Here is a 57,140-nt window from a genome sequence, read left to right as displayed (position 1 = left end):
CCGGCACCGGGCTGACCACGCCGCCGTCGATGTAGTTGTACTTGCCGATCTTCACCGGCTCGAACACGCCGGGGATGCTGCTGGAGGCGCGCACGGCCTGGCCGACATTGCCACGCACGAACACGGTGCGCTCGCCGGTTTCCAACTGGGTGGCGACCGCGGCGAACGGCTTGCTCAGCTTCTCGGCGGGGCGGTTGTCGACCTGGGCGTTGACGTAGTCCTGCAGCTTCTGGCCCTGGACCAGGCCACCGGAGAACAGGCGCACGTCGCGGATGCTGGCTTCATCCAGGGCCACCGCCTTGGACTGCATCTGGAACGCGTCCATGCCGCTGGCATACAGGGCGCCGACCACGCTGCCGGCGCTGGTGCCCGACACGACCACCGGTTCGAAGCCGTTGGCCTCCAGCATCTTGATCACCCCGATATGGGCGAAGCCCTTGGCCGCGCCGCCGCCGAGCGCGATGCCGATCTTGACCGGCTTGGCCGGGGTCACCGGCACGGCCGCCGGCGGCGGGGTGGGGCGCACGGGATCACCGCCGCAACCGGCCAGCAGGCCGAGCAGGGCAACGGACAGCGTCAGGCGGGTACGGCGCAGTGAGGTCATCGGCGTGGCAACGTGAATGGGCATCGAGGCCCGCCAGCATACCGAAGCGCTGGCGGACCCGGCAGGGCGGCAGGGCAGGGCATTCAGGCGATGACCGGGGATGTCGGGACGCCATCGCCGTCACAACGCGCAGGCTCGGGAGCAGGTAATGAATAGCCGTTGTTTGCGGCTCTGTTGCTGTACTGCAACAATTGTCTGGTAGCGCCGGTCCACCACCCCTCCCAACACAGCCTAAACGCCATGTTCCCGAACCGCACTGCCCACGGCCGTTTCCCGTCCGTGCACCCGCTCGTTGTCGCGCTTGCCGCCCTGCTGCCATTGACGGCCGCAGCCCAGGATGCCCCCGCCACCAAGGATCCGGTCGCCCTCGATACGCTGCAGGTCACGGCGCAACGCCGCGTCGAAAACGCCAAGGACGTGCCGGTCTCGATCTCGGCCATCCAGGGTGAAAAGCTCGACGTGCTCGGTTCGGCCGGCGATGACATCCGCTTCCTGTCGGCGCGTGTGCCCAGCCTGAACATCGAATCGTCCTACGGCCGTGCCTTCCCGCGTTTCTACATCCGCGGCCTGGGCAACACCGATTTCGACCTCAATGCCTCGCAGCCGGTCTCGCTGGTGTATGACGATGTGGTGCAGGAAAGCCCGCTGCTGAAGGGCTTCCCGCTGTTCGACCTGGCCGGTGTGGAAGTGCTGCGCGGCCCGCAGGGCACGCTGTTCGGCCGTAATACCCCGGCGGGCGTGGTGAAGTTCGATTCGGCGCGTCCCTCGCAGGATGCCGACGGCTACATCAAGGTCGCCTACGGCAGCTACAACACCTGGAACACGCAGGGCGCCTACGGCGGCCCGCTGACCGACCGCTGGTCGGCACGCGTCTCCGCGCTGTACCAGCGCCGCGACGACTGGGTCACCAACACCCGCCAGGGCGCCCCGGCGCAGGGCTTCGAGGGGTATGACGAAGCCGCTGCCCGCGTGCAGTTCCTGTACGAAGGCGATGATGTCGAAGCGCTGTTCAACCTGCACAAGCGCAAGCTCAACGGCACCGCGCGCCTGTTCCGCGCCAACATCATCAAGCCGGGCACCAACCAGTTGGTCGAGAACTTCGACCGCGATGAAGTCTCCACCGATGGCCAGAACTTCTCCGACCTGGAAACCTGGGGCGGCAGCGCGCGCCTGAAGTGGGACCTGGGCCGCGTGACCCTGCACTCGATCACCGGTTACGAGACCGCCGAATCGCTCAACCACGGCGACATCGACGGCGGTTACGGTGCCAGCTTCCTGGGCGCCGGCAACTACGGTCCGGGCAACATCCCGTTCGCCTCCGAATCGGCCGATGGCCTGCCGCACCACCGCCAGTGGACCCAGGAATTCCGCGTGGAATCCAATGAATGGGGCCGCTTCGACTGGCAGGCCGGCGTCTTCTACTTCGATGAAGACGTCACCATCGACAGCTTCAACTACGATTCGCTGACCCCGGGCAACCCGCAGACCGGCCATGCCGTGCAGCAGCAGCGCAACAAGGCGTGGGCGGCCTTCGCCTCCGGCGATTTCGACGTGACCGAGCGCTTCAAGCTGCGCGGTGGCGTGCGCTACACGCAGGACAAGAAGGACTTCAGCGCCAGCGTGCTGCAGGCCGTGCCGTTCGGTACGCCGGTCAGCGGCCCGTACATCGCCAAGACCGACGTCAACGACGTCAGCTGGGACCTGAGCGGCGTCTACCAGATCACCGACAACCTCAACGCCTATGCCCGCGTGGCGAAGGGCTTCCGCGCGCCGTCGATCCAGGGCCGTCTGGCCTTCGGTGGCGTCTCGCAGGCGGATTCGGAGAAGGTGATCTCGTATGAAGCCGGCATCAAGGCCGACCTGTTCGACCGCCGCGCACGCCTGGGCTTCAACGTGTTCCGCTACAACGTCGATGGCCAGCAGCTGATCGCCGTGGGTGGCAGCAACAACACCGCGACCCTGCTCAACGCGGACAAGACCATCGGCCAGGGCGCCGAGCTCGACTTCGAGGCCTACCTGACCGACCACGTCCTGCTGACCCTGGGCAGCAGCTACAACGACACCGAGATCAAGGACAAGGATCTGGCGGTGGCGATCTGTGGCGGCGGCTGCACCATCACCGACCCGACCACGGTCATCGATGGCGGCACCTACGCACTGGTCAACGGCAACCCGCTGCCGCAGGCGCCGAAGTGGATCCACAACCTGACCCTGCGCGCCGGCTTCCCGGTCAACGATGCCAGCGAGTTCTATGTCTACACCGACTGGGCTTACCGCAGCGAAGTGAACTTCTTCCTGTACGAGTCCCCGGAGTTCCGCAGCCGCTCTTCGCTGGAAGGTGGCCTGCGCCTGGGCTACAACTGGGATTACGGCCAGTACGACGTGGCCGTGTACGGCCGCAACCTGACCGACCAGGTGCGCGTGGTCGGCGCGATCGACTTCAACAACCTGACCGGATTCCTCAACGAACCGCGCACGTTCGGCGTGGAGTTCACCGCGAAGTTCTGATGGTAGGTACCCACCGTTGGTGGGTACGCTGTGGAAACGAAAACGGCGCGGAGAAATCCGCGCCGTTTTTTGTTGCATTGCCGTCTAATCGCGGCATTCGACGTAAGATCAAAGGCATGGACGTAACGGACTACAAGCGATCTACACGGCGATGGGCGTTCCTGTTCTGGGCGACCATGGATGCGGTCCAGGTCGCTTTCTACGCCTTGTCGGCACTGCAACGCGGACGGACTCCCTACGCCGATGATGTTCATGGGTCGCTGGCCGTTCTGCAAAGCCATGGGTACGCCACCCTGCTGATGCTGGTGCCAAGCTGGATGCTGCAGGCAAGCCTGATTGCATCGGCTGTACTGCTGCTGCGCCATAGCCGATATGGCGTGCTTCTGGCGTACGCGCAGATACCGTTGCGGCTGATGTTTCTAGTGCCGTCGGTGCCCTTTGCGTTGTCGGCGCTTCAGGGCCTCACCATGGCCCCGGCCGCCAGCGTGCTGATGGCGGTGGGGCTGATGTTGGTGATCGAGCTGCTCAAGATGGGGACGTTGCGTCGAAAGCCTGGTCTCCCTGCTGTCCGCGGCAACGTCCAGTAACGTCCAGTAAGGTGTCGCGTTGTGACAGGCCGCCTTACAACGCGCTCGCCGGCCGCACCTTCAACACCGCTTCTTCAGCCGCACAATCCCGCGCCGAATGCAGCCCTGCCTTGCGTGCCGCGGCGATCTCCTTGCGTGCCGCCAGCAGGTCACTGTTGAACGCGGCGTTGTCATGCAGGCGTGCCACGGCGGCAGCGCCCATGAAGCGGCCTTCGAGGATATCGCTCTGCCAATGCACGTTGCAGACCAGGCGGCTCTCGCCGTAGTTGCGGCCGCGTGCCTGGATCGCGTCGGCGCGGTCCGGGGCGATCTCCGAGAGGATCAGGGCCCAGGCCCAGCCGATCGAGGTATGGCCGGACGGATACGAGCCATTGCCGCGCAGGTCCTGCTCGTCTTCCGGCGAGCAGGTGGGTTCGTTGTTGACCATGAACGGCCGCGCGCGCTGGTAGTGCTTCTTCGCCGTGCGGGTGGCCGCGCTGGCATCGATCCGGCTGCGTTCCAGCAGGCGGTACAGGGCCGGCGTCTTGACCGCATCCACGTCGACATCGATCGCGCAGGAGAACTGATTGGCACCGGCGGGGAAGGCGAGTTCCGCGTCGCGGTGGGCCTGTTCGAAGCGCGGGCTGCCGCGCAGGGCACGGGCCTCACGGCTGACCTGTTCGTCCAGCGCGAAGCCGGCCGAACCGGCGGCCGGCGGTGCCGGTACCAGTGCCAGGCTGTCCGGCACGGCGCTGCCCTGCAGGTAGCCGACCGCCTTGGTGGTGACCGACGCTTCCACCGCCGTGGTGCGCGGTGCCGCCGTTGACGAACAGCCGGCAAGGGCGGCGAACAGGGCGGTCACCAGCATCGGGCGAACGGCAGCAGAGCGCGGGAACGACGACATCGGCAGGTCTCGAAGAGGGGGAGCCGCATGATCGCAGCTTCATCCGGCCACGGGAGCGGCCGGGCGGCATCCGGCCAGATCCGGCATGGCCGTGCCGCAGTAGGGGGCCGCGGGCCCCCTTTCGCGTTCACCCCGCGAACGCGCTCAACCGGCCGGCCTGATCCACCACGCGGATCGGGCCGCCGAACAGCTCGGACAACGGTCCGTCCCGCAGCAGTTCCGCGCGCGGGCCATCGGCGAGGATCTTGCCACCGCGCAGCATCACCACCCGCTCGATCTCGGGAATGATCTCCTCGATGTGGTGGGTCACCAGCACCAGCGTGATGCCCTGGCGGGCGAGCTCGCGCATGGTGGCGATCAACTGCTCGCGGGCGATCAGGTCCAGCCCGGTGGAGGGCTCATCCAGCAGCAGGGCCTGCGGCCGGTTCACCAGCGCCCGGGCGATCAGCACGCGCCGGGTCTCGCCGGCCGACAGCTCGGCATAGCCACGCTGCAGCAGGGGCAGGGCGCCGGTCATGGCCAGGGTTTCACGCGCGCGTTCGCGCATCTCCGGGGTCACTTCGCGGAAGGCCGGCACCACGAAGCTGGCGAAGAAGCCGGTCAGCACCGCCTCTTCCACGGTCAGCCCGGGCATGTCCGAGAGGTTGCTGCTCAGGTCGCCGGTGACGATGCCCAGCTGCGAGCGCAGCCGGTCCACCTGCCAGCGGTTCTGGCCGAGCACGCGCACCGCCACCGTGCCATCGCCATGCGCCAGCGGGTAAAGCTCGCGGGTGATGAGCTTGATGAAGGACGACTTGCCGCAGCCATTGGGGCCCAGCAGGGCGGTGTGCTGGCCCTGTTCGATGCGCAGGCTGAGATCGTGCAGGACCCGGACCTGCCCGCGGATGACACAGGCGCGGTCGAGCTCGATCAGGGGGACGGAGGAGGCCGGCACCACCGGCGAGGCTGCGACTGTCATGAATGCGGGGGCATGCTCACGAAGGTAAGGGAGGAACTGAATGACTGCGCAAAAATGGCATCGAAGGGATGAAGTTTGCAACGTCAGGCCCCATCATGTCCGAAGGTGTACCCGTTTCCTTGCTGGCCGACTGCGGCCCGGAGTTCTGCGATGCTCGATACGCTCCTCAACTTCCTGACCGGCGGCGTCGTCGGCCTTGGCTGGTGGGGCATGGCGCTGGTGCTGCTGGTATTCACGCAGCTCACCATCTTCGCCGTGACCCTGTATCTGCATCGCAGCCAGGCGCACCGGGGGGTGGATTTCCATCCGGTCATCGCGCACTTCTTCCGGTTCTGGACCTGGCTGACCACCTCCATGATCACCAAGGAGTGGGTGGCGATCCATCGCAAGCACCACGCCAAGGTGGAAACCGATGAAGACCCGCACAGCCCGGTGACCAAGGGCATCGGCATGGTGTTCTGGCGCGGCGTGGAGCTGTACCGCGAGGCCCGCGCGATGCGTGCGGACATCGAGCAGTACGGCCGCGGCGCCCCGGATGACTGGATCGAGCGCCACCTGTACACCCCGCACGCCAATCTCGGCCCGGTCGCGCTGCTGGTCATCAACAGCGTGCTGTTCGGCCTGCCCGGCGTGGCCTTGTGGGCGATCCAGATGGCCTGGATCCCGTTCTGGGCCGCCGGCGTCATCAACGGCCTGGGCCACTGGTGGGGCTACCGCAACTTCGAATCGGCCGATACCTCCACCAACCTGACCCCGTGGGCGTTCTGGGTGGGTGGCGAAGAGCTGCACAACAACCATCACGCCTTCCCCAGTTCGGCGCGCTTCTCCATGCGCCGCTGGGAGTTCGACATCGGCTGGGCGGTGATCCGCGGCCTGCAGGCCCTGCGCCTGGCCAAGGTGCTGCGCGTAGCACCGAGCATGGACGTGCGCCCGAACATCGCCGTGCCGGATGCGGAAACCCTCAAAGCCCTGCTGTCGCACCGCTTCCAGGCGATGACCGATTACCAGCGCAACGTGTTCGTGCCGGCCCTGCGCGAAGAGGCCGCGATGGCGGGCGCCAAGCTGCGCAAGCTGCTGCCGCGCCGCATGCGCCGTGGCCTGGTCAACGACGGCCGCTGGCTCAAGCCGGATTGCCGCGCCCAGCTCAGCACGTGGGTCGAACAGCGACCGCGCATCCGCGTGCTGGTGGAACACCGTGCCCGCCTGGCGGCCCTGCTGGAAGCGCGTGGCAACGACGCCGCCGAGCGCCTGAAGCTCCTGCAGGCGTGGTGCCACGAGGCCGAAGCCAGCGGCATCGCCGCGCTGCAGAACTACGCCGCACGCCTGAAGGGCTACGCACTGACGGCGAACTGATCGATGCGCCTCCCGACCGGGAACGTCTCCGCAAAACGCCGCCTTGTGCGGCGTTTTGCGTGTCTGGGCCTGGCCGTTGGCGTGCTGGGCGCGACGGCACAGGCGCAGGTCACCGATACCGGCAGCTACCTGCAGCGCATGGACACCGACGGCGACGGACGGGTCAGCGTGGAGGAATACGTGCAGTGGCTGCTGTACGCCTTCGATCACATGGACCGCAACGGCGATGGCGTGCTCCGTGCCGATGAACTGCCCGGCGGCAAGGGCGCCCCGATCACCCGCGAACAGCAGCGGCAGACCCTGATCCAGCGCTTCCACAAACAGGATGCCAATGGCGACGGGTATTTGAGTGCGCGCGAGTTGGCTGCGCCGCCGCGCTGAGCGTCACTCGGACCGTAGCGGGGCAGCCCGCCGCTCTACCGCGGTTCATCGGGGGACGCCTTAGAATTCCTCCCATGCCCGAGCTCCCCGAAGTAGAAACCACCCGCCGCGGCCTTTCCCCGCACCTGGAAGGCCGCAGCATCCACGGCGTGATCCTGCGCCGGCCCGACCTGCGCTGGCCGATTCCGCCGGAGATCAGCGAGCAGCTGCCCGGGCAGGCAATTGAAGCGGTCCGCCGTCGCGCCAAATACCTGCTGCTTGATACCGCCATCGGCAGCGCGGTGCTGCACCTGGGCATGTCCGGCAGCCTGCGCGTGCTGCCCGGCGATACGCCGGTTCGCGCACACGACCATGTGGACATCAGCCTGGACAACGGGCGCCTGCTGCGCTTCAACGACCCGCGCCGCTTCGGCAGCCTGCTGTGGCAGCCGGCGGGGGAAACCCATGCCTTGCTGGCCGGGCTGGGTCCGGAGCCGCTCGACGACGCCTTCGATGGCGACTACCTGTTCGCCCGCAGCCGCGGCCGCAGCGCGTCGGTGAAGACGTTCCTGATGGACCAGGGCATCGTGGTCGGCGTCGGCAACATCTACGCTGCCGAAAGCCTGTTCATGGCCGGGATCAATCCGCTGCGCGAGGCCGGTAAGATCTCCCGCGCGCGCTACCAGCGCCTGGCCGATGCGGTGAAACAGATCCTGGCCTATGCCATTACCCGGGGCGGCACCACCCTGCGCGATTTCATCAATCCGGACGGGGCGCCGGGGTACTTCGAGCAGGAGCTGCTGGTCTACGGGCGTGAAGGCGAGCCCTGCCGCCAGTGTGGCCGGCTGCTCCGCCACGCCACCATCGGCCAGCGCGCCAGCGTCTGGTGCGGGCACTGCCAGCGCTGAATCGTCGCGCGCCTGTCGCCCATCGGGCGGTATAGTCCGGCCAACGTCACCGGCGGGGGTGTGCGATGGACGAAGGACCGGATATCACCGTGTGGCTGGATTCGGCCCGGGCGGGCGACCGCGCCGCGCTCGACCGGGTCCTGACCCTGCTCTACCAGGAGCTGCACAGCATGGCCCGCCGGCAGCTGGCCGGTCAGCAGGGCCGCACCCTGGATGCCACCTCGCTGGTGCACGAGTCGTACCTGAAGCTGCTCGGCTCGCGGGGCGCCGCGCGCTTCGAGGACCGCGCGCATTTCTTTGCCTACGCCGCCTCGGCAATGCGCAGCGTGGTGGTCGATTACGCGCGCAACCGGCTGGCGCGCAAACGCGGCGGTGACCTCAAGCGGGTGGAACTGCCGGAGAACAGCAGCAGCGGCGTGCGCCTGGATGAAGACCTGCTGGCGCTGGATGTCGCGCTGGCGCAGCTGCACGCGGTGGATGCACACCTGGCCAAGGTGGTGGAACTGCGGTACTTCGCCGGCCTGTCCGAGCAGGAAATCGCCGACCTGTGCCAACGCTCGGAGCGCAGCATCCGCCGCGACTGGCAGAAGGCGCGCATGTTCCTGCTGGCGTCGGTCGGGGAGCCCTGAAAGCCCACGCATCGTCCGGGGAGAGGACCGATGGAGGCGTCACGCTGGCGGCAGTTGTCCTGCCTGCTGGATCAATTGCTGGAACTGCCCGAACCGGCGCGTGAGCAGCGGCTGTCGCGCCTGCGTGTGGACGATCCGGGCCTGGCCGAGGATGTGGAGCGCCTGCTCGCCCACGAGCGCGACAGCCACGAGTTCCTGGCCCAGCCGTTGTGGACCGCCGCGCCGGAGGACAGCCGGGTAGGCACGCGGGTCGGGCCGTACCGGCTGCTGCGCCCGCTCGGCGAGGGCGGCATGGGCGAGGTCTGGCTGGCCGAGCGTGCCGATGGCCTGTACGAGCGCCAGGTCGCCCTGAAGCTGCTGCGCAGCGGTTATGCCGATCCCGGCCTGCGCCAGCGCTTCAGCCGCGAACGCGAGATTCTGGCGCGGCTGCAGCACCCGAACCTGGCCCATCTGCTGGATGCCGGCGTGGATCTGCAGGGGCAGCCTTACCTTGCGCTGGCCTACGTGGAAGGCGAGCCGATCACCGAGCACTGCCAGCGCCTGGCGCTCCCGCTGGAGCGGCGCCTGCAGCTGATGCTGCAGGTCTGCGCGGTGGTCAGCCACGCGCACGCGAACCTGATCGTGCACCGCGACCTCAAGCCCTCCAACATCCTGGTCACCGCCGAGGGCGAGGTGAAACTGCTGGACTTCGGCATCGCCAAGCTGCTCGACGATGACGAGGGCAAACCGCCCGTGCATCCTCCCACCGAAGCGCGGGCGTTCACCCTGCACTACGCCGCGCCGGAACAGGTCCGCGGCGAGCCGGTCTCCACGCTGACCGATGTCTATTCCCTGGGCGTGGTGCTGTTCGAGGTGATCACCGGGCAGAAGCCCTATCGCCTGCGCCGGCACAGCGATGCGGAGTGGGAGCGCTCGATCCTGGAGGTGCAGGCCCCGCGCGCCTCGGCGGTGGTGGCGCGCGTGGCGGCCGCCGGGGGTGAGCAGGCGGTGGCGGCCAGGCGCCTGTCGCGGCGGCTGCGCGGCGACCTGGACACCATCCTGCTCAAGGCCCTGCAGAAGGAACCCGGGCAGCGCTACGCCTCGGTGGAAGCGCTGGCCCAGGACCTGCGCCGCTTCCTCGAAGGCCGCCCGATCCATGCCCGGCCGCAGCACGTGGGTTACCGGCTGCGCAAATACCTGGGCCGCCACCGCTGGGGCGTGGCGCTGGGCAGCATGGCGGTGCTGGCCCTGCTCGCACTGGCGCTCACCGCGCTGTGGCAGATGCAGCAGGCCCGCCGTGAAGTGGCGCGCGCCCAGGCGATGGAGGATTTCACCGTGGGCTTGTTCGACCGGGCCGCTGGCGTGCGCCACGGCAGTTTCGATCTGCGCCAGCTGCTGGCCACCGGACAGCAGCGGGGCGAGGCGGAACTGCGCGATCAGCCACTGTCGCTGGCCGAACTGGAAGGTGTGATCGGCCGCCTGCGGATCGGCATGGGCGACTACCAGCTGGCGCTGCAGACGCTCGATCACCAGCGCGCGCTGCTCGAGCAGGCCGGCGAGGTGCCACCGGCGCTGCAGCTGGAAGCGGTGACCCAGCGTGGGCGGGCCCTGCGCATGCTGGGGCGCTCGCGCGAGTGCGTGACCCACCTCACGCCGATGCAGGCATTGGCCACGCAGCAGCGTCTGCGGCTGCCGACGGTCGTGGCCGAGTACCACACCCAGTTGGGGCGCTGCCAACAGCTGCTGGGCTACCGCGACAACGCCCGTGCCTCCTTCGAGCAGGCGCGGGTGCTGCGCCGTGATGTGCTGCGTGATACGCAGGGCACTGCGGAGAGCCTGGCCGACCTGGCCGCGCTGGACAGCGACGATGGCCGTGCGGCGGCCGCATTGGCCGGCTACCGGCAGGCGCTGCAGCTGCTGCAGGCCAAGGCCAGCGCGCGCAACCCGCAGTTGATCGCGCTGCGGCGGCACATGGGCGAGACGCTGGCCGCACAGGGCGACCTCGACGCTGCCGGGCAGGCGCTGCAATCGGCCGGCGCCGATGCGGTGGCACTGTACGGGCCGGATCACCCGGAAACCCTGTCGATCCGTCGTCTGCGCGCGCTGCTGGCGCTGCAGCGCGGTGACCTGCAGCAGGCGCAGGCCCAGTTGCAGCAGGTGCATCGCCTGACCCGGCAGGCGCTGGGTGAACAGCATCGCGATACCGGCCTGACCTGGCATGCGCTGGGGCGGCTGGCGCTGGAGCGCGGTGACAGTGCCACCGCGATCGATGACCTGGGCCGCGCCGTGGCGATCTGGCGCCAACCCGATTGCGTCGGCCTGCTGCCGCAGGGCCTGTACGACTATGCCGCTGCCCTGGCCCAGGGCGGGCGTTGGCAGGCCGCCCTGGCCGCCCTGCACGAGGGGCGGCAGTGGCAGGCCGCGCAACGCGGCGACGACGATGCGTCCGTGCAGCAGGCCGATCGGCAGATGGCCGAGATCGTCAGTGCGCAGGGTGATCCACGCCAGGCCGGCGAGCAGTTGGCGGCGCTGATGCGTCGGGCGGACCGTGCCGGGCCCTCCAGCCCGGCGCTGCAGCGCGCGTTGCAGCTGGCCTGGGGCCGCAACCTGGGCCGGATGGGCCAGACCGTGGAAGCGCGCCGCGCGCTGGCGCCCTTGCTGGTGGGCGACGCCGCCGACCTCGACAGCCGTGCCCTGCGCTGGCGCGCGCGCGCGGCGATGGCGCAGCTGGACTGCGGCACCTCCCCGGCGCGTGCGCGCGACGCACTGGGCCAGCTTCGGCAGGAGCTGCAGGTACAGTGGCCGCAGGGCGGGCAGTTGCTGCAGGAGGTGAACCGGCTGCGCCAGGACTGCGTGCCGGCGCAGGTCGCCGCCGGGCCCTGACCGTGCTGGCTGAACGCCGCCGCGCATTCACCTCGGCGAATTAACGTCTGCGTGCCTATGATGGCCGGCCCTTCCCTGCCATCGCTGCCTGCATGCAACGACGCGACTTCCTCCGCAATGCCTCCGTGGCCCTGGCCGCTTTCGGCCTGCCCGCACTGCCGGCCTGCGCCGCGCAGGGCAACCAGGTCGGCCTGCGCCGGCTGGGCCAGCCGCAGCCGTTCGATTTCGCCTCGCTCAAAGGGCAGGCCCGCGCGCTGTCCCAGGCCGCCTACCAGAGCCACAAGCGCACGTTGCCGGGCCCGGTGGAAGGGCTGGACTGGGACCAGTACCAGTCCATCCAGTACCGTCAGGACCACGCCCTGTGGGCCGACCAGCCCGGGCGTTACCAGGCCAAGTTCTTCCACCTGGGGCTGTACTTCCATTCCCCGGTGCGGATGTTCGACGTGACCGACGGCAAGGCGCAGGAACTGGCCTATGACGGCGCCGCCTTCGATTACGGCAAGAGCGGCCTGAAGGGCAGCCACCTGCCGGCCGACCTAGGCTTTGCCGGCTTCCGCCTCAATACCCGCAAGGACACCGACCGCGACTTCGCCGCGTTCCTCGGTGCCAGCTATTTCCGCGCGGTCGGCAAGGAGGGCCAGTACGGCCAATCCGCGCGCGGCCTGGCGATCGACACCGGCATGGGCAAGCCCGAGGAATTCCCGGATTTCATCGCCTACTACCTGGAGCAGCCGGCAGCGGACTCGAACACGCTGGTGGTCTATGCCCTGCTGGATTCACCCAGCACCACCGGCGCCTACCGCTTTGCGATCACCAACGGCGATGTGCTGTTGATGGACATCGACTGCGCGCTGTACCCCCGCAAGGCGATCGAGCGCCTGGGCATCGCCCCGTGCACCAGCATGTACCAGGTCGGCGAGAACGACCGCCGCATGGCCTGGGACTGGCGCCCGGAGATCCACGATACCGATGGCCTGTCGATGTGGACCGGCGCCGGCGAATGGATCTGGCGCCCGCTGTGCAACCCGTACAATCTGCGCTTCAACATGTTCGTGGACAACAACCCGCGCGGCTTCGGCCTGCTCCAGCGCGACCGCAACTTCGACCATTACCAGGACGACGGCGTCTTCTACGAGAAGCGTCCGTGCCTGTGGGTCGAACCGAAGGGGCAATGGGGCAAGGGCTCGGTGCAGCTGGTTGAAATCCCGACCGTGGATGAGACCTTCGACAACATCGTGGCGTTCTGGAATCCCGAGGCCAAGCCGCAGCCGGGCCAGGAGCTGCTGCTCGGCTACCGCCTGTACTGGGGCGCGGAGCCGCCGGCGCGCCCGCCGCTGGCGCACTGCGTGGCCACCCGTACCGGCCTGGGCGGGGTGATCGGCAAGAAGCGCGAGTACTTCTCGTGGCGCTTTGCGGTCGATTTCGAAGGGGGCGAACTGGCCGCGATGATCGACAAGGGCGAAGTCGAGGCCGTCGTGCAGGTCAGCCGTGGCCGCACCGAGATCGTTTCGGCGCGCCCGCTGCGCGAGATCAAGGGCTACCGTGCGATGTTCGACGTGGTGCCGCCGGATGACTCGACCGAGCAGATCGACATCCGCCTGTACCTGCGCAGTGGCGGGAAAACGCTGACCGAAACCTGGCTCTATCAGTACAGCCCGCCGCCGAAGGGCGCGGCGGAGCGCACGTTGTACTGAGGCGCCTGGGTGAGGCTGACGGGGAGGCGGGTCAACCGGCCTGCAACGGGTCGATACGGCCTTCACCGCGCATGATCTTCTTGAACTCTGCGCGGCTTACCGACACATAGCGCTCGTTGCCGCCGATCTCCACCTGCGGCCCGTCCTGCACCGCGTGGCCGTGCTCGTCCACGCGCACGGTCATCGTGGCTTTCTTGCCGCTGTGGCAGATCGTCTTGATCTCCTGCATCTCATCGGCCCAGGCCAGCAGGTACTGGCTGCCTTCGAACAGCTCACCGCGGAAATCAGTGCGCAGGCCGTAGCAGAGCACCGGGATGCGCATCTGGTCGACCACCTCGCTGAGCTGCCACACCTGGCTGCGACTCAGGAACTGCGCCTCATCCACCAGGACGCAGCCCAGCGGGCCGTGCGCGGCGATGTCCTCGGCGATCAGCTGCTGCAGGTCGGTGTCGGGGTGGAACGCGATCCCGTCCGCCTTCAGGCCGATCCGCGAGGCGACCACGCCGTGCCCGGCGCGATCATCCAGCCGCGGGGTCAGGATGGCCACGCGCATGCCCCGCTCGCGGTAGTTGTGCGCCGACTGCAGCAGGGTCGTGGTCTTGCCGGCGTTCATCGCCGAATAATAGAAATAGAGCTTGGCCATGCCGGGATTTTATCCGTTCGGCGGCCCCGGCATGGCACCGGATCGGTTCAGTTCAGTCCCGCAAGCCCGGTACCGTGGTCGGCATGCCGACCTCCACGCTCCCGGTGCCGATCGCACGCCCGGCCGCCTCCAGCTGCCGCGCCTGCCATTGCCAGTACTGGGCCGGCTGCCAGTATTCGTCCCGATAGAACACGTCCGGCTCCACGTAGCGCTGGCCGCGATCATCGCGGACGAGCATGCGCATGCCGCCGACCGAGCCGGTACGGCTGCCGGTGACCTCACTCAGCCCGCGCCGGAGTTCACGCTCCAACCGGGGCTGGGCCACGGTGTCGCCGAACTCGGCGTACAGGGCCTGGCCTTCCTGCACCGCGCGGGTCTGCTCGTCCGGGGTCAGCGCAGCCCAGTAGCGCTCACGCAGCACCAGCAGGAACTCGGTCCCGCGCTCGGCGGCCAGGTCCATCCAGGCATAGGCCAGCGCCCGGTCCTGCCCGCCGCCCTGGCCGTTCCACCACATCTCGGCCAGCGCGGCCTGGGACAGTTTGTCGGCATGGCGGGCGCCGAGGCGGTAGAAACGCCGCGCTTCCTCGAGGCGGCCGCGCGCCTGGGCCTCCTTGCCGAGCTTGCGGTAACGCAGGTCGGGGTGCCGGTTCAGGAAGGCGTCGGTGTCCTGCGCATCCTGGGCACGCAGGTCCGGCTGGCTCGACTGCCCCCAGGCGGGCAGGGCCGCGAGGGCCGCGACCAACATCCACACCCCGCGTCCTTTCCTGCTCACTGCCATGCGTCGCGTCCTCTGCGTCGATCAGGACAATGGATACCCCACCCCCGTGAAGGCGTCAATCCGGGCGGTGGCGCGTCGATGCGGGCCGACCAAGGCCGGTACAATGCCCCTCCCCTGGAGATGGCATGCACGGTCTCAATCCTCCCCAACACGCGGCAGTGATGCACTGCGAAGGTCCTCTGCTGGTGCTCGCCGGCGCGGGCAGCGGCAAGACGCGCGTGATCGTGGAGAAGATCGGCCAGCTGATCGCCAGCAAGCGCTACCCGGCGCGGCGGATCGCGGCGATCACCTTCACCAACAAGTCGGCCAAGGAAATGCGCGAGCGCGTGGCCAAGCGCCTGCGCGGTGACGATGCCGATGAAGTGACGATCTGTACCTTCCACGCGCTGGGGCTGAAGTTCCTGCAGATCGAACACGCTGCGGTGGGGCTCAAGCGCGGGTTCTCCATCTTCGATGCCGACGATTCGACCGCGCAGGTCAAGGACCTGATGTACGGGGCCAAGCCGGACGACATCGAGGACGTGAAGAACCTAATCTCGCGCGCCAAGAATGCCGGCCTCTCGCCCGAGCAGGCGATGGCTGCGGCACGCAGCACGCGCGAGAAGGAAGCGGCCAGCGTCTACGAGCGCTACCAGCTGCGCCTGACCGCGTTCAACGCGGTCGATTTCGATGATCTGATCCGCCTGCCGGTGCAGGTGCTGGAAGAAAACCCGGAGATCGCACTGGCCTGGCGCGAGCGCATCGGCTACCTGCTGGTGGACGAATGCCAGGACACCAACGATGCCCAGTACCGGCTGCTCAAGCAGCTGGCCGGCAGCAAGGGCAACTTCACCTGCGTGGGCGATGACGATCAGTCGATCTACGCCTGGCGCGGTGCGAACCCGGAAAACCTGCAGCAGATGGCGCGCGACTACCCGGCGCTGGAAATCATCAAGCTGGAGCAGAACTACCGCTGTTCCAACCGCGTGCTGCGCGCGGCCAACGCACTGATCGCCAACAACCCGCACGAACACCTGAAGAAGCTGTGGAGCGACCAGGCCGACGGCGAGCGCATCCGCGTGTGGGAGTGCCGCAACAGCGAGCATGAAGCGGAAAAGGTGGCCGCGGAGATTTCGTTCCTGGCTACGTCCAGGAAGATTCCGTGGAGCGATTTCTGCATCCTGTTCCGCGGCAACTTCCAGTCGCGGCCGCTGGAAAAAGCGCTGCAGCTGGTGCGCGCGCCGTACCACATCACCGGCGGCACCGCGTTCCTGGAACGGCAGGAGGTCAAGGACACGCTGTCCTGGCTGCGCCTGCTGGTGAACCCGGACGACGATACGGCGTTCATGCGTGCGGTGCAGTCGCCCAAGCGCGAAGTGGGGGCCGGCACCCTGGCCAAGCTGGCCGAGCTGGCCTCGGAAAAGGATCTGCCGATGGCGCATGCCGCCGAAGCGATCGGTGCGCTCTCGCAGTTGCCGCCGCGCGCGGCCAATGGCCTGAGCCGCTTCACCGACATCCTGCGCGACCTGCGTGCGGAGATGCCCAAGCTCAGCTCCGGCGACCTGGTGCGCAAGCTGGTGAAGGAATCCGGGCTGGTCTCGGATCTGCGTAGTTCGTGCAAAGAAGAATCGGTGTACCAGCGTCGCCTCGGCAACCTGGAAGAACTGGCGCAGTGGTTCGAGGGCGGCCCGCGCGGTGCCTCCACCGCCGATCTGGCCGCGCAGCTGGCACTGCTCTCGCGCAACGACAAGGACGACGGTGGCAACCAGGTGCGGATGATGACCCTGCACGCCTCCAAGGGCCTGGAATTCCCGTACGTGTTCATCATCGGCTGCGAGGACGGCGTGCTGCCGCACCAGGTCAGCCTGGACGAAGGCAACCTGCAGGAAGAGCGACGCCTGCTGTACGTGGGCATCACCCGTGCCAAGGTGCAGCTGTGGATGAGCTACAGCAAGCTCACCCGCAAATTCGGCGAGCACGTGCGGCTCAAGCCGAGCCGCTTCTTCGAAGAGATACCGGCGGAGGAAATGCAGCGCGATGGCGCCGATCCCGTCGCCGACGCCGCGCGCAAGAAAGAGCGCGCCAACGCAGGCCTGGCTGCGATCCAGGCCCTCTTCGACTGACCCACGCCGGGGGTAGAGCCGACCGTTGGTCGGCTGCCCAAAGCGCGTCGGCTGCCGTATCCCGGCTCGAAGCGCAGCCGACCAACGGTCGGCTCTACCGCGTTCGGGAAGCGCATTGCACAATCGGCGTATCGCCTTCCACCGGTACCCGCATGTCCGCCGTGATCCAGACCGACCGTTTGCACCTGCGCCTGATCGACCCTGACCACGATGCCGCCGACATGCTGGCCCTGCTCAACGAGCCGGGCTTCATCCGCAACATCGCCGACCGCGGCGTACGCACCCTGGCGCAGGCGCGCGACTACACCGCCGAGCGCGTGCTGGGCAGTTACACGCTCAACGGCTTTGGCATGTACGCCATCGTCCGCCGCGAAGACGGCGCATGGTTGGGCAATGCCGGCCTGGTCCGGCGCGCCGGGCTGCCGGCCCCGGATATCGGCTATGCACTGCTCTCGCAGTACGAAGGCCACGGCTACGCGTTCGAGGCCGCGCGCGGGGTGATGCACTACGCGCGCGATGTGCTCGGTCACACCGATCTGTACGGCATCGTGTCCCCGGACAACGTGCGCTCGGCCGCGCTGCTGCGCAAGCTGGGCATGGAGGATCGTGGCGACCTGCTGCTGCCGCCGCCACACGCGGAGGTGGTGCTGCTGTTCGCCACCCCCGGCGCACCGGCGCCCTGACACCGGCGACGTGCACGGCGCCACACCCACCCGCCGGTAGAGCCGACCGTTGGCCGGCTGCCCGTCACCAGCGAATCAATCAGCGACACAGGTAGAGCCGACCGTTGGTCGGCTGCCCCTCACCCGCCCAACTGCGCGCGCAATTCCGCCAGCTGTTCCTGCAGTTCGGCCACCGTGGCCTCCAGCTGCTGCACGCGTGCTTCCAGCGCCGGGCTGCCACCGCCGCCGCTCGACGAAGACCCCTTGTAGCTCTCCGCCAGGGCCTGCACATCCACTGGGCCACCCAGCAGGTGCATGTAGCGGTCTTCGCGCTGGCCGCTGGCGCGCGGCAGCTGCACCGCCAGACCGCGCTGGATCATGCGCTCGATGTGGTGGCGCAGCTCCTCCGCGTCCTGGAACTGGAACAGCCGCTCGCTGCGGGTCAGCAGTTCGTTCACCGTCTGCGGGCCGCGCAGCAGCAACAGGCCCACGATGGCCAGCTGTTGCCGGGTCAGGTCCAGCGCACTGCCGGCGCGATGCTCGTAGCGCTCGGCGCGCGAGGAAAACTGCTGGCGGGCCAGGCCCATGCTTTCCAGCTGGCGCAGCGCATGGTGCACATCACCGGCGGACAGGGCCATCACCGGCTCGCGCGCGGTCTTCTGGTTGGCCGCCACCTGCGCGGCGTTGACCGTGAGCGGGTAGGCGTCCGGGGTGGTCGCCTCCTTCTCGATCAGGCAGCCCAACGCGCGGGCCTGGGCCGCGCTGAGCACGGGCAGGGCTGGGGTCTGGGTGTCGTCGGTCATGGGGCGCTCCGGGGTGTTTCAGGGGCGTGCAGCATAGCCGAGCCCTGCCTTGCGCATGAATGCCGCCGGACAAGCCGGTAAACTGGCGCGAATCTGTTGCCGGTGAATGCCATGCGTCGTAGTGCTGTTTCCCTGTCCGTGCTTGCCTGTGCCGTGCTGGCACTGAGTGCCTGCAAGCGCACCGAAACCCCGGCCGATGCCGCCCCGCCGGCCGCTGCGGCTGCCGCGAGCGCCCCGGCCGCCACCGGCGATGCCGCCGTGGCCGCCAATGACAACCTCAATGCCGTGCTGTGGATGCAGCGCGCGCAGGAATACCGCGCGATCACCGAGCAGACTTACCGCGCCGCCGCCGATCACCTGGACAAGGCGCTGAAGGAAGCCAACTGGGACGCGCTGGTGCCGGAAGAACGCGGCAACGCCGCTAAGGGCCTGAAGCCGGCCGTGGTGCTGGACGTGGATGAAACCGTGCTGGACAACTCGCCCTACCAGGCGCGCCTGGTGCGCGATGGCAAGGAGTACGACGAGCTGAGCTGGGACCAGTGGGTGGCCGAAAAGAAGGCCAAGGCGATTCCGGGCGTGGTCGATTTCGCCAAGGCGGCCAACGCCAAGGGCGTGACCCTGCTGTACATCTCCAACCGCGCCGTGCATCTCAAGGAGGCCACCCTGGCCAACCTGCGCGAGCAGGGCCTGCCGGTGGCCGACGACAGCGTGTTCCTCGGCCTGGGCACCGTGGTGGACGGCTGCGAGCAGGCCGGCAGCGAGAAGAACTGCCGCCGCCGCCTGGCCGGCCAGAAGTACCGCGTGCTGATGCAGTTCGGCGACCAGCTGGGCGACTTCGTGGAAGTCACCGCCAACACCAACGACGGCCGTGACGCGCTGCTGCAGCAGTACCACGACTGGTTCGGCGAGCGCTGGTGGATGCTGCCCAACCCGACCTACGGCGGCTTCGAGCCGGCCCAGTTCAACAACGATTACAGCCAGTCGCGCCAGGCCCGCCACGACGCCAAGCGCGCCGCGCTGGATTACGCACCGTGAGCCGGGCGCCGCTGCCGCTGCGGGACGACGAGCGCCTGATCTTCGCGCTCGACGTGCCCGGCCGCGATGACGCGCTGGCCTGGGTCGATCGCCTGGGCGATGCGGTGTCGTTCTACAAGATCGGCATGGAACTGCTGGCCTCCGGCGAGTACTTCGAGGTGCTCGATGCGCTGGCCGCGCGCGACAAGCGCGTGTTCGTCGACCTGAAGTTCTTCGACATCCCCGCCACTGCCGCTGCGGTGATCAAGCGGCTGTCGCAGTGGCCGGTGAGCTACGCCACCATCCATGGCTGGCACCCGGCGATGATGGAAGCCTGCGCGGCCGCCAACGGCAGCGACATGCGCCTGCTGGCGGTGACCGTGCTGACCTCGATGGGCCGCAGCGACCTGGCCCAGATGGGCATCGACCGCGAGCCGGTCGAGGTGGTGGTCGAGCGCGCGCTGGCCGCCCAGGCCGCCGGCATCGATGGCGTGATCGCCTCCGGCCAGGAGGCCGGCCCGATCCGCGCGGCCACCGGCGCCGGCTTCTCGATCGTGTGCCCCGGGATCCGCCCCGGTGGCCCGGCCGGTGATGACCAGAAGCGCACCGTGGGCGTGGCCCAGGCCTTTGCCGACGGCGCCGACGCGATCGTGGTCGGTCGCCCGATCCGGCTCGCCAGCGACCCGCAAGCCGCCGCCCGCGCGATCCAGGCCGAGATCGCCCAGGCGCTCGCCGCGCGCTGAGGCAGTGACGGGGCGGAGCTGCCCCGTCACTGCCGGTTTTTCTGTACATTCAAGGGCTTGCGCATAAAGCGCAGGGTCGGCAGGTCTGCCGGCTTGCCGCTGTCACCGAACAGGCCGCAAGATGCGGACCGGTCCGGGGAGTCCGAATTCATGTCCATGTCGTTGAAGCCGTGGCAGTACCGAGGGCAGGTGTTGGCGCTGGCCCTGTGCGGGTTGGTGCTGCTCAGTGCCTGCAAGGACAAGCAGATCGATCCGGACGCGCCGGCGTCCGAGCCGGTCGCGGCCCTGCAACAGCTGGCCCAGCGGGTCGCCGACAACGATCTGGTCGGGTACGCCAAGGCAGCGGTGCCGCCGAGCCAGTACGCACGCCTGCAGGGCGCGTGGAGCCAGGGCCACAGCCGCTGGCCGCTGACCGAGCTGCCGCTGGATGGGCAGTTGCTGCCGATGCTGGCCGCGCTGTCGCGGCCGGATGCGCCGCAGCGGCTGCAGCGCTCGTTCGATACCCAGATCGCCGGCCAGGCGACCCAGGTCCGCCAGGCCGCCCACTCGATGGGACTGTTCGGCGAGCAGTACCTGCGCAACCAGAGCGAGTACAGCGACAGCGAGCGTGCCCATTACACCCAGGTGGTGAACGCGCTGAGCCGCTGGGCTGCCGCCGCGCCACTGACGGACAAGCAGCGGGCCAGGACCACCATCACCCTGCTGACGGCCACCGCGCGCACCGCCGGGCTGTCCACCGATGCGGAGCTGCAGGCGGCCGGCATGGAAGAGAGCCTGCGCCGGCTGAGTCCCTTCATCAAAGCCTTCAAGACGGCCCTGGCCAGCTACGGGCTGTCCCTGGATGAGGCGCTGACCGGGCTGCGCGGCGAGCTGACCTCCGAGCTCGGCGACGACGCCGTGGTGCGCATCCAGTACACGTTGGCCGGCGAGCAGATCGAAGCGCAGGTGCGGATGACCCGGCGCGAAGGCCACTGGTATGTGACCCGCACGCTGGAAGACACCGACGCGCTGCTGCAGGCCGCCGACGCCGCACAAGCTGAACATGACGCCCGCCAGGCGGCCGAGGCAGAAGCCGCTGCAGCGGTCAAGGACGATGCTTCCGCATCGGCTAAGCCATAATGAAGCCGATGCCGAACCAGAATCCCCTGCCTTTCCCCGGCGAAGAGCCGCCCAAGACGCCGGACGCCACGTCCTCGTCGCCCGCTACCGTGCCGTCCGACGGTGCTGCCGCTCCGGTCCCGCCGGTCGCTGGCGCGCCCGCGGAGGCCGTTGCCGTCGATGCGGAGCCGGCGGCCATCGTGCCGTCGGCGATCGTGCCCGGCACCCGCGCGCCCAGCGGCCGCCCGCCGTGGTGGTCGCGCCTGCTTGGCCGCCTGGTCGAGCCGTGGCTGTCGCTGAAGATCGAACCCGAACATCCCGGCCAGTACAACGATGGCCGGCCGGTGGTCTACGTGCTGGAGGACTACGGCCTGTCCAACGCGCTGATCCTGGACAAGGCCTGCCGCGAGGCCGGCCTGCCGTCGCCGCTGGTGCCCATCGCCGGTGACCCGACCGGGCGCAAGCGCGCCTACCTGGCCCTGTCGCGCCGGAGCAGCAGCAACTCGCTGATCCCCGAGCAGCGTGGCGCCAAGACCCACTCCGACTCGCTGGCCAAGGTCCTGCAGGCGCACCGCGCCCGCGGCGAGCTGGACGTGCACCTGGTGCCGGTCTCGATCTTCGTCGGCCGCGCGCCGGACAAGCAGAGCGGCTGGTTCGCGGTGCTGTTCTCGGAAAACTGGGCCCTGGTGGGTCGTTTCCGTCGCCTGCTGGCGGTGCTGCTCAACGGCCGCAGCACGATCGTGCGCTTCGCCCCGCCGATCTCGCTGCGCACCACGGTTGATGAGGGGCTGGACCCCGAGCGCACCGTGCGCAAGCTGCAGCGCGTGCTGCGCACCCATTTCCGCCGCATCCGCGAGTCGGTGATCGGGCCGGACCTGTCGACCCGCCGCCTGCTGGTGGACAAGGTGCTCGACGCGGACACCGTGCGCGAAGCGATCGCCTCGCAGGCCAAGCGCGACAACTCCAAGCCGGCCGATGCCTGGAAGAAAGCCCACGCCTACGCGTGGGAAATCGCCGCGGACTACTCCAGTCCGGTGGTGCGTTCGGCCAGCTTCATGCTCAGCCATGTCTGGAACCGCATCTACGCCGGCGTGCTGGTCCACCACCTGGACAAGTTCAAGGCCGCTGCGCCCGGGCACGAAGTGGTCTACGTGCCCAGCCACCGCAGCCACATGGATTACCTGCTGCTGTCCTACCTGCTGTACGACCGCGGCATCGTGCCGCCGCACATCGTGGCCGGCATCAACCTGAACCTGCCGGTGGTCGGCACGCTGCTGCGCAAGGGCGGTGCGTTCTTCATCCGCCGTTCGATCCGCGGCAACGCGCTGTACTCGGCGGTGCTCAGCGAATACGTGGCGCAGCTGGTCGCCGGCGGTTACTCGATCGAGTACTTCGTCGAAGGCGGCCGCTCGCGCACCGGGCGCCTGCTGCAGCCCAAAGGCGGCATGATTTCGATGACGCTGCGCGCGTTCCTGCGCCAGCCGCGCAAGCCGGTGCTGTTCCAGCCGGTCTACATCGGCTATGAAAAGCTGATGGAAGGCGGCAGCTACCTGGACGAACTGTCCGGTCGGCCGAAGGAGAAGGAATCGATCTGGTCGCTGCTGTGGTCGATCCCCAAGGTGCTCAAGCAGAACTACGGCCAGGTGGTGGTGAACTTCGGCGAGCCGATCGCGCTCAACGACGTGCTCGCCCAGCGTGCGCCGGAGTGGAACGGCCAGCCGGTCGGCGAAGACGAGAAGCCCTCGTGGCTGTCCGGCACGGTGGATCACCTGGCTGAACGCATCCAGGTGCATATCAACGGCGCCGCCGACGTCAATCCGATCAACCTGCTCGCGCTGGCGCTGCTGTCCACGCCCAAGCATGCGATGGGCGAGGCGGACCTGATCGCGCAGATCGAACTGTGCAAGACCCTGCTGGTGGAGATGCCGTACTCGGACCGGGTGACGGTGACCCCGCACTCGCCGGAGCGGATCATCGCCCACGCCGAGGAGATCAACGTCCTCACCCGCATCAAGCATCCGCTCGGCGATGTGCTCAGTGTGAGCGGCGATACCGCGGTGCTGCTGAGCTACTTCCGCAACAACGTCATCCATCTGTTCACCGCCTCCTCGTGGGTGGCCTGCTGCTTCCAGAACAACCGCCGCATGAGCCGCACCGGGCTGGTCCAGCTGGGCCGCACGGTCTACCCGTTCCTGCAGGCCGAGCTGTTCCTGCCGTGGACCGAAGACGAGTTCGCCCAGCGCATCGAGCAGACCATCAATGTATTCGTGCGCGAAGGGCTGCTGCAGAACATCAACGACGACGACGGCGGCATCCTGGCGCGCAACACCGGGCAGACCGATGAAGTCTTCCGCCTGCGTGCGATCGGCCATTCGCTGCAGCAGGCGTTCGAGCGCTATTACATCGCGATCTCGGTGCTGGTGAAGAACGGCCCCGGCACGCTGGGCGCAGCCGAGCTGGAAAGCCTCTGCCAGCAGGCCGCGCAGCGCCTGAGCCTGCTCTATGCGCCGGCCGCGCCGGAATTCTTCGACCGCACCCTGTTCCGCGGCTTCATCCAGAAGCTGCGCGAGCTGCGCCTGGTGTGGCCGGATGAAAACAGCAAGCTGCTGTTCGATGCGCGCCTGGATGCGTGGGCCAAGGATGCGAAGTTCATCCTCGGCCGCGAACTGCGCCACACCATCGAGCGTGTCAGCCCGGAAGCGGCAAAGCCGGAAGAGCCGGTCAGCACGGATTGACGACGGCACGTCGTCGATCCGACGTATCGGACGTATCCGGCCGTATCCGACGCATCGGGCGCACCGGGCGCACCGGGCGCATCCGGACGTATCCGGATCTTGTTGCGTTCGCCAGCAATTCGTAGGTACCGACCGTTGGTCGGTACCCGCGCGCAAGCGCGGCACAAGCGTCCGGAGACCGGGCAACACGGCGTGCCCCGGCTGACCGACGCTGACCACCGTCCGAAGCTTCACGCCAGGGGTTCATGCCGCCGGGAGCAAGAGCAGCCGACCAACGGTCGGCTCTACGCCGGCTCGTCCGGAATCAGCATGTCTTCGAGCTTGGCGATGCAGTCCTTCAGCTGCAGCTTGCGCCGCTTCAGGCGCTTGGCCTCCAGCTCATCGTCGCCGTTGGCGGCCATGCCCAGGATCTGCTCATCCAGCGCACGGTGCTCCTGCCGGAGCGCGGCAAGGCGGGCACTGATATCGGTGGGTGTCATGGTGTCCACAAGCGCTGAGCATACACATCTGCGGTGACCGCCGGGAGTGAACGCAGTCACTTCCCGGCCCCTGTGAGGGTGCGCCCCAGCCGGTAGAATGAAGGGATGAGCGCTGCTGTCATCCGTCTGCCCGATCCCGTTCCGCGCGCCCGCGATCCGCGCGCGCCCGGCGGCGTGCAGGACCGCCTGGCACGGCAGCTGCGGCGCCAGGTGGGCCAGGCGATCGCCGACTTCGGCATGATCGAGGCCGGCGACAAGGTGATGGTGTGCCTGTCCGGTGGCAAGGACAGTTACACCCTGCTCGACATTCTGCTGCAGCTGCAGAAAAAAGCGCCGGTGCCGTTCGAACTGGTCGCGGTGAACCTGGACCAGAAGCAGCCGGGCTTTCCCGAGCAGGTGCTGCCCACCTACCTGGCCTCGATCGGCGTGCCGTTCCAGATCATCGAGCAGGACACCTATTCGGTGGTCAGCCGGGTGATCCCGGAAGGCCGCACGATGTGTTCGCTGTGCTCGCGCCTGCGCCGTGGCGCGCTGTACCGGCACGCGGCCGAACACGGCTTCACCAAGATCGCGCTGGGCCACCACCGCGACGACAGCGTGGCCACGTTCTTTCTCAACCTGTTCCACCACGCCAAGCTCTCGGCGATGCCGCCCAAGCTGCGCAGCGACGACGGCCAGCACATCGTGATCCGCCCGCTCGCCTATGTGAGCGAAGCGGATATCAGCGCCTACGCGCAGGCGCGCGCGTTCCCGATCATTCCGTGCACCCTGTGTGGCAGCCAGGACACCCTGCAGCGCCGCCAGGTGGAGCAGATGCTGCAGCAGTGGGAGCGCGACCAGCCCGGCCGCATCGACCAGATCGCACGCGCGCTGGGCAACATCCATCCGTCGCAGCTGGCCGATCCGGCGCTGTTTGATTTCATGGCATTGGGGCGCGCTGCGGCCGCCCCGTTGCCCGACCCGCCGGCCTGGGCCGGCACTGCCCACGACCCCGGGCACGCCCCCGGCCCGGCCTGAGCCACGCCGGTGCGCCTGCCCTTCCTTTCACGCTCTTACCCTGGACGTCCATGTTCTTTCGCAACCTGACGCTGTTCCGCTTCCCGACCGCCACCGATTTTTCCGACGTGGACACCCTGCTGCCGCAGGTGCTGCTCAAGCCGGTCGGTCCGCTTGAAATGAATTCGCGCGGCTTCATCTCGCCGTTCGGCCGTGAAGAAAAGGCCGTGTTCTCGCACCGCGTCGGCGATGCGCTGTGGCTGACCGTTGGCGGTGAGGACAAGATCCTGCCGGGCGCGGTGGTCAACGATCTGCTCGCGCGCAAGCTCGAGGAAATCGAAGAGAAGGAAGGCCGCAAGCCCGGTGGCCGTGAGCGCAAGCGCATGAAGGACGACCTGCTGCACGAACTGATGCCGCGCGCCTTCGTGAAGAGCTCGCGTACCGACGCGCTGATCGACCTGACCCACGGCTACGTGGCGGTGGACTGCTCGAGCAGCAAGAAGGGCGAGAACATGATGTCCGACATCCGTGGCCTGCTCGGCAGCTTCCCGGCGATGCCGTTGAATGCCGAAGTCGCCCCGCGCTCGATCCTGACCGGCTGGATCGCCGGTGAGCCGCTGCCCACCGGGCTGAGCCTGGGCGAAGAGTGCGAGATGAAGGACCCGGCCGAGGGCGGCGCGGTGGTCAAGTGCCAGCACCAGGAACTGCGCTGCGACGAGATCGACAAGCATCTGGACGCCGGCAAGCAGGTGACCAAGCTGGCCCTGGTGTTCGAGGACAACCTGTCCTTCGTGCTGGGCGACGACCTGATCGTGCGCAAGCTGAAGTTCCTGGATGGGGCGCTGGACCAGCTCGAGCATGCCGACGATGACGGCCGCCGCGCCGAACTGGACGCCCGTTTCGCCCTGCAGAGCGGTGAAGTGCGCCGCCTGTTCCTGCTGCTGGAAGAGGCCTTCAAGCTGAGCAAGGCGGACTGACCGGTACCGATCAGTCCCCAGTCATGCGCCGGTCACGGCCGGCGCTATGCTGTACCCATGTCCGGATTCCTCCGCCGCCTGATTTCGCCGGCTGTCAGCACGCTGCAGCGCGATACGGTACGGCTGCGCCTGGAGGATGCCGAGATCGACGTGCTGCGGGTGCGCGATCCGCGGGCGCGCCGGATCAAGCTCAGTGTCGATGAGCGCGGTGTCCGGCTGACCCTGCCGCCGCGCGCCAGCCTGGTGATGGGCGAGCGTTTCCTCGAGCAGCATCGCGGCTGGTTGTCCGAACAGCTGCGCGGCTACCAGGCCACCAACCTCCCGCCACCGCTGGTGATCGGCGAGCCGGGTGTGCTGCCGTTGCGCGGTGAACTGCTGCCGCTGCGCTGGGAAGCCGGCCGGTACGCCACGCTGCGCGTGGACGAGCGCGGTGCCTGCCTGCACTGGCCCGCACGTGGGACCGACGCCACCCTGCGCCGCACCCTGCGCGAGTTCTATGAAGCACAGACGCGTGCCGACGTCGGCCAGTGGCTGCCGCGCTACCTGCCCGGCCTGCCACGTGCACCGGCGCGGCTGCGGCTGAAGGTGATGTCCTCGCAATGGGGCTCGCTGGCGCCGGACGGCAGCATGGCGCTGGATCTGGCCCTGGTGCTGGGGCGGCCTTCGGCGTTCGAGTACGTGCTGGTGCACGAGCTCTGCCACCTGATCCAGGCCAATCACTCGCCGGCGTTCTGGGCCGAGGTGGAGAAACGCTTCCCGGCGTGGCATGCCGAGCGGGACTACTTCCAGCTCGAAGGGCGCCGCCTCAAGGCCACGCTGCGGCAGCTGCTGACCCCGACACCGTAACGGCCGCGGCAACGCGTGCTCCCACCGGCCGGCACTACCGACGCGGTGGTTCGTCAGTTCCCCATCCGCAACGCGGCCGCCTGCGCCCAGCGCGCCGCCACGCGCGGCGCGGTGATGCACACGGCCTGGTCGGTCACGGTGGTGACCGCGCGCTCCAGCAGCTGGATGTCGGCTTCGTGCTGGCGGGCCACGTGCGGGTCCTCGAAGAAGATCGCGCGCTGGCAATGGCCTTCCAGCACGCGGTCGGCGATCTGCGCATCACCGCCCATCGGGCCGCTCTGGTAGCGCGTCACCCATTCCTCGCCCTGTGGCCAGCCGCGGCTCCACGCCAGTTCATTGAGGCGCTGGCCGGTAGTGCCGGTGCCAACCCGGTTGCGGAAGCGTGACAGCACCTGGAAATGCTCGTCGGCGAAGGCCAGCATCGCCGGCTTCATCGCGTCGTGCGCGATCAAGGCCAGTGTGTGCTGCTCGAAAGCGTGCAGATCATCGGCGCCCGGGTCCGGCGCGAGGCCGGCGTGCAGGCGCTCGACTTCCACCCAGTCGCGCGCGGTGGCGACGGTGGAGATGAAGGGCTTGCCGTGGATCACGCACTGGCGCTTGAGCGCGGTCGCTTCGGGAAAGACCGAGGACGGATCGACCGGGTCCATCAGATAGATGGCACCGTCCAGGGTGCGCTCCGGCGTGCCCATGCCCACCACCTCGGCGACCAGCTTCATCAGGCCGCCCTCGCGCCCATTCGGGTAGCGGCGCAGCGGCGCGAAGTCCTGCAGGAAGCCCAGCCGCTGGATCGCATCGAAGGTGCGCCCGACCGCATGCAGCTCGACGCCCAGTTCGCGCAGCCCGGTATCGCTGGCGCGCAGCCAGCGGAACAACGCGGCGTGCTTGTCGTGGTGGTGCAGGCGGTTCGCGGCCAGGCCGATGCGCATGAGGGCAGTCCAGAGAAAGACCGCGCCAGTGTAATCCGCCCAGGTTGCGGGGAAGCAAGCGTTGAACAGTGATGGAGATCACGCGTCTTCACGCGTTTTCGTAGTTGTTGCATGGTCTCGGGAGGGGCCGTATCCGACAGTGGTGGTCGTCCGTCAATCAGGAAACCCCCTGCCATGACCCTCCCCCCTTCCCCCGCCGTCTCCTCATCTTCGCCAGCCGCCTCGGAGACGGGCCGCCGCATCCGCGCGCTGGCCACGGTGCTGCGCGAGGCGCCCCAGGCCGATGCCGAGGTGCTGCTGGCCGGGCTGGCGCGCATGCTCGATGCGCACATGGGCCGCGGCCACGATGATGTGGTCAGCAACCGCCGCATCCGCGACCAGCTGGACAACATCGAGCTGCTGATGGCACTGGAGATCGAGCGCGCCGGCGTGCGTCGGACGCCGGTACCGGCGGTATCGCGCGCCGCCTGAGCGGCCGCACGCGCAGTACGTGAGGGCCCGGGCGCGAGGCGACGCGCCCGGCCTCGCCTCACCCCGGCATCGCAACGGCGCCGTTACGCCGAGAGCAGCTGCACGATGCTGCCAGCCGCGTCGCGGCCCTCGGCCACGGCCGTCACCACCAGGTCCGCGCCGCGCACTGCATCGCCACCGGCGAACAGGCGCGGGTGGGCGGTCTGGAACGGCAGGCGACCACTGCCACCGGCCACGATGCGGCCGTTGTTGCCTGCCTCCACCCCCTGCTCGGTCAACCAGCCCGGCGCACTCGGCGAGAAGCCGAAGGCGATGATCACCACGTCCGCTTCCAGCAGCGATTCGCTGCCGGCGATCGGCACCGCGTTGCGGCGGCCCTGTGCATCCGGTTCGTCCAGATGCGTTTCCACCACCATCACGCCGATCACTTCATCGTCCGCGCCGGCCTCGATCGAGAGCGGCTGGCGGTTGAACAGGAAGCGCACGCCTTCCTCGCGGGCGTTGGCCACTTCGCGCGCCGAGCCGGGCATGTTGGCCTCGTCGCGGCGGTAGGCACAGGTCACCTTGGCCGCACCCAGGCGGATCGCGCTGCGCACGCAGTCCATGCCGGTGTCGCCGCCGCCGAGTACGACCACGCGCTTGCCTTCCAGGTCGGGCAGGGCGATCTGGTCTTCCCAGCCGGCGATCGGCCGGCCGTGTGCGTCGCTGCCACTGACGATGCGGCTGTTCTGCACCAGGAACGGCAGCGCCGGCAGCACGCCTTTGAGGTCCTGGCCGAGCAGGCCACCATCGGTATAGCGGTAGGCACCGGTGCCGACGAACACCGCGTCGTACTCGGCCAGCAGGTCATCGATGCTCACATCGCGGCCGATCTCCACGCCGAGGCGGAACTGCACGCCCATGCCTTCAAGCACGTTGCGGCGGCGGCTGATCACCGATTTGTCCAGCTTGAAACTGGGGATGCCGAACTGCAGCAACCCACCGATCTGTTCGTAGCGGTCATACACCACCGCCTGGATGCCGGCATGCGCCAGCTTGTCGGCACACGCCAGCCCGGCCGGGCCGGCACCGATCACCGCCACGCGCTTGCCGGTGGCTTCCACCGCGCTCATGTCCGGGCGCCAGCCGGTGGCCAGCGCGGTATCCACGATGTATTTCTCGACGGCGCCGATGGTGACCGCGCCGAATTCCTCCAGCGTGCAGCTGCCCTCGCACAGGCGGTCCTGCGGGCACACTCGGCCACACACTTCCGGCAGCGGATTGGTCGAGTGGCACAGCGTGGCCGCTTCGTGGATGCGGTTCTCCTGCACCAGCTGCAGCCACTGCGGGATCGCGTTGTGCACCGGGCACTTCCAGCTGCAGTAGGGGTTCCCGCAATCCAGGCAACGGCCGGCCTGGAACTGCGCGTCTTCCTTGCCGAACTTGCCATACAGCTCGCCCCAGTCGCCGGAGGTGCGCAGCTCGACCGGAATGCGCTGTGGCATCGTCCGGGGCAGATCAAGGAACTGGAAAGCTTGCTTGCGGCTCATGGGTGGGCCCTGCGGTGATGAGTTGCCGGCCAGCGGCCGGCACTGCAATGTGAGGTTGCCGGCCAGCGGCCGGCACTACAGCGGTGGGATGTGCGGCGCCGGCGTGGGGCCGGCGCCTTGACCCCGGTCAGGCGGCGCGGCGCAGCGAGTCGGTCAGCGATTCGATGCTGGCGGCCTTGGGTTTGACCAGCCAGAACTTGCCCACGTAATCGCGGAACTCGTCGAGGATCTGCTGCGCCCAGATGCTGCCGGTCAGTTCGCGGTGGCGGCTGATCAGCGTATGCAGGTGCTGGCGATGGTTCTCGAAGCCCTCGGCGGAAATGCGGTGGATGTCGATCAGCTCGTGGTTGTAGCGGTCCACGAAATCACGGTCGATATCCAGCACGTAGGCCAGGCCGCCGGTGAAGCCGGCGCCGAAGTTGAGCCCGACCTTGCCCAGTACCAGCACGATGCCGTCGGTCATGTATTCGCAGCAGTGGTCGCCGGCGCCTTCGATCACCGCCAGCGCGCCGGAGTTGCGCACGCCGAAGCGCTCGCCGGCGCGGCCCGCGGCGAACAGCTCGCCGCCGGTGGCGCCGTACAGGCAGGTGTTGCCGATGATCGCGGTGTTGCGCGCCTCGAAGCGTGCGCCACGCGGCGGACGCACCACCAGGCGGCCGCCGGCCATGCCCTTGCCGACGTAGTCGTTGGCTTCGCCTTCCACTTCCAGCTGCAGGCCACCGACGTTGAACGCGCCGAAGCTCTGCCCGGCGGTGCCACGGAAGCGCAGCGTCAGCGGTGCATCGGCCATGCCCTGGTTGCCGTGCGTGCGCGCGATCTCGCCGGACAGGCGGGTGCCGATCGAGCGGTCGGTGTTGTGGATCAGGAAGCGGTGTTCGCCGCCGAGCTTGCCGGCGATCGCCGGGGCCAGCAGGCCATCCATCTGCGTGGCCAGGCTGTCCGGCGATTCGTACAGGCGCTGCGCGGCGCAGTGGCTGCCGGCGTACTCGGCCGGGTTGAGCAGGCGCGACAGATCCACCTTGACGCCCGGGCGCGGCGAGACCGCCAGCTGCTGCAGCAGGTCGGTGCGGCCGACGATCTCGTCCAGCGAGCGCACGCCCAGGTAGGACAACCAGCCCCGCACTTCCTCGGCCAGCAGGCGGAAGAAGTTCTCCACGCGCTCGGGCAGGCCGGTGAAGTACTGCGCGCGCAGGCGCTCGTCCTGGGTGGCCACGCCTGTGGCGCAGTTGTTGAGGTGGCAGATGCGCAGGTACTTGCAGCCCAGCACGATCATCGGCGCGGTGCCGAAGCCGAAGCTGTCCGCGCCCAGCAGCGCGGCCTTGATCACGTCCAGGCCGGTCTTCAGGCCACCATCGGTCTGCAGCAGGGTACGCCCGCGCAGATCGTTGGCCACCAGTGCCTGGTGCGATTCGGCCACACCCAGTTCCCACGGCACGCCGGCATAGCGGATCGAACTGACGGGGCTGGCCCCGGTGCCGCCGTCATGGCCGGACACGGTGATCAGATCGGCGCCGGCCTTCACCACGCCCGCGGCGATGGTGCCGACACCGGCATGGCTGACCAGCTTCACCGAGACCAGCGCGGTGGGGTTGACCTGCTTGAGGTCATAGATCAGCTGGGCCAGATCTTCGATGGAATAGATGTCATGGTGCGGCGGCGGCGAGATCAGGCCGATGCCCGGCTTGGCGTAGCGCAGCCGCGCGATCAGTTCGTTGACCTTGTGCCCGGGCAGCTGGCCGCCTTCGCCGGGCTTGGCACCCTGCGCGACCTTGATCTGCAGTACTTCGGCGTTGACCAGGTACTCGGCGGTGACGCCGAAGCGGCCCGAGGCCACCTGCTTGATCTTGCTGCGCTTCTCGGTGCCGTAGCGCACCGGGTCTTCGCCGCCTTCGCCGGAGTTGCTGCGGCCGCCAAGGCGATTCATGGCGATCGCCAGCGCTTCGTGCGCTTCGGGCGACAGCGCGCCCAGGCTGATGGCGGCGGTGTCGAAGCGGCGGAACAGGTCTTCGGCCGGGGCCACCTGGTCCAGCGGGGTGGGCGTGGGCGCGGCCTTGAGCTGCAGCAGGTCGCGCAGCGCCGACACCGGCCGGCCATGCACGGCTTCGCAGTAACGCTGCCAGTCCGCGGCATCGCCACTGCGCGCGGCGCGCTGCAGGGTCATGACCACGTCCGGGTTGTACATGTGGTATTCGCCGCCGTGCACGTACTTGAGCACGCCGCCCACGTCCGGGCGCAGCAGGTCGTTCCAGGCACGCACGGTGAGCTCGCGGGCTTCGTCATCCAGGCGGGCGAAGCCGACGCCGGCCACGCGCGAGGCGGTGTCCGGGAAGCACAGGTCCACGACCTCGTCATCCAGCCCGACGATCTCGAACAGCTGCGCGCCGCGGTAGCTGGCCACGGTACAGATGCCCATCTTGGAGATGATCTTGGACAGGCCCTTGTAGATGCCCTTGCGGTAGCGGCGGCCGATCTGCGACTGCTCGCCGCCCTTGCTCAGCTGCAGGATGCCGCGCCGGCCCAGGTCGAACAGGGTCTGGTAGGCCAGGTACGGATACACCGCGGTGGCACCGAAGCCGAGCAGGCAGGCCATGTGGTGCGCATCGCGCGCGGTGCCGGTTTCCAGGATCAGGTTGACGTCGCAGCGCAGCCCGGCGTTGGAGAGGTGGTGATGCACCGCGCTGGTGGCCAGCAGGGCATGCACCATCGGCCGGTCGGCCACCGGATAACGGTCGCTCAACAGCAGCATGACGATGCCTTCGCGTGCAGCCGTTTCAGCTTCGGCGCAGATGCGCTCGATGCCGGCCTTCAGGCCCTCGTCCAGGCTGTAGGACAGATCGATCAGCCGGTTCTTGTCGGCGTACTGCTCCATCTTGATCAGCTGGCGCAGCTTGCGCTGGCTGAGCACCGGCGAATTGAGGATGACGTGGTTCACCGTCTCCGCGCCGGCATGGAAGATGTTGGTCTCCTTGCCGAGCTGGGTGGACAGCGACATGACGCAATCTTCGCGCAGCGGATCGATCGGCGGGTTGGTGACCTGCGCGAACGCCTGGCGGAAATAATCATAGAGCGGACGGCTGTGCTGGCTCAGCACCGCCATCGGGGTGTCATCGCCCATCGAGCCGGTGGCTTCCTGCTCGGTCTCGGCCAGCGGGCGCAGGATCTGCTCGACTTCCTCGGTGCTGAGCTGGAACAGCTTGTGGTAGCTGCGCAGGGTGCGCTCGTCGAAGGGCTCTTCCACCAGCGACGGATCGATCAGCTCGGTCTGCAGGTAGGTCACGCCCTGCTGCAGCCACTGCTTGTACGGCGCGCGGCCACGGTTGATGCGGTCGATGGCGTCCGAGTCGAGCAGGTCACCGCGCTTGAGGTCGATGGCCATCATCTCGCCCGGCCCCAGCTTGCCCTTGCGCACCACGCGCTCGGCCGGCACTTCCCACACGCCCGCTTCGGAGGCGACCAGGAAGTGGCGGTCGGAGGTGAGCATCCAGCGCGCCGGGCGCAGGCCGTTGCGGTCCAGGGTACAGGCGGCATAGCGACCGTCGCAGGCCACGATGCCGGCCGGGCCATCCCACGGCTCGCTGTTGAGCCCGTAAAACTCGTAGAAGGCGGCCAGGTCGGGATCCTTGAACTCCAGCGACTGGGTCGCCGGCGGCACCAGGATGCGCAGTGCCTGGATCAGCTCCATGCCGGCGCTGACCATCAGCTCGAGCATGTTGTCCAGGCTCTGCGAATCCGAGCCGTGCATCGAAATCACCGGATCGAACTCGGCGATATCGAAGCGCGGGGTCTTCCACACCTTGCTGCGCGCCTGGGCCCAGCGGCGGTTGCCCTCGATGGTGTTGATCTCGCCATTGTGCGCGAGCATCCGGAACGGATGCGCCAGCGGCCAGCGTGGCAGCGTGTTGGTGGAGAAGCGCTGGTGGAACACGATCGCGCTGGAGGCCAGGTCGTTGCGCTGCAGGTCCACGTAGAAGCGGCTCAGCTTGTCCGGCAGCACCATGCCCTTGTAGCTGATCGCATTCGGGCTGAGCGTGGTGACGTAGTAATCGGCGTGGTCGCGCAGCTGCTGTTCGCTGCGGCGGCGGGCCAGGAACAGGGCCAGGGTGAAGGCAGCCTCGTCCTGCGTGGCACCGGCATCGACGAACACCTGTTCGATATGCGGCAGCGTGTCGCGGGCGAGCTGGCCGCAGACGCTGGGATCGGTGGGCACCGCGCGCCAGCCGACCGGCTGGCAGCCGGCGTCGCGCAGCTGCTGTTCCAGCGTGTCGCGGCAGGCCTGTGCGGCGGTGGGGTCGTGCGGCAGGAACACCACGCCGGCGGCGAACCGCGCGCCAAGGGTGAGGCCAGCCTCGGCGGCGAGCGCGTTGAGAAACACGTCGGGACGGCGCAGCAACAGGCCGCAGCCGTCACCGGTGACACCGTCGGCGGCGACGCCGCCGCGGTGGGTCATGCGCGATAGCGCGGCGATAGCGGTGTCGACCAGCAGTCGGGACGGCTGGTCGTCGAGCTGGGCGACCATGCCGAAACCACAGGCATCTCGCTCATCTTGCGGGTCGTAAAGCCCTTGGCGGTTGCGGGGGGCCATCTCTGCCTCAATGTCGGGTGAGCGGCGACACTCGTCCCCGCTCAATCCGTTGAGCGCATCTGGAGGCACCGGATGACTCGACTAGAGCATAGTTGCTGCAACGCCGCAATACACGGTTGCAGGCGCAACCAAACCCTTGTGTTTCAGGGGTTTCCGCAGTGCCTGTTCAGCCGCAACGGACGCCGGCCACGACGTTCTTGGCATCCACTTCCACGTTCAACCGCTCGCCGATGAACTCCATCGTGGTCATGTCATTGGGCTTGAGCACGCGCAGGCTGCTGGCACCGGCATCCTGCTGGGCCTGGCTGCCGAGCTCGTCGGTGTAGGGCTGGCCGACCAGGCTCTGCACCTGGGTGGCATCGCAGTTGCCGACCGGCGGGGCTTCGGTGGCTTTGCCGGCTTCGTCGGTCGGCGCGGCAGCCGCTTCGGCGGCCTTCTGTGCATCGGTGGCGACCGCTTCCTGTTCGTCCATGGGCGGTGCGCTGCAGGCACCGAGGACCAACAGGGCGGGGAACAGGGCCATCAGCCCGAAAGAACGCCGCAGGCGGCGGAACGACAAGGACGACATCGGTACTCCAGGAAGCGAGCCAGTAAACCGGGGAGGATATCGCCAAGCGCGGTGTGAGGTGTTTGTGTTGCGTTATTGACGCGGTGCCGCACCTGCGGCGGCGACACTGCGCTTCCCTGATCCGCGTCGCGTCCATGAGCCCGAGCCGCACTGTCACCCCCGAAGCCGCCGCTGCCCGCCAGGCCGGCCTGCGTTACGTCAGCGATGAACTGCCCGGCATCGCCCGCCGCAAGGCCGGCAAGGGCTTCGCCTACCGCGATGCCGACGGCGCGGCGGTGCGCGATGCGGCCACCCTGGCCCGGATCCGCGCGCTGGCCATCCCGCCGGCCTACACCGACGTGTGGATCTGCGCGCTGCCCAACGGCCATCTGCAGGCCACCGGCCGCGATGCGCGAGGGCGCAAGCAGTACCGTTACCACGCGGATTGGGCGCGGGTGAGGGGCGATGGCAAGTTCGATCGCATCATTGCCTTTGGTACTGCCCTGCCCACGCTGCGCCGGCGCCTGCGCCGCGATCTGAAGCTGCCCGGCTTCCCACGCGACAAGGTGCTGGCGATCGTGGTGGCGCTGCTGGCACAGACGCTGGTGCGCGTTGGCAATGAAGTCTATGCACGTGACAACCGTTCTTACGGGCTGACCACGCTACGCAACCGCCACCTCGCGCTGGTCAAGGGCGGCCGGGCGCAGATGCGCTTCCGGGGCAAGTCCGGGCAGGCGCATGAGGTGGATGTGGATGATCGCGAACTGGTCAAGCTGATCCGTGGCTGCCAGCAGCTGCCCGGGCAGGCGCTGTTCCAGTATCGCGATGACGATGGCGCGGTCCAACCGGTGGACTCGGGCATGGTCAACGACTATCTGCACGATGCGATGGGCGAGGATTTCAGCGCCAAGGACTTCCGCACCTGGGGCGGCACGCTGGAGGCGATCCGTCAGCTTGCCGTGACCGAGCTGCCCGAACCCTCCAGTGAGCGCGCGCTGGCAGCATTGCAGAAACAGGTGGTATGCGAGGTCGCCAACCTGCTGGGCAACACACCGTCGGTGTGCCGCAAGGCGTATATCGATCCTTGCGTATTCGATGGCTGGCGGGCGGGCTCATTGAAGGCGCTTGCCGGCCTGCGTGGCGAGCGCCAGTGGGAACTGGCCACGCTGAAAGTACTCAAAGCCGCGCGGCGCACTGTCCGGCGTGCCCGCGCGGGATGAGCGTAGCGATCAGCCGCAATAGATCGCGGTGATGTTGTTGGTATTGCCGGTTTCGATGGTCAGCCGCTCGCCACCGCTTTCCGCACCGGTGGTGGATGGCACCGCGCCGCTGGCGGTCGGGCCGCTTTCCAGGCGCTGACCGCGCAGCACGATCACTTCCAGGCTGTCGCTGTCCACGCGCGCCCTTTCGACGGTTGCCGCCGACGCCGCCAGCCCGGTCGCACCGCGGACCTTGTCGATATGGCACTGGCCGGAAATGACGCCGTCGATCGGCTGGACCTGCGCGACGGGGGTGCTGCTGCAGGCGGACAAAGCGAGGACGGCCACAGCCGCGGGCAGGTAACGAAGCATGCGACGCACTCCATGGGAATTGCGCTCAGGGTGCATCGGCGCCCGTATGCAGCGGATGAATCCTCTACACGGTGTGGGCACGCTCCATTCACCGTGCCTGGCCGCCCGGTTGACCATAGTGGAGGTGCGCACTGCCGACACGGGATCCCCGACACGGCGCGCATTCGAGTTTGATCCACGCATCTGATCCGGCAACAGGAGTCGAGCATGGCCACGGCCAAAACCCGTAAGACCACCAAGACCCCCACCTCCCGCAAGCGCCCGCGCCCGGCCGACGCAGCCGCGACCGCGGCCGAACCGCGCACCCGCACCCCGGTCGTCAAAACCGCGACCCGCAAGGCCGCCGCCACCGATCCGCGCGCTGCGCGCGTGGCGGCCCGCCAGCGCCGTCTGCAGGACCAGGAAAAGGCCAAGGACGCGCGGGCGGCGAAGAAGGCCGCCAAATCCACGACCAAGAAGGCGACCCAGGCAGGCCCGCGCCGCCAGCCGGAGAAGATGCCTGCCGAACAGCTGGCCAAACCCGGCAACGAACACGCGATGCAGCTGGCCCCACGCTTCCTCGCGCCGGATTACCAAGGCAGCGGCAAGCTCAAGGGCAAGCGCGCCATCATCACCGGCGCCGACTCCGGCATCGGCCGCGCGGTGGCCGTGCTGTTCGCCCGCGAAGGCGCCGATGTCGCCGTGCTGCACCTGGATGAAAAGAAGGACGCCAAGATCACCCGCGAGCACGTCGAGAAGGAAGGCGCCCGCTGCCTGGTGATCGCCGGCGACGTGCGCGACCCGGCGTTCTGCAACAAGGCGGTCAAGCAGGTGGTCAAGGCGTTCGGTGGGGTGGACATCCTGGTCAACAACGCCGCCTTCCAGCTGCATTGCGACCGCCTTGAAGACCTTGAGGACGAGCACCTGCAGGAGACCCTGCAGACCAACATCGGCGGCTACATCCAGATGGCGCGCGCGGTGCTGCCGCACCTGGGCGAAGGCGCCTGCATCATCAACAGCGGCTCGGAGACCGGCCTGTTCGGCAGCAAGTCGCTGGTGGACTATTCGGCGACCAAGGGCGCGATCCATGCCTTCACCAAGGCGCTGGCCAGCCAGCTGCTGCCGCGCGGCATCCGCGTCAATGCGGTTGCGCCCGGCCCGGTCTGGACCCCGCTGAATCCCGCCGACAAGAAGGCGCCGGACGTGGCCGAGTTCGGCCAGGACAGCGACATGGGCCGACCGGCGCAGCCGGAAGAGCTCTCGCCGGCGTACGTGTTCCTCGCCTCGCCGATCACTGCCAGCTACATCAGCGGCGTGATCCTGCCGGTGATGGGCGGGCCGCGCGGCTGACGGTCGGCACTGGCGCACCCGCGCCGTAGAACGCGGCGATCTGCGGAATGAAGTTCTGCAGGTTGGCCCCGACCAGGTTGGTCAGCACAACGATGGCCAGCCCCTGGTCGGGGTAGACAATGAACGCCGAGCGCGCGCCGCCCATGCCGGCCACCTGGCGTTGCGGGGCTCCCTGCAATACCGCCCAGCCGTCTCCCCAGGCGGAAAGGTTTAACGCCCCGCGCGGGGGACATCACCCCCGAACGACCGTTCGTCGGCGCGCGCCATCCGGCACTTGACGACACCTGTAGTCACTGGCACGGTAGCTACACGTGTAGTCATAGGGAGTGCGCCATGCGCGGCAAGACCATCGGGGACCAGGAACTGGCCCTGCTGCAGTACATCGCGGAACAGGACCGCCCCAGTGTCGGGGAGGTCGCCGCCGGCTTCGGCGAGCAGCGTGGGCTGGCACGCTCGACCGTGCTGACCATGATGGAGCGCCTGCGCGCCAAGTCGTACCTGAGTCGCAAGCAGGTGGACGGCGTGTACCGCTATGCCACCACCAGTGGCCAGGACAGCGTGGTGCAGGGCGCCGTGGCCAGCTTCGTGGAGAAGACGCTGCAGGGCTCGGTCTCGCCGTTCGTTGCCTTCATGTCGCACAAGGTGGATGTCAGCGATCAGGAACTGGCCGAGCTGGAAGCGCTGGTCGCACAGTTGCAGTCACGCAAGCGGGAGGGCTGAGCCATGGACACGATGATGAGTGAGCTGTTGATGCGGCTGGGCTGGACCAGCGTGCAGAGCGCGGTGCTGGTGGCGCTGGTGTGGGGCGTGTGCCGCCTGCTGCCGCAGCTGCCGGCCGCCACCCGCTGCCGCCTGTGGTGGCTGGTGGCCGCACAGGCGGTACTGGGCCTGGTGTGGAGCAGCCCGCTGGAGTTGGCCGTGCTGCCCGCACCGGCCACCATGACGGCACCGACGGTGGCGTTGCCCGCGTTAGATGCCGCCGTGCAGGCGGCCCCGGTCGCCTATGCGCCGGCCGCGGTCGAGACGGCGACGATGGCGTGGTCCTGGCCCTCGCTGCTGCTGGCCTTGTGGGCCGCCGGCGTGCTGTTGATGGTGGCGCACAGTCTGCGGGGCTACCGCGCCAGCCGCGCGCTGGTGCGCAGCGCCACCGAGTGCACCGACGCCGGGCTGCAGCAGGCATTGCAGCTGGCTGCCGAAGCCCATGGCCTGCGCCGTGCGCCGCGCCTGAAGCTCTCCGCGCAGATCCGCTCGCCGCAGTTGATCGGTCCGTGGCGGCCGGTGCTGCTGTTGCCGGCGCGCGAGCTGCCGGCGATGTCGGCCGACGACCTGGACATGGCGCTGACCCATGAGCTGATCCATCTGCAGCGCCGTGACCTGTGGTGGGGCCTGCTGCCGGCGGTGTCGCAGCATCTGTTCTTCTTCCATCCGCTGGTGCATGTGGCGGCGCGCGAATATGCGTTGGCCCGCGAAGAAGCCTGCGATGGTGCCGTCGTGGCCGGGCATGGCCATTGCCGCCATGACTATGGCCGCCTGCTGGTGCAGCTCGGTGTCGCGCCGCGTCCTGCGGTGGGCGTGGCCAGCGCCTCGCCCAACCTGCGCAGTCTCAAGCGCCGCCTGGTGACCCTGCAGCAGACCCGCAGCGTGCCGCGCGTGGCTTCGTTGGCGATCACCGCGTGTTTCGTGGTGGTCGGCGTGGCGCCGCTGCGTCTGGTGGCTGCACCGCCGCCGCCGCCGGCCGCGCCCCAGGCACCGGTCGCGCCCAGTGCACCCACCCCGCCGGCAGCGCTGCCGGCGCCGGCACCGCGACCGGCCCCTGCGGCGCTGCCCGCGCCCGAGCCTGTTCCCGCGCCGGAACCGCTGTCTGCCCCGGAACCGCCGGCCGCGCCTGCCGCACCCCGTGCGCCGGAGCCGCCGAAGGATCTGGACGACGGCATGTCCTACGTCACCCACGGCCGGCTCGACATCAGCCGGCAGCCCGCGCAGGCCTTCGTGCTGATGGGTGGCGACGACAACTTCGTCGATGCGTCCGTCGCCGACCTCAAGCAGGCCCGACGCGACGTGGGCGGCAGCGCGCCGGCGCTGTGGGTACGCCGTGGCCAGGCGCGCTATCTGATCCGCGATCCTGCCGTGCTCAGCCAGCTCAGCCGCAGCCAATCGGACGTGGCCGCGCTGGGCAACGCACAGGCTGAACTGGGCGACCGCCAGGCCGTGATCGGGCAGCAGTTGGCCAAGGTCTCGATGCAGGTCACCGCAGACGCTCTGGCGGCGGTGGATGTCGAGGCGGTAGCCAATCACGTCACCCGCCAGGCCGGCCTGGATGCGGCCGCCGAGGCCAACCAGGCCGCTCGGCAGGCGCGTGCGGCGTCAGCCAGCGCCAGCCAGGCAGCACGCCAGGCCCGTGTCGCCACGGCCGAGGCGGTGGATGCCCGCCAGATCACCCTGGTGGCACGCGAGCAGGCGCAACTGGGCCGCGAACAGGCGCGTCTGGCGCAGCAGCAGAGCCTGGCCTCGGCCCGCGCCGTGCGCGAGGTCCGCACGGCCATCGATCAGGCGCTGGCCAGCGGCAAGGCCGAGCGCCTGCGCGACTGACCCCGCCTGCCTGGCACGGCGGCCCGCAGATGATGGCGGGCCGCCGCCTTCAGTCGCAGCACGCGGCAGGGTTCAACCGGTCACCCGCAGTTGGCGCGCACGATCCTGTTCTGCGCGTCCACTTCGATGCTGAGCCGGTCTTCGCGGAAATCCATCGTCATCGCCATGCCCGGCTTGAGCACGCGGGCGTTGCGCGCACCGCTGTCCTTCACCGCTTTCTGGATCACCGCTTCGGTGGCGGTCTGCCCGGTCAGGCCGGTGAGTTTTTCCGGGTCGCATTGGGAGGCGCTGCCGGCCACCGCGGGCGGCGCGGTGGAGGTGGGGCTGTCAGCCGGCGTCGCCGCCGTCTTGCCGGGATGGCTGCACGCGGCCAGCGGCAGGGCGCAGCCCAGGGCGAACAGAAGGTTCAGACGCATGTGGTGGTCCTCCCACGGTAAGGACCCGCAGTGTCCGTGGGCCGGCCTTTACACCGCGTCAATGGCCTGCAGCGCCAACGTCTCCCGATCACGCTGTTCCTCGGCCACCAGCCGTCGCATCAACAGCGCCAGGGTCACCACGTCCTGGTGGTTGTGCTCGGCCACGCGGCGCAGGTTCACCGCGCTGCCCCCGCGCAGGTAGTTCAACCACGCCGCCGGGGCTTCCGAGCCGGGCAGGTCGTCTTCGCGCACGATCTGCAGCAGCTGGCGCTCGATCGTGGCCAGCCGGCAGTTTTCCCAGGTGCCGCGATAGCGGCGGCGGGTCGGGAACAGCAGGTCGACGTGATCCAGCGGGGTGATCGGGCAGCGCTGCCGCGCCAAACGGTAGCGGGTCTTGAGCAGCGGGGCGTCGTAGCAGCGCCCGTTGTAGCTGGAGAACACCGTGGTTGGCCGCAGCCACCCGGCGAACTCGCGCAGCATCGCGGTTTCGGCGGCCATCGTAGTCATCAGCAGCTGGCGGATGCGCAGGCCATCGCCGCGTTCGGGATGGGCGTGCCAGTCCGCGGCGCCGATCATGAAGGCGCGGGTGCCGGTACCGCCGGCCAGGCCAGTGGTTTCGGTATCGAAGAACAGCAGGTCCTGTGGCTGCACCTGTTCGCCCTCGCGCTTGGCGAAGGCGAGCGACAAGGGCTCGGTGGGAATGGCCTGGGCGACGAACGACTCGATCAGGAACAGGCCCGGCGCGATCTCCTCGCCCGGTACATGGCGGTCCTTGGCGTTCTCGCGCGGGTGGGCGGTGCTGAGGCTCCGCTCGCGCAGGCCGAGCAGCCGGCGCAGGCCACCGATCTCGGGCTTGCGCAGCGCGGGCGCCGGGAGGGCAGGCGCTGCCGGTGCGGTACCGCGTGCGGCCTCACCGGTGGGCTTGTGGCGGATTTCCTGCTCCACCCAGCCGAACACGGAGGCGGGCGCGGGCGTGCGCGCACGCGCGTCGTTGGCGGCGGTCGGGAGGGGCGCGGGGGCGGCGCCGCCGGCAGCGATGGTGTCACCCGCATCGGATCGGCCCGCAGTGGCGATGGACGGATCACGGGCCGGTGCCGGCGTTGCATCACCGGCCTGCCGGCGCAGCAGGCGCAGCTTGTCCAGGCTCAGGCTCACGGGGCGACCATCTCGGCGCTCTGGCGCTCACGCTCGGCGGCAGACGGCAACGCCGCGCTGTCGAACAGCGCCAGCACCTTCAGGGCCAGTGCCTTGGGCGTGGTGGCATCGTCTTCCTGGCCGGCCAGGACCGGCCCCACGCAGGCGGGGCAGCCGGCCTTGCAGTCGCAGCCCTGCACCAGCTCGCGCGCGCGCAGCAGCAGCTCGGCCTGGCGCAGCCACAGCGGCTCGCTCAGGCCCACACCGCCGGGGAAGTTGTCGTACAGATACACCGTGGGCACGAACTGCTGCTGCAGCTCGATCGCGCTGGCATCGAACTCGGCGCCCCGCAGCTGCCCGCGGCCACTCTGGTCGGCCACCGCGAACCACGCGCCATCGCCATTGCCAACCGCCTTCTGCAGGTCACGCGCATCGGCCATCACCGCCACCGTGGCGACGATGTGCAGCGCATACGCCGCCCCGAGGAAGCCGTCCAGCGCTTCCTGCTTGCTGTCGAACGCGGTCAGCAGCAGCGCCTGCGGCAACTGCCACCACACCGCCGTGGTGTGCAGCTCCTGGTCGGGCAGATTGACCGGGCCGTAGCCGATGTTTTCATGGGTGTAGTAGCGGATCTTCTTGTAGCCGGCCACGCGGCGCACCACGTGCACTTCGCCGTGGTGCGAATCGCCGCGCCCGGCAATGCAGCCATCGAAGCGGTCCAGCACCTTGAGCTTGGTGAAGTCGATGCTGTCGGTGTAGTAGTCCACGTGCGTACGCGTGACATAGGCCTTGCGGCCTTCCCAGTCCAGCCGCTCCACCTGGTAGGGCGTGGACTGCACCATGTGGATGGCACCTTCGTACAGCGTCAGCGCGGCGGCGGAGTAATCCACCTCGGCGATGATCTGCTGCTTGCCGTCGCTGCGGTCCACCACCACGAAGTTGCCGTCGGCGACCGAGCGCAGGCTGACCGCGTTGGCCGGGTAGCTGTCGGCGATCCACTCCCAGCGGTCGCCCTCGCGATGCACGACCTCGGTCTCGGCCAGCGCTTCCAGGAACACCAGCGGGTCGATCGGCCCGAACGGATCGCCGGCCAGGAAGGGCAGCTCGAAGGCGGCGCAGCGGATGTGGTCGAACAGGATCAGCGGCTGGTCCGGTGCGATGCGCGCATGCTCGGGCGAGGCCTCGGCGAAGAAGTCCGGATGGCGCACCACGTACTGGTCCAGCGGCTGCGAGCTGGCCACCATCACCCCCAGCGCGGGCTGCTGGCGACGACCGGCGCGGCCGAAGCGCTGCCAGGTCGCGGCGACGCTGCCCGGGTAGCCGTTGAGGATCACCACGTCCAGGCTGCCGATATCCACGCCCAGTTCCAGCGCCGAGGTGCTGACGATGCCGTCGATGTGCCCGGCGCGCATCGCCCGCTCGGTCTCGCGCCGCTCGGTGGGCAGGTAGCCGCCGCGGTAGGCGCGGATGCGGGCCGGCTTGCGCGGGTCGTGGTCGAAGATGTCCTTGAGGTACTTGGTCAGCACTTCGACCATCAACCGGCTCTGCGCGAAGATCAGCGTCTTCAGGCCGGATTTGATCGCGATGCGGGCAATGCGGTTGCTCTGCGAGCGCGCGGACGCACGCAGGCCGAGATCGGCGTTGACCACGGGCGGGTTCCACAGCAGAACGTGCTTGGGCCCGCTGGGCGCACCGGATTCGGTGATTGCGGTGACCGGCGCTTCAATCAATGCCTCGGCATGCGCCTGCGGGTTGCCGATGGTGGCCGAGCACAGGATGAACTGCGGCTCCACCCCGTAGAACGCGCAGATCCGCTTGAGCCGGCGTAGCACGTTGGTAACGTGGCTGCCGAACACGCCGCGGTAGGTGTGTACCTCATCAATCACCACATAGCGCAGGTTCTCGAAGAACTGCGCCCATTTGGTGTGATGCGGCAGGATCGCCTGGTGCAGCATGTCCGGGTTGGAGACCACGATGTCGCCGTGCAGGCGGATCGCCTGGCGCGCATCGCCTGGCGTATCGCCATCGAAGGTGAAGGCTTTCACGCCCAGGTCGCCGGCGCGGTTGAGCTCCAGCAGCTCGGCCACCTGGTCCTGGGCCAGCGCCTTGGTCGGGAACAGGTACAGCGCCTTGGCCTTGCCCTGCATCGCCGCGCTGACCACGGGCAGGGTGTAGCACAGCGACTTGCCGCTGGCGGTGGGGGTGACGATGGCCACGTGCTCGCCGCGCTGGCTGGCCTCCCAGGCCTGCGCCTGGTGGCTGTAGAGCTGCTCAATGCCGCGCGCCTTCAGCGCATTGACCAGCGCGGCGGGCACATCGGCCGGGATCGGCGCGTACTGGCCCTCGCGGGCGGGAATCGTGAAGCTGCCGGTGATGCGGTCGTTGTAGCGGCGCTGCAGGCGTGCGGTCAGCAGCGCACCATCGCGCGAGGGCAGCCCATCGGTGGTGGCGAGGCGGCGTTCGGCGTCCTCGGTCCGCTTGGCGAGTTCGTAAGCCATGGTCACAACGGTCTGCAAAGGACGCTATGGAAACATGACCGCGTCTCAATGTCTGAGACATCGCGATGCGGGCCGGTGAATGGTTCAGTGCCCGCCGCGCCGGCCGGACAGGTGCCATCAACGAAATCTGACGCCGGCCTCCGTATGCTTTGAGGCCAGCCCGCAACCAACATGGATGGAGTCGCTGTGGCATTACGTGGAGATCAAGGTGCAGCGTTGCTGGCCGGCCTGGTGCTGGCCGCTGCCGTGCAGGCACAGCAGGTGGCGCCACCCGACCCCGTGGAGCCGCCGCCTGCGCCGACGCAGGGGGATGTCACCACGCTGGGCGAGGTGCGTGCGCTCAGGCCCGACGACGAGCCGCTGGATCTGTACCGCTTCAAGAATCCGGTGCAGGTGCAGCCGAACCGCTTCAGCCGCACCTGGAGCGAACCCCCCTCGCCCGAGCAGGTCGGCATGAGCGGTGGCTATCTGATGATGGGCATCAACAAGGGGCTGGCCGCGGCGGCGCAGGGTGTGAACAAGCTCACCGGCGGACCCGACCAGATCCAGTCCGCGAGCGCCCGCCCACCGCCGGAGTTGACCGACGACGAGCAGCGCCGGGCACAGCAGGTGTGTGTGCAGCAGGGGGGATGCCCCGCGCCGCCGGCGCGCTGATCTGGCAGGGCAGCATCGCTCCGTCGCGCGTCAAGCGGGCCTCGCTCCCCGCCGCCGCTCCAGCCACCACAGCAGCCCGGCCGCCAGCACGAAGGCGAGCAGCCATGGCCAACGCGGTCCTGGCGTTTCGATCACGCCGGCCGACGTTGCCGCGGTGCCCACGGCCAGACGCTGTGCGGTGGCCTCACGCAGCTGTTGGCGATGCAGCGATCGCGCAGTGGCCGGATCGAACACGTAGAACGCGTGGCGGCTCTCACCCTGCTGCAGCTGATGCCAGCCGGCCTGCGTCGGCCAGTAGCCGGCGCAGCGTTCCGCGCCGCTGGCCGGATCGATGCGCAGCGCAATGCGCGCGCCATCCGGTGCGCGCACCTGTGCAGGTTCCCGCAGCTGGCACAGCGCTACGCGCTCGCCGGCCCACGGGGTATCGGAGTCGACGCGTGGTGCATCTGCGGCGGGAAGTGGGCGGGCCACGCTGGCCAGCACGCTGCTCCACAGCTCGGCGTGGCGATCGTCGCGACCGGCCAGCACCAGTCGATAGCTGTCGGTGACCGGCAGCAGCGCAACACGGCCCCGGCCCAGCGGGCGATAGCCGCCGATCGCATTGCCCTTGTCATCGTGCAGCAGCGGTGTCGCGTCGTTGACCGTCACACCCAGTCGCTCCAATACCGGCACGCTGGCCTGATGCGAGGCGGTGTCGGCTTCTTCGATGTAGGCCGTGGTGTCCGACGCGGGCCGCTGGGGACCACGGCGTGCCTGGAGCAGGGCGGCATCGGCGTCGGCCGGCAGTGTCAGCGGGGTGGCCTGGTTGTTGCCGCTGATGGGCATCCCCCAGCTGCGCAGCGCTTGGCGCGTGCTGTCGTTGAGGGGGCCGCTGGTGCGGACGAGCACGCCCAACCCACCGCGGATCGCCTGCTGCAGCGCGCTGCGTTGCGCCGCCGACAGCCCGGCCAGACTGCGCTCATCGAGCAGCACGGCATCCGTCGCCGCCAGCGTCGCCGCAGTGAGCGCGACCGGCGCATCGCCGAGCGACACCCCACCGCCGGCATGGGCGTGCGCTTGTACGGCCAGCCCCGCATCGGTCGCCCAGCGACGCAGGTACTTCAACTCGGGCCCCGGCGCACCGGCCAGGATCAGCAGCCGCGGCGCTGCCGCGCCCACGGTGTCCACCGGTACCTCCAGCGTATCGACCACGTGCTGCCCGGCATCCAGCAGGCGCAGACGGAACGTGCTCTGCCCTGGCACGCGCGCGACACCATCAAGCTGCACGCGACCATCGGCCCCGGGCATTGCGCGGTCAACCACCAGCCCGGCCGGGTCCACCAGCTCGGCGCGTGCGTTCGGCACGCCCTGCGCACGCGCGTTGACGGTGAACACCGCACCGGGCGCAGCAACCGGTGGCGGCTGCAGTGCGATCCAGCCCTGTGGTGCGCTGGGCCATTCGATACGCGCGCCACGGGGCAGCGCGGCATCGCGATCGCGGGCCGACAGGCCATCGCCGATCAACCGAAGGGAGGTGGGACCGGGATGCTGGCGCAACACGGTGGCCAGGTCGGGCGCGGCGAGGGCGTCTGCCACTTTCGTCGCTTCCGGCAGTGCGACCACGGCCTCGCCCGGCGCCGCTGACCAGCGCACCTGATCGGCCGCGCCAGTCAGCACGGTGAGCTGGCCGCCGGCCACGCGCTGCATCGGTGGCACCAGGGTCAGGTAGAGCAGCACGGTCGCCACGGCCTGCAACACCAGCAGGCTGGCGAACACACCGCGCCCCCGCGCCGATCCGCGCCATTGCTGCCAGCACAGACGCGCGCTGCTCAACAACAGCACGGCGAACAGCGCGATCAGGATCCAGCGCGGTTCGCTCACGGGGTGGCCTCCAGTGCATCCAGGTAGCGCTGACCCATGGCATCGGGGGCGTTGCGCCGGGCGACCTGCGGCAGTGGCCGCAGCAGGGCGCGCCACAGCTGCGCACGCAGGGCCTGGTGGCAGTCGGCACAGTCCGGGGTGATGCGCAGTGTTTCGATGGCGCCGGCCAGGCTCAGCGGGTCCGGCAGGCGCGCTTCATTGCGTCGCAGCCAGTGGGTCAGTGCATCCAGATCCGGCGCGCTGGCCGGATCGGCCAGCTGCTGCCAGACCTGCACGATGGCCTGGTCGGGTGCCTCCAGCGCACGCAGTGGCAAGCTGCGGCTGGCCAGGTCGGCGCGATCGCCGCTCATGCGTCGGCTCTCGTCGATCGGCGGCAGTTCCGGGCCGACCCGTGCCAGGTAGATGCGCTCGGCCTGCTGCACTTCCTTGATGAAGCCCAGCGCCTTGTAGGCGTAGGGCAGGGCACGCTCGGGCTGGCCCTGGCGCAGCTCGCCTTCCGACGACCACATCTGATCGAGCGCCGCCTTCAGCGTGGCGCGCGTCTTGGGATCGAGCAGGGTGGCGGCCTCGGCGTGATCGTGGGTATGGCCGTATTCGGCGAGCACGTCGGTGGCGCTGCCGAACACCGGGGCGCTGCCGTCGGTCGGCGCGCCATGATCATGGTCGTCGTGGCCGGCCTGCGCCTGGGTCCTGGCATGGTCGTGATCGTGATCGTCATCGTCATCGTGCGCGGCCGCTGGTGTGTCACTGGTCGGCAGGGCATCGCTGGTCGGCGGTGGCTTGGCCCCGCCTTCGCTTTCCTCGCCGAGGAACTGGCCATAGCGCAGGCGCAGGATGCGCTGGTCCACGCCGATCGCATCGGCGCGTCTGACGAACTCCTCCGCCGGCAGCTGGCGGCGCTGTTTGATCAGCGCTTCGGCGTCGATGATGATCTGGCGCTGGCTGCGGAAATACGCGGGCAGGGTCTTCTTGACCATGCCCTCCATGTCGGTGCCCTGGATCTCCGCTGCGCTGGGCAGGCGCAGGATCACGCTGCTGCTCTGGGCGCTCTGCGCGCCGGGCGTGTGGGTGTCGCGCACGGTCAACTGCGCGATCACATCGTTGCCTTCGGTGGCGCCCAGCGCGGCGAGATCGAGCGTGCGCGCGAAGCGCCGCTGCGTCGCCGGTCCGGTGCCGGCGAGGTTGAAGGTCTGCTCGCGGAAGGTGATGTTCTCGCCGCTGCCCTGGGCCAGGGTGACCTTCAACTGTGCCGTGGCGACCACGCCGTAGTCGTCGGTGGCCTCGAACTGCAGCGGCCACTGGCGTTGGCCGGGTGTCCCCAGCACGAGACTACGGTCGGGCGCGATCACGCGCACCACGGGCGGGCGATCGGGCACCACATCGAGCCGGTACAGGCGGGTGTCGCGCAGGGCAGGCTCGGTGACCACGCGGTACAGCGCCGGACGCGTGGCGGTCCACTGCGCGGTCCATTGGTCGCCATCGCGTTGCAGCGCGATGCGCTGGCCATCGTGGAACTGGAGCGCAGCGGCCTGCGGTTGCGCCGAGAAGCGCAGCGACCAGTGCAGGCGGCTGTCCTGCGGGACCTTGCCATCCAGCGTGCTCTGCACACGCGCGGCCTGCCCGGTGTAGGCCGGGGCGGTGATCTCCAGCCGGGCGGAACGCAGCTGCGGTGGCTGCGCGGGTGTGGCCGGCGGTGCCGCCGCGCCCGGGAACAGGGGCGCCGCGTTATGGCCGCGTGGCCAACCCAGCGCCAGTGCCATCACCACCAGCGACGTGATCACCGAGGCCAGCAGCCACCGGCGCGGCCAGCGTGGCCGCAGTTCGGGCATGCGCGCCTGCAGGGCGGCGGCGACATGCGTGCGCTGCCGCTGCTGCAACGGGTTCAATGCCGCCGGTGGGGCAAACAGCAGGTCGGCACTGTCCTGTGCGACCGGATGGTCGTTCAACCGGCGGACCAGCCATTGGCGATCCAGACCACGTGCGCGCCAGGTCGCCACGCCGACGCTGACCAGCAACGTCAACAGCAGGACTACCGTAGCCGCGTTGAAGCCGGCCAGCCGCCACGCCACCGCGCTGATCGCCAACGCGACCGGCACCGCGAGCAGGGTGGTGATCCACCACTGGCGCCGGCGCGCGCGCTGCCAGGCGTGCTGGATGGCAGCGTTCATGCGCCGGCTCCGCGGCGCGGTGAGGTCGCCATCGCCCGTTCCAGCGCGAACAGCAGCACGATCAGCGCCAGCAGCCAGGGGCTCAGCTCGCGCGGTGCGGGCAGCGGCGTGGCGCCGCCGCGCAGCGGCTGCTGTGTCGCTGCCGCGGCGAGGGTCGGCGGGGCGGGTGCGGCGAGGACGGCCAGCAACTGGCGCGGGAAGCCGGGATCGCGCAACACCGGCAGCGCCGTCGGCGTCAGCGGCGCCGTGAAGCGCAGCAGGCGACCCTGTGCTTCGGACCGCTCCAGCACCACTGCACCCTCTGCATCGCGCAGGACGGGCATCCAGCCGGCCTCCGCAGCACCGGGCGCGACCAGTACGCTGCCGCCCTGGTGCACCCACGCCTGCCAGGCGGCAGGCAGCGGCGCAGCGGCGAGCCACACGCCGGTCTGCCCGGCATCGGGGGCGGTACCGGCACCGCGGGCAGGAGACAACGCCTGGTTGGACCAGGCACGCTGCAGCGCGGCCAGCACGCGCTGCTCGCCTTCTGCGATCTCGCCACCGACCTGCAGCACCGGCGGTGCGGTGGTGCGCGTGCTGGCCGGCGCCAACGGCACCGGCCGCCAATCCACGGCACGCGACAGGCGCGGGCGCTCGCCATCCAGTCCGGGCATCGGGTCGGGCACGTACACCGTCAGCGGTGCGCCGGCAGGCAGTGTCTGGTCCAGCTCACGCAGCAGGCTGGATAGCGCGGAAGCGGTCGCCGGGGCGGCATCGGCCAGTGCGGGGAAGCCCGGAGCCAGCCAGCGCCAATCTCCTTTCGCGTCCTGGCCACGCAGGGCCGTACCGTCCAGACCAGGGGCGACCACCGTGACCGGGTGGATGTCGGCGGCGCCACCGTGCAGCACCGGCCGCGCCAGCAACAGGGCCAGTGCAGCCAGCAGCAGCAGCCGCACCAGCAGCAGCGGCCACGCGTCGAAGCGGATCTTCTGGCGCGGCCGGATCCGGGCCTGCAGCCAGCGCAGCGCGGCGAAGTCGAGTGGCGCGTACTGGTGCCGACGCGCCAGGTGGATCAGCAGCGGGACCAGCCAGGCCGCCAGTGCCAGCAACCCCAGTGGAAACAGCAGGCTCACGCGCCGCCTCCGGCACCGAGCAGCGCACGCAGCGGCTGATCCAGCGGCTGGTCGAGATAGCCGGTGGCATGCACGATGCCGCTGCTCTGCAATCGCGCCTGCAACGCGCGCTGGGCGGTATCGAAACGGGCCAGGTATTCGGCACGGATCGCACGGCCGTCGCCCAGCAGCTCATCGCCGGTTTCCGGATCGCGGAAACGGTGGCCGTCGGTGAACGGGAAATCGCGCTCTTCGGCGGTCAGTACCTGCAGGTGCAGCACCTCGCGGCGGGCGGCGGCCAGCCGCTCCAGCAGCACGATGCCGCCCTCGTCGAAACCGTCGCCCAGCGCGACCAGCAGGTCGCCGGCCTGCACCCGCTCCCAGACCGGGGCCAGGGAAGTGACCGGCGGCCACGTGCCGCTGGCCCGGGGCTGGCGCAGCAGCAGGTGCACGCGGTCGCGCTGGCGCGGGCCGTGCCCGGCGGGGACCAGTTGCACGCCCTCGCCGCTGATGGCGATCACGCCGAAGCGGTCGCTTTGCTGCAGGGCCAGTTCAACCAGGCAGGCGGCGGTGGCGCAGAGGTGGTCCAGGCGCGACCAGTCCGGTCGCGCACGGTCGCTCTGGCGCGCCGAGGCGGTCGCATCGATCAGCACCCAGGCCGTGATCGGGCTTTCGCGTTCGGATTCACGCACGAAGAAGCGGTCCGAGCGCGCGTATAGCTTCCAGTCGATCTGGCGCAGTTCATCGCCAGGTTCATAGGCGCGGTACTGCGCGAACTCCAGCCCGGCGCCGCGGCTGCGGCTGGCGTGCTGGCCGATGCCGTGCGCGCCGCGTGCACGCCGTGGCAGCAGCCGCAGCGCCTTCAGGCGGCTGCGGACATCGGCGGGGATCGCGATCGGTGCGTTGCGGCTCACGGTGTGCGGATCAACCCGGGAACGGCACGGCCTGCAGCAGCGCGGCGACCACGTCGTCGGCGCTCTTCTGCTCGGCCTCGGCAGCGAAGGACAGCAGCAGGCGGTGACGCATCACCGGTGCCGCCAGCGCCTGCACGTCCTCGCGGGTGGCCGCGAAGCGGCCCTGCAGCAGTGCGCGCGCCTTGGCCGCCAGCACCAGCGATTGCCCGGCACGCGGGCCGGCGCCCCACTTGATCCACTGGTTCACCGCCGCCGGTGCGTCGCTGCCCGGGCGGCTGGCACGCACCAGGCGGGTGATCCAGGTGAGTACGTCGTCGCTGATGTGGACCTCGCGCACGGCTGACTGCAGCGCCAGGACCTCGTCAGCCTCCATCACCTTGGGGACGCTGCCACTGGCGCTGCCGGTGGTCTGCAGCAGGATGTCGCGCTCTTCCTGTTCGGTGGGATAGTCCACCCGCACATGCAGCAGGAAGCGGTCGAGCTGGGCCTCCGGCAGCGGGTAGGTACCGGCCTGTTCGATCGGGTTCTGCGTGGCCAGCACGAAGAACGGCGCCGGCAACGCATACGTGGTGCCGGCGTAGCTGACGGTGCGCTCCTGCATCGCCTCCAGCAGTGCGGCCTGGGTCTTGGGCGGGGTGCGGTTGAGCTCGTCGGCCAGCAGCAGGTTGGTGAAGATCGGACCCTTCTGGAACCGGAAGTGACGGTGGCCGGTGCCGTGGTCCTCTTCCAGCAGCTCGGTACCGAGGATGTCGCTGGGCATCAGATCGGGCGTGAACTGCACGCGCCGGAACTGCAGCTCCAGTGCCTGCCCGAGCGAGCGCACCAGCAGGGTCTTGCCCAGCCCGGGGGCGCCCTCGAGCAGGCAGTGGCCGCCGGCCAGCAGGCCGATCAGCAGCTGTTCGACCACCGCGTGCTGGCCGACCACGGCCTGGGCCAACGCACCGCGCAGCTGCTGCAGTTTGGGGAGAAGGGCATCAAGGCGGTCGGTCGTCATAAGGCACTCGCAGGATCGGCGTAGAGCCACGCCACGCGTGGCTGAAAAAGCAGGAAGAAGCTCAGCTGTTCAAGGCATACATCACGATGTTGACCGCGAAACGGGTGTTGTCTTCGGCCAGGAAGCGCTTGTTGCGCCAGTCGTAGTCCCACTCACACCCGTAATCCTTGTTGCTGTAGAGCACGCCGAGGCGGCCATCGATCTGGATGCCCTTGAGGTAATCGTGGACCAGATCATCGCCCCAGCCATTGAGCTCGAACCCGGTGGCCGGCGGGCCCTCGGGGAAGTGGAAGAAACTGCGGTAGAGCGCGTGGTTGTTGGGCAGTTTGTTCAGCGCCTTCGGCCCGAACAGCTTGGCCATCTGTGCTTCGAAGGACTTCGCGAACAGACCATCGATATCGTGGTTGCAGTCATCGACGAACACGAAGCCGCCATTGCGCACGTAACGCACGAAGTTCTGCCGCTCGGCGGCATTGAACTCGACCAGCTTGTGCCCGGCCAGGTAGCAGAACGGTGCCTCCAGCATGCGCGGATCGGACAGCGCGATCACGTGCTCGGTGGGGTCCACGCGCAGGGTGGTGTAATCGATCAGCGAGGTGATCACGTTGGACGGCATGCGCGCGTCCACGTCCCAGTCGCCGGAGTCGTACTTGAGGCGGGTGAACCAGAAGTCGTACCGCCCGGCCTGGGCGCGCGCCGGCGCGGGCAGGGCTGCGAACGCCGCACTGCCCAGCATCAGCCGCAGGAACTGTGCGCGGTTCATCGCCGCGCACGTTCCCGGGAGCAACCGGCCAGCCGGGGAGACGGCCAGTGGCCGTCACGACCGTTCATCAGACCGCGTCGGACAACGAGGTGAAGGTGAAATCGCGCAGCTTCATCGGCGGGATCATCATCACCAGGCTGGATTCGTCACCGGCCACACGCACCGGCTTGCCCAGCTCTTCGATGTTGTTGAGCATGATCACCGGCGACTCGTTGAAGCGGAAGTTCTTCACCGGGTGCTTGATCTGGCCGTTCTCGATGTAGAAGGTGCCATCGCGGGTCAGGCCGGTCAGCAGCACGGTCTGCGGATCGACCATGCGGATGTACCAGGTGCGCGTGACCAGGATGCCCTTCTGGGTGCCACGGACCAGCTCGGCAGTGCTCTTGTCGCCGCCGGACATCAGCAGGTTCCCCGGCCGCGCGTTGGCGGTCTTGCCCTGCTTCTGCGCCCAGAAGCGCGAGTAGTTGAGGTTGGCGATCTTGCCGTCCTTGATGATGTCCAGCTTCTCGCGCGGCTGACCTTCGTTGTCCCACGGCAGCACGGCGGCTTCGGGGTGCCACGGGTCGGCGACCATGGTCACGCGCGGGTCGTAGACCTGCTCGCCCAGCTTGTTGCCGCCGCCCTTCCTGGACAGGAAGCTGCGGCCTTCATCGGCCGAGCGCGCATCGAAGAAGTTCATCATGAAGCTGATCAGGCCGGCCGCGGCCGCCGGTTCCAGGATCACCGTGTACTTGCCCGGCTCCAGCGCCTTGGCTTCGGCCGATTCGGTGGCCTTGCGCATGGCGATGCGGATGTCCTGGTCGGCCTTGAAATCGGCGGCATCCTTGAGGTTGCGGCCGACCCAGCCCGAGCCGCGGCCGTCTTCGGTGCGCACGGTGCAGGTGTAGTCGAAGTTGGTGCCGCGCTGGTAACCGAAGTTGCCGTTGCTGTTGGCGGTGGCGTAGAAACTCTGGCCGTCTTCCAGGAAGCCGGCCGCGATCAGACCGTTGCCACGGCACGGCGCGATCGAATCGGCGGCGACCTTGGCGCGGAAGGCCGGGTCGATCGCCGCAGTGGATTCACTGAAGGTCGGGCTGGGCCGGTAGGTCTGCTTGCCGATCGCCGGCAGGAACTCCGGGTTCTCCGGGGCCAGGCGGGCCAGATCCTCGGCGCGGCGCACCACGCGTTCCAGCGCGGCATCGTCGAACTCGTTGATCGAGGCGGTGCCGACGCGCTTGCCGAAGGCGACCGTGACGGCCAGTTCGGTGTTGTCGACGATGCCGCTGGTGGAGACATTGTTCAGTGCGAAACGGATGTTGCCGTCGATCGAGCCGGCCAGCACGGCAGTGCATTCATCGGCCTTGGAGAGCGCGATGACCTTGTCGAGGATGGCCTTGGCCTGGGCTTCGGTGAAGATACTCATGGATTGGGGCTCCTGACCGGTCAGCCGAGGCTGCGCGCGGTGTTGATGACGTTGATGCCGTTGAAGCGCGCGGTGGACGAACCGTGCGAGACCGCCGAGACCTGGCCCGGCTGGCCCTTGCCGTCGAAGAACGAGCCGCCCAGGCGGTAGTCGCTTTCATCGGCCACGGCGGTGCAGGCATTCCAGAACTCCGGCGTGCGGATCTGGTAGGCCACGTCCTCGAGCATGCGGGTGATCTGGCCGTTCTTGATTTCATAGAACAGCTGGCCACCGAACTGCGCGTTGTACCGCTGCTGATCGATGGAGAACGAGCCGTCGCCGATGATGTAGATGCCGTTCTCGACGTCCTTGATCATGTCGGCCACGCTCAGCTTGGTCTTGCCCGGTGCCATGGAGACGTTGGCCATGCGCTGGAACTGCACGCTGGACCACGAATCGGCATAGCAGCAACCATCGGACTCGGTCTTGCCGAGGATGTGGGCCTGGTCGCGGATGGTCTGGTAATCCACCAGCTTGCCTTCGCTGATCAGGTCCCAGCGCTTGGTCTTGACGCCTTCATCGTCGTAGCCGACCGCACCGAGGCTGCCCGGTTGGGTCTTGTCGGCGAAGATGTTGACCTTGTCGCTGCCGTATTGGAAATGCTGCTCGCGCTTGTCCAGCGTGGCGAAGCTGGTGCCGGCGTAGTTGGCTTCGTAGCCGAGCACGCGGTCCAGTTCCAGCGGATGGCCGACCGACTCGTGGATGGTCAGCCAGGTGTGCGAGGGATCCAGGATCAGGTCGTACTTGCCCGGCTTCACCGACGGGGCCTTGAGCTTCTCCTGCGCCTGCCTGGCCGCGGCGATCGCATCGGCCTTCATGTCGTAGGAGTTGCGGTAGTTGACCACGCCGTTGGGCGAGACCGCCTTGCCGGTGCCGACGCCATCGAGGTACTCGTAGCCCAGGCCCATCGGCGAGGACAGCCCCGAGCGGGTGCGGAACTTGCCGGTGCTCTTGTCGATGGCGGTGACCGTCATCGGTGCCCAGATGCGGTGCACATCCTGGTCGATGTAGGAGCCGTCGGTGGAGGCAAAGTACTTCTGTTCGTTGACCAGGAACAGCATCGAGTTGACGAAGCTGGCGCCGGCGCCCATCGCGCCTGCATTGACGTCCAGCAGCAGCTCGACCTTTTCCTTGATCGGCACGTCCATCGCGTTCTTGCGGATCGGGGTGCGCCAGGACACCTCACCCACGCCGGGCGCGGCAGCCAGCTGCACCGGGGCGGTCTGCACGCCGGCGTTGGCCTTGGCGATCGCCGCGGCCTGCTGTGCGGCGCGCGCCACGTCGGTGGTGCCAAGCTGGTTGGTGGCGGCAAAGCCCCAGGCGCCGTTGACGATCACGCGGATGCCCACGCCGGTCGACTCGGTGTTCACCACGTTCTGGACCTTGTCCTCGCGGGTGATCACGTACTGGCGCAGGTAGCGGCCGATACGCACATCGCAGTAGGTCGCGCCCGCCTGGCGCGCAGCGGCCAGGGCGGCGTCGGCCAAGCGCTTCTTCAGGGCCGGGTCGAGGCTGCTCTGCAGTTGCTCGGCGGCAATGACCTTGCCGAAGAACGACGGCACGATCAGTCCGCCAGCGGTAAGCCCGGTCAGGGCGAGAAAGTCACGTCTTTGCAAGGCAGCTCTCCACGTCGGTGTGGGGGTGGCAGGGAAACAGCGACATCAGGGCGACCGCCGCGGCGGCACAGCCGATTCTTGCGGCCATGCGTGCGCCGCGGTAGTGACATTCGGCACGGAGCAGGGACGGGCTCATCCCAGGCTGCGTGCGGTGTTGATGATGTTGATGCCATCAAAGCGCGTGGTCGCCGAGCCATGCGAGACCGCCGAGACCTGGCCCGGCTGGCCCTTGCCATCGAAGAACGAGCCGCCGAAGCGGAAATCGCGCTCATCGCAGATCGCGCTGCAGGCATTCCAGAACTCCGGCGTGCGGATCTGGTAGGCGGCATCCTCGACCATGCCGGTGATCTGGCCGTTCTTGATCTGGTAGTACAGCTGGCCGCCGAACTGCGCGTTGAAGCGCTGCTGGTCGATCGAGTACGAGCCGCGGCCGTGGATGTAGATGCCGTTCTCCACGTTCTTGATCATGTCGGCCACGCTCAGCGGGGCCTTGCCCGGCGCCAGCGACACGTTGGCCATGCGCTGGAACTGCACGCTGGACCACGAATCGGCGTAGCTGCAGCCGTGGCTTTCCTTCTCGCCGAGCAGGTGCACCTCATCGCGGGTGGCCTGGTAGTTGACCAGGATGCCGTCCTTGACCAGGTCCCAGCGCTTGGTCTTGACCCCTTCATCGTCGTAGCCCACCGCGCCCAGGCTGCCCGGGGCGGTCTTGTCGGCGAAGAAGTTGACGATGTCGCTGCCCCAGCGGAAGCCCGCCTCGCGCTTGTCCAGCGTGGCGAAGCTGGTGCCGGCGTAGTTGGCTTCGTAGCCGAGCACGCGGTCCAG

The 57,140-nt window shown here is 68.7% G+C and carries 47 protein-coding genes and 2 pseudogenes (1 of these 49 only partly in view); 23 read left to right on the top strand and 26 right to left on the bottom strand.

Annotated elements, in window-relative coordinates; all coding sequences use genetic code 11:
• A protein-coding gene (locus tag OC373_RS14440; RefSeq protein ID WP_019184101.1) for a patatin-like phospholipase family protein crosses the window boundary here: on the bottom strand, positions 1-604 show its 5' portion. 395 nt of this gene lie to the left of the window's left edge; only the first 604 of its 999 coding nucleotides appear in the window; it begins with the start codon at positions 602-604; its stop codon lies beyond the left edge, outside the window.
• Between the two features lie 240 nt (positions 605-844).
• Between OC373_RS14440 and OC373_RS14435 the strand changes: the two genes are divergently transcribed.
• Both OC373_RS14435 and OC373_RS14430 read left to right on the top strand, forming a co-directional pair.
• A complete protein-coding gene (locus tag OC373_RS14435) occupies positions 845-3,112 on the top strand; it encodes a TonB-dependent receptor (RefSeq protein WP_019184102.1) in 2,268 nt (755 codons plus the stop codon).
• Complete coding sequence (locus OC373_RS14430; protein WP_156785722.1) at positions 3,112-3,699, top strand: hypothetical protein; 588 nt, start codon at positions 3,112-3,114, stop codon at positions 3,697-3,699. The genes OC373_RS14435 and OC373_RS14430 overlap by 1 nt, the downstream gene beginning before the upstream one ends.
• A 34-nt stretch (positions 3,700-3,733) precedes the next feature.
• On the opposite strand, the gene OC373_RS14425 is transcribed toward OC373_RS14430, so the two are convergent.
• The gene (locus OC373_RS14425; RefSeq protein ID WP_070426321.1) at positions 3,734-4,582 is read right to left on the bottom strand and encodes a phosphatase PAP2 family protein; all 849 of its coding nucleotides are present in this window, start codon (positions 4,580-4,582) and stop codon (positions 3,734-3,736) included.
• 127 nt (positions 4,583-4,709) lie between these two features.
• On the bottom strand, positions 4,710-5,540 hold the full coding sequence (locus tag OC373_RS14420) for an ATP-binding cassette domain-containing protein (protein WP_070426322.1): 831 nt from the start codon (positions 5,538-5,540) through the stop codon (positions 4,710-4,712).
• A 150-nt stretch (positions 5,541-5,690) separates the two neighbouring features.
• Between OC373_RS14420 and OC373_RS14415 the strand changes: the two genes are divergently transcribed.
• From OC373_RS14415 to OC373_RS14390, 6 genes are all read left to right on the top strand, one after another.
• Complete coding sequence (locus OC373_RS14415) at positions 5,691-6,893, top strand: fatty acid desaturase (protein ID WP_070426323.1); 1,203 nt, start codon at positions 5,691-5,693, stop codon at positions 6,891-6,893.
• Positions 6,894-6,896: 3 nt separating this feature from the next.
• A complete protein-coding gene (locus tag OC373_RS14410; RefSeq protein ID WP_070426324.1) occupies positions 6,897-7,274 on the top strand; it encodes an EF-hand domain-containing protein in 378 nt (125 codons plus the stop codon).
• Positions 7,275-7,348: 74 nt separating this feature from the next.
• On the top strand, positions 7,349-8,161 hold the full coding sequence (gene mutM, locus OC373_RS14405) for a bifunctional DNA-formamidopyrimidine glycosylase/DNA-(apurinic or apyrimidinic site) lyase (RefSeq protein ID WP_070426325.1): 813 nt from the start codon (positions 7,349-7,351) through the stop codon (positions 8,159-8,161).
• A 65-nt stretch (positions 8,162-8,226) separates the two neighbouring features.
• The gene (locus OC373_RS14400; RefSeq protein WP_019184109.1) at positions 8,227-8,790 is read left to right on the top strand and encodes an ECF-type sigma factor; all 564 of its coding nucleotides are present in this window, start codon (positions 8,227-8,229) and stop codon (positions 8,788-8,790) included.
• 30 nt (positions 8,791-8,820) lie between these two features.
• Positions 8,821-11,652, top strand: a complete 2,832-nt coding sequence (locus OC373_RS14395) for a serine/threonine-protein kinase (RefSeq protein ID WP_261997907.1) — start codon at positions 8,821-8,823, stop codon at positions 11,650-11,652.
• A gap of 92 nt (positions 11,653-11,744) precedes the next feature.
• The gene (locus OC373_RS14390) at positions 11,745-13,346 is read left to right on the top strand and encodes a glucan biosynthesis protein D (RefSeq protein WP_046274218.1); all 1,602 of its coding nucleotides are present in this window, start codon (positions 11,745-11,747) and stop codon (positions 13,344-13,346) included.
• 31 nt (positions 13,347-13,377) lie between these two features.
• On the opposite strand, the gene OC373_RS14385 is transcribed toward OC373_RS14390, so the two are convergent.
• Positions 13,378-13,989: a thymidine kinase gene (locus OC373_RS14385; protein WP_070426327.1), complete on the bottom strand. Its 612-nt coding sequence runs from the start codon at positions 13,987-13,989 to the stop codon at positions 13,378-13,380.
• Between the two features lie 52 nt (positions 13,990-14,041).
• Positions 14,042-14,734 (bottom strand): SEL1-like repeat protein, encoded by a 693-nt coding sequence (locus OC373_RS14380; RefSeq protein ID WP_070426328.1) that lies wholly within the window; start codon positions 14,732-14,734, stop codon positions 14,042-14,044.
• A gap of 158 nt (positions 14,735-14,892) precedes the next feature.
• Here OC373_RS14380 and OC373_RS14375 point away from each other — a divergent pair, with 158 nt between their 5' ends.
• Together OC373_RS14375 and OC373_RS14370 are read left to right on the top strand one after the other, a co-directional pair.
• Entirely contained in the window at positions 14,893-16,869 is a 1,977-nt protein-coding gene (locus OC373_RS14375) for a UvrD-helicase domain-containing protein (protein WP_046274220.1), read from the top strand.
• A gap of 152 nt (positions 16,870-17,021) precedes the next feature.
• A complete protein-coding gene (locus tag OC373_RS14370; protein ID WP_261997906.1) occupies positions 17,022-17,552 on the top strand; it encodes a GNAT family N-acetyltransferase in 531 nt (176 codons plus the stop codon).
• A gap of 119 nt (positions 17,553-17,671) precedes the next feature.
• Here OC373_RS14370 and OC373_RS14365 read toward each other — a convergent pair whose 3' ends face one another.
• Positions 17,672-18,334 carry a DUF480 domain-containing protein gene (locus OC373_RS14365; protein ID WP_070426331.1) on the bottom strand — a complete coding sequence of 221 codons (663 nt, stop codon included), beginning with the start codon at positions 18,332-18,334 and terminating at the stop codon, positions 17,672-17,674.
• Between the two features lie 111 nt (positions 18,335-18,445).
• On the opposite strand from OC373_RS14365, the gene OC373_RS14360 reads away from it, so the two are divergent.
• Entirely contained in the window at positions 18,446-19,369 is a 924-nt protein-coding gene (locus tag OC373_RS14360; protein WP_026069926.1) for a 5'-nucleotidase, lipoprotein e(P4) family, read from the top strand.
• The gene (gene pyrF / locus OC373_RS14355) at positions 19,366-20,091 is read left to right on the top strand and encodes an orotidine-5'-phosphate decarboxylase (protein WP_261997905.1); all 726 of its coding nucleotides are present in this window, start codon (positions 19,366-19,368) and stop codon (positions 20,089-20,091) included. Before OC373_RS14360 ends, pyrF begins: the two co-directional genes overlap by 4 nt.
• Positions 20,092-20,117: 26 nt before the next feature.
• On the opposite strand, the gene OC373_RS14350 is transcribed toward pyrF, so the two are convergent.
• A complete protein-coding gene (locus OC373_RS14350; RefSeq protein ID WP_261997904.1) occupies positions 20,118-20,243 on the bottom strand; it encodes a hypothetical protein in 126 nt (41 codons plus the stop codon).
• On the opposite strand from OC373_RS14350, the gene OC373_RS14345 reads away from it, so the two are divergent.
• Together OC373_RS14345 and plsB are read left to right on the top strand one after the other, a co-directional pair.
• On the top strand, positions 20,242-21,210 hold the full coding sequence (locus tag OC373_RS14345; protein ID WP_070427497.1) for a hypothetical protein: 969 nt from the start codon (positions 20,242-20,244) through the stop codon (positions 21,208-21,210). The two genes, OC373_RS14350 and OC373_RS14345, sit on opposite strands and share 2 nt — an antisense overlap.
• Complete coding sequence (gene plsB / locus OC373_RS14340) at positions 21,210-23,924, top strand: glycerol-3-phosphate 1-O-acyltransferase PlsB (protein WP_019184120.1); 2,715 nt, start codon at positions 21,210-21,212, stop codon at positions 23,922-23,924. Before OC373_RS14345 ends, plsB begins: the two co-directional genes overlap by 1 nt.
• A 284-nt stretch (positions 23,925-24,208) precedes the next feature.
• Here plsB and OC373_RS14335 read toward each other — a convergent pair whose 3' ends face one another.
• Positions 24,209-24,412, bottom strand: coding sequence for a DUF465 domain-containing protein (locus tag OC373_RS14335; RefSeq protein ID WP_026069927.1), 204 nt, complete (start codon positions 24,410-24,412; stop codon positions 24,209-24,211).
• 96 nt (positions 24,413-24,508) lie between these two features.
• Between OC373_RS14335 and ttcA the strand changes: the two genes are divergently transcribed.
• Genes ttcA through OC373_RS14320 form a run of 3 tightly spaced genes read left to right on the top strand, consistent with a single transcriptional unit; the run spans position 24,509 to position 27,222 of the window.
• Positions 24,509-25,420, top strand: a complete 912-nt coding sequence (gene ttcA / locus OC373_RS14330; RefSeq protein WP_070426333.1) for a tRNA 2-thiocytidine(32) synthetase TtcA — start codon at positions 24,509-24,511, stop codon at positions 25,418-25,420.
• Positions 25,421-25,470: 50 nt separating this feature from the next.
• Positions 25,471-26,376, top strand: a complete 906-nt coding sequence (locus OC373_RS14325; protein ID WP_019184123.1) for a recombination-associated protein RdgC — start codon at positions 25,471-25,473, stop codon at positions 26,374-26,376.
• A 57-nt stretch (positions 26,377-26,433) separates the two neighbouring features.
• Positions 26,434-27,222 (top strand): SprT family zinc-dependent metalloprotease, encoded by a 789-nt coding sequence (locus OC373_RS14320; protein ID WP_070426334.1) that lies wholly within the window; start codon positions 26,434-26,436, stop codon positions 27,220-27,222.
• Positions 27,223-27,275: 53 nt separating this feature from the next.
• On the opposite strand, the gene OC373_RS14315 is transcribed toward OC373_RS14320, so the two are convergent.
• Positions 27,276-28,148, bottom strand: coding sequence for a methylglyoxal synthase (locus tag OC373_RS14315; RefSeq protein ID WP_019184125.1), 873 nt, complete (start codon positions 28,146-28,148; stop codon positions 27,276-27,278).
• Between the two features lie 174 nt (positions 28,149-28,322).
• Between OC373_RS14315 and OC373_RS14310 the strand changes: the two genes are divergently transcribed.
• Positions 28,323-28,619 (top strand): hypothetical protein, encoded by a 297-nt coding sequence (locus tag OC373_RS14310; protein ID WP_261997903.1) that lies wholly within the window; start codon positions 28,323-28,325, stop codon positions 28,617-28,619.
• An 83-nt stretch (positions 28,620-28,702) separates the two neighbouring features.
• On the opposite strand, the gene OC373_RS14305 is transcribed toward OC373_RS14310, so the two are convergent.
• The 3 genes from OC373_RS14305 to OC373_RS14295 form a co-directional block, all read right to left on the bottom strand.
• On the bottom strand, positions 28,703-30,148 hold the full coding sequence (locus OC373_RS14305; RefSeq protein WP_070426335.1) for an FAD-dependent oxidoreductase: 1,446 nt from the start codon (positions 30,146-30,148) through the stop codon (positions 28,703-28,705).
• 127 nt (positions 30,149-30,275) lie between these two features.
• Positions 30,276-34,730: a glutamate synthase large subunit gene (gene gltB, locus OC373_RS14300; protein WP_261997902.1), complete on the bottom strand. Its 4,455-nt coding sequence runs from the start codon at positions 34,728-34,730 to the stop codon at positions 30,276-30,278.
• Positions 34,731-34,896: 166 nt separating this feature from the next.
• A complete protein-coding gene (locus OC373_RS14295) occupies positions 34,897-35,253 on the bottom strand; it encodes an I78 family peptidase inhibitor (protein WP_237393594.1) in 357 nt (118 codons plus the stop codon).
• Positions 35,254-35,465: 212 nt separating this feature from the next.
• On the opposite strand from OC373_RS14295, the pseudogene OC373_RS14290 reads away from it, so the two are divergent.
• A pseudogene (locus OC373_RS14290) lies at positions 35,466-36,497 on the top strand (DNA topoisomerase IB); the annotation flags it as partial.
• A 9-nt stretch (positions 36,498-36,506) separates the two neighbouring features.
• On the opposite strand, the gene OC373_RS14285 reads toward OC373_RS14290, so the two are convergent.
• Positions 36,507-36,848, bottom strand: a complete 342-nt coding sequence (locus tag OC373_RS14285) for a hypothetical protein (RefSeq protein WP_261997901.1) — start codon at positions 36,846-36,848, stop codon at positions 36,507-36,509.
• A 207-nt stretch (positions 36,849-37,055) separates the two neighbouring features.
• On the opposite strand from OC373_RS14285, the gene OC373_RS14280 reads away from it, so the two are divergent.
• Complete coding sequence (locus OC373_RS14280) at positions 37,056-38,177, top strand: SDR family oxidoreductase (RefSeq protein WP_070426338.1); 1,122 nt, start codon at positions 37,056-37,058, stop codon at positions 38,175-38,177.
• On the opposite strand, the pseudogene OC373_RS14275 reads toward OC373_RS14280, so the two are convergent.
• Positions 38,134-38,367, bottom strand: a pseudogene (locus OC373_RS14275) (serine hydrolase); the annotation flags it as partial. The gene OC373_RS14280 and the pseudogene OC373_RS14275 overlap by 44 nt on opposite strands.
• A gap of 143 nt (positions 38,368-38,510) precedes the next feature.
• Between OC373_RS14275 and OC373_RS14270 the strand changes: the two are divergent.
• Complete coding sequence (locus OC373_RS14270) at positions 38,511-38,897, top strand: BlaI/MecI/CopY family transcriptional regulator (protein ID WP_070472651.1); 387 nt, start codon at positions 38,511-38,513, stop codon at positions 38,895-38,897.
• Positions 38,898-38,912: 15 nt separating this feature from the next.
• Positions 38,913-40,766 carry a M56 family metallopeptidase gene (locus tag OC373_RS14265; protein ID WP_315985464.1) on the top strand — a complete coding sequence of 618 codons (1,854 nt, stop codon included), beginning with the start codon at positions 38,913-38,915 and terminating at the stop codon, positions 40,764-40,766.
• An 80-nt stretch (positions 40,767-40,846) separates the two neighbouring features.
• Here OC373_RS14265 and OC373_RS14260 read toward each other — a convergent pair whose 3' ends face one another.
• The 3 genes from OC373_RS14260 to OC373_RS14250 are packed head-to-tail and all read right to left on the bottom strand — an operon-like array spanning position 40,847 to position 44,814.
• Entirely contained in the window at positions 40,847-41,182 is a 336-nt protein-coding gene (locus tag OC373_RS14260; RefSeq protein ID WP_019184941.1) for an I78 family peptidase inhibitor, read from the bottom strand.
• 48 nt (positions 41,183-41,230) lie between these two features.
• Entirely contained in the window at positions 41,231-42,337 is a 1,107-nt protein-coding gene (locus tag OC373_RS14255) for a ribonuclease H-like domain-containing protein (RefSeq protein WP_261997900.1), read from the bottom strand.
• The gene (locus tag OC373_RS14250; protein WP_026070064.1) at positions 42,334-44,814 is read right to left on the bottom strand and encodes a DEAD/DEAH box helicase; all 2,481 of its coding nucleotides are present in this window, start codon (positions 44,812-44,814) and stop codon (positions 42,334-42,336) included. Before OC373_RS14250 ends, OC373_RS14255 begins: the two co-directional genes overlap by 4 nt.
• 171 nt (positions 44,815-44,985) lie before the next feature.
• Between OC373_RS14250 and OC373_RS14245 the strand changes: the two genes are divergently transcribed.
• Positions 44,986-45,468 (top strand): hypothetical protein, encoded by a 483-nt coding sequence (locus tag OC373_RS14245; protein WP_261997899.1) that lies wholly within the window; start codon positions 44,986-44,988, stop codon positions 45,466-45,468.
• A 30-nt stretch (positions 45,469-45,498) separates the two neighbouring features.
• On the opposite strand, the gene OC373_RS14240 is transcribed toward OC373_RS14245, so the two are convergent.
• From OC373_RS14240 to OC373_RS14200, 9 genes are all read right to left on the bottom strand, one after another.
• A complete protein-coding gene (locus OC373_RS14240; RefSeq protein WP_261997898.1) occupies positions 45,499-47,328 on the bottom strand; it encodes a hypothetical protein in 1,830 nt (609 codons plus the stop codon).
• Entirely contained in the window at positions 47,325-49,496 is a 2,172-nt protein-coding gene (locus OC373_RS14235; RefSeq protein ID WP_261997897.1) for a DUF4175 domain-containing protein, read from the bottom strand. Before OC373_RS14235 ends, OC373_RS14240 begins: the two co-directional genes overlap by 4 nt.
• A complete protein-coding gene (locus tag OC373_RS14230; protein WP_261997896.1) occupies positions 49,493-50,608 on the bottom strand; it encodes a BatA domain-containing protein in 1,116 nt (371 codons plus the stop codon). The genes OC373_RS14235 and OC373_RS14230 overlap by 4 nt, the downstream gene beginning before the upstream one ends.
• A complete protein-coding gene (locus tag OC373_RS14225) occupies positions 50,605-51,501 on the bottom strand; it encodes a DUF58 domain-containing protein (RefSeq protein WP_261997895.1) in 897 nt (298 codons plus the stop codon). The genes OC373_RS14230 and OC373_RS14225 overlap by 4 nt, the downstream gene beginning before the upstream one ends.
• Before the next feature lie 10 nt (positions 51,502-51,511).
• Positions 51,512-52,495, bottom strand: coding sequence for a MoxR family ATPase (locus OC373_RS14220; RefSeq protein WP_070426348.1), 984 nt, complete (start codon positions 52,493-52,495; stop codon positions 51,512-51,514).
• A 61-nt stretch (positions 52,496-52,556) separates the two neighbouring features.
• Positions 52,557-53,258: a DUF4159 domain-containing protein gene (locus tag OC373_RS14215; RefSeq protein ID WP_070426349.1), complete on the bottom strand. Its 702-nt coding sequence runs from the start codon at positions 53,256-53,258 to the stop codon at positions 52,557-52,559.
• A gap of 67 nt (positions 53,259-53,325) precedes the next feature.
• Positions 53,326-54,660: a TldD/PmbA family protein gene (locus OC373_RS14210; RefSeq protein WP_019184928.1), complete on the bottom strand. Its 1,335-nt coding sequence runs from the start codon at positions 54,658-54,660 to the stop codon at positions 53,326-53,328.
• A 20-nt stretch (positions 54,661-54,680) separates the two neighbouring features.
• Positions 54,681-56,315, bottom strand: a complete 1,635-nt coding sequence (locus OC373_RS14205) for a TldD/PmbA family protein (protein WP_019184927.1) — start codon at positions 56,313-56,315, stop codon at positions 54,681-54,683.
• Positions 56,316-56,447: 132 nt separating this feature from the next.
• On the bottom strand, positions 56,448-57,140 hold a 693-nt coding region (locus tag OC373_RS14200), incomplete at its 5' end, for a TldD/PmbA family protein (protein ID WP_261997894.1).

The sequence above is a fragment of the Stenotrophomonas sp. Ste96 genome, from assembly GCF_024519495.1.
GTDB classification, from domain to species: domain Bacteria; phylum Pseudomonadota; class Gammaproteobacteria; order Xanthomonadales; family Xanthomonadaceae; genus Stenotrophomonas; species Stenotrophomonas bentonitica_A.
The sequence above is the reverse complement of the archived record's forward strand: the minus strand, read 5'-3'. Positions and strand labels throughout refer to the sequence as shown.

Excerpts from the sequence above, each read along its gene's own strand:
- OC373_RS14435 (WP_019184102.1), top strand. The coding sequence starts at position 845 with ATGTTCCCGAACCGCACTGCCCACGGCCGTTTCCCGTCCGTGCACCCG.
- OC373_RS14430 (WP_156785722.1), top strand. The coding sequence starts at position 3,112 with ATGGTAGGTACCCACCGTTGGTGGGTACGCTGTGGAAACGAAAACGGC.
- OC373_RS14425 (WP_070426321.1), bottom strand. The coding sequence starts at position 4,582 with ATGTCGTCGTTCCCGCGCTCTGCTGCCGTTCGCCCGATGCTGGTGACC.
- OC373_RS14420 (WP_070426322.1), bottom strand. The coding sequence starts at position 5,540 with ATGACAGTCGCAGCCTCGCCGGTGGTGCCGGCCTCCTCCGTCCCCCTG.
- OC373_RS14415 (WP_070426323.1), top strand. The coding sequence starts at position 5,691 with ATGCTCGATACGCTCCTCAACTTCCTGACCGGCGGCGTCGTCGGCCTT.
- OC373_RS14410 (WP_070426324.1), top strand. The coding sequence starts at position 6,897 with ATGCGCCTCCCGACCGGGAACGTCTCCGCAAAACGCCGCCTTGTGCGG.
- mutM (WP_070426325.1), top strand. The coding sequence starts at position 7,349 with ATGCCCGAGCTCCCCGAAGTAGAAACCACCCGCCGCGGCCTTTCCCCG.
- OC373_RS14400 (WP_019184109.1), top strand. The coding sequence starts at position 8,227 with ATGGACGAAGGACCGGATATCACCGTGTGGCTGGATTCGGCCCGGGCG.
- OC373_RS14395 (WP_261997907.1), top strand. The coding sequence starts at position 8,821 with ATGGAGGCGTCACGCTGGCGGCAGTTGTCCTGCCTGCTGGATCAATTG.
- OC373_RS14390 (WP_046274218.1), top strand. The coding sequence starts at position 11,745 with ATGCAACGACGCGACTTCCTCCGCAATGCCTCCGTGGCCCTGGCCGCT.
- OC373_RS14385 (WP_070426327.1), bottom strand. The coding sequence starts at position 13,989 with ATGGCCAAGCTCTATTTCTATTATTCGGCGATGAACGCCGGCAAGACC.
- OC373_RS14380 (WP_070426328.1), bottom strand. The coding sequence starts at position 14,734 with ATGTTGGTCGCGGCCCTCGCGGCCCTGCCCGCCTGGGGGCAGTCGAGC.
- OC373_RS14375 (WP_046274220.1), top strand. The coding sequence starts at position 14,893 with ATGCACGGTCTCAATCCTCCCCAACACGCGGCAGTGATGCACTGCGAA.
- OC373_RS14370 (WP_261997906.1), top strand. The coding sequence starts at position 17,022 with ATGTCCGCCGTGATCCAGACCGACCGTTTGCACCTGCGCCTGATCGAC.
- OC373_RS14365 (WP_070426331.1), bottom strand. The coding sequence starts at position 18,334 with ATGACCGACGACACCCAGACCCCAGCCCTGCCCGTGCTCAGCGCGGCC.
- OC373_RS14360 (WP_026069926.1), top strand. The coding sequence starts at position 18,446 with ATGCGTCGTAGTGCTGTTTCCCTGTCCGTGCTTGCCTGTGCCGTGCTG.
- OC373_RS14345 (WP_070427497.1), top strand. The coding sequence starts at position 20,242 with ATGTCCATGTCGTTGAAGCCGTGGCAGTACCGAGGGCAGGTGTTGGCG.
- OC373_RS14350 (WP_261997904.1), bottom strand. The coding sequence starts at position 20,243 with ATGAATTCGGACTCCCCGGACCGGTCCGCATCTTGCGGCCTGTTCGGT.
- plsB (WP_019184120.1), top strand. The coding sequence starts at position 21,210 with ATGAAGCCGATGCCGAACCAGAATCCCCTGCCTTTCCCCGGCGAAGAG.
- ttcA (WP_070426333.1), top strand. The coding sequence starts at position 24,509 with ATGAGCGCTGCTGTCATCCGTCTGCCCGATCCCGTTCCGCGCGCCCGC.
- OC373_RS14325 (WP_019184123.1), top strand. The coding sequence starts at position 25,471 with ATGTTCTTTCGCAACCTGACGCTGTTCCGCTTCCCGACCGCCACCGAT.
- OC373_RS14320 (WP_070426334.1), top strand. The coding sequence starts at position 26,434 with ATGTCCGGATTCCTCCGCCGCCTGATTTCGCCGGCTGTCAGCACGCTG.
- OC373_RS14315 (WP_019184125.1), bottom strand. The coding sequence starts at position 28,148 with ATGCGCATCGGCCTGGCCGCGAACCGCCTGCACCACCACGACAAGCAC.
- OC373_RS14310 (WP_261997903.1), top strand. The coding sequence starts at position 28,323 with ATGACCCTCCCCCCTTCCCCCGCCGTCTCCTCATCTTCGCCAGCCGCC.
- OC373_RS14305 (WP_070426335.1), bottom strand. The coding sequence starts at position 30,148 with ATGAGCCGCAAGCAAGCTTTCCAGTTCCTTGATCTGCCCCGGACGATG.
- gltB (WP_261997902.1), bottom strand. The coding sequence starts at position 34,730 with ATGGCCCCCCGCAACCGCCAAGGGCTTTACGACCCGCAAGATGAGCGA.
- OC373_RS14295 (WP_237393594.1), bottom strand. The coding sequence starts at position 35,253 with ATGGCCCTGTTCCCCGCCCTGTTGGTCCTCGGTGCCTGCAGCGCACCG.
- OC373_RS14285 (WP_261997901.1), bottom strand. The coding sequence starts at position 36,848 with ATGCTTCGTTACCTGCCCGCGGCTGTGGCCGTCCTCGCTTTGTCCGCC.
- OC373_RS14280 (WP_070426338.1), top strand. The coding sequence starts at position 37,056 with ATGGCCACGGCCAAAACCCGTAAGACCACCAAGACCCCCACCTCCCGC.
- OC373_RS14270 (WP_070472651.1), top strand. The coding sequence starts at position 38,511 with ATGCGCGGCAAGACCATCGGGGACCAGGAACTGGCCCTGCTGCAGTAC.
- OC373_RS14265 (WP_315985464.1), top strand. The coding sequence starts at position 38,913 with ATGAGTGAGCTGTTGATGCGGCTGGGCTGGACCAGCGTGCAGAGCGCG.
- OC373_RS14260 (WP_019184941.1), bottom strand. The coding sequence starts at position 41,182 with ATGCGTCTGAACCTTCTGTTCGCCCTGGGCTGCGCCCTGCCGCTGGCC.
- OC373_RS14250 (WP_026070064.1), bottom strand. The coding sequence starts at position 44,814 with ATGGCTTACGAACTCGCCAAGCGGACCGAGGACGCCGAACGCCGCCTC.
- OC373_RS14245 (WP_261997899.1), top strand. The coding sequence starts at position 44,986 with ATGGATGGAGTCGCTGTGGCATTACGTGGAGATCAAGGTGCAGCGTTG.
- OC373_RS14235 (WP_261997897.1), bottom strand. The coding sequence starts at position 49,496 with ATGAACGCTGCCATCCAGCACGCCTGGCAGCGCGCGCGCCGGCGCCAG.
- OC373_RS14220 (WP_070426348.1), bottom strand. The coding sequence starts at position 52,495 with ATGACGACCGACCGCCTTGATGCCCTTCTCCCCAAACTGCAGCAGCTG.
- OC373_RS14215 (WP_070426349.1), bottom strand. The coding sequence starts at position 53,258 with ATGAACCGCGCACAGTTCCTGCGGCTGATGCTGGGCAGTGCGGCGTTC.
- OC373_RS14210 (WP_019184928.1), bottom strand. The coding sequence starts at position 54,660 with ATGAGTATCTTCACCGAAGCCCAGGCCAAGGCCATCCTCGACAAGGTC.